The 57,671-nt window shown below is 62.1% G+C and carries 45 protein-coding genes and 2 pseudogenes (1 of these 47 running past the window's edge); 23 read left to right on the top strand and 24 right to left on the bottom strand.

What is annotated here, in order from left to right:
- From G9C83_RS14855 to G9C83_RS14815, 9 genes and pseudogenes are all read left to right on the top strand, one after another.
- Window positions 1-1,064 carry the 3' portion of a divalent metal cation transporter gene (locus tag G9C83_RS14855; protein ID WP_167247354.1) on the top strand. The gene continues 172 nt to the left of window position 1, outside the view, so only the last 1,064 of its 1,236 coding nucleotides appear in the window; its start codon lies off the left edge, out of view; its stop codon occupies window positions 1,062-1,064.
- Between the two features lie 89 nt (window positions 1,065-1,153).
- The gene (locus G9C83_RS14850; protein WP_167247352.1) at window positions 1,154-2,347 is read left to right on the top strand and encodes an inorganic phosphate transporter; all 1,194 of its coding nucleotides are present in this window, start codon (window positions 1,154-1,156) and stop codon (window positions 2,345-2,347) included.
- A gap of 138 nt (window positions 2,348-2,485) precedes the next feature.
- Window positions 2,486-3,787 (top strand): hypothetical protein, encoded by a 1,302-nt coding sequence (locus G9C83_RS14845; RefSeq protein WP_167247350.1) that lies wholly within the window; start codon window positions 2,486-2,488, stop codon window positions 3,785-3,787.
- Window positions 3,788-3,993: 206 nt separating this feature from the next.
- Complete coding sequence (locus G9C83_RS14840) at window positions 3,994-4,350, top strand: four-helix bundle copper-binding protein (protein WP_167247348.1); 357 nt, start codon at window positions 3,994-3,996, stop codon at window positions 4,348-4,350.
- A 37-nt stretch (window positions 4,351-4,387) separates the two neighbouring features.
- Window positions 4,388-5,164 (top strand): formate/nitrite transporter family protein, encoded by a 777-nt coding sequence (locus G9C83_RS14835; RefSeq protein ID WP_167247346.1) that lies wholly within the window; start codon window positions 4,388-4,390, stop codon window positions 5,162-5,164.
- 294 nt (window positions 5,165-5,458) lie between these two features.
- Window positions 5,459-6,016 (top strand): annotated as a pseudogene (locus tag G9C83_RS14830) (transposase); the annotation flags it as partial.
- A 134-nt stretch (window positions 6,017-6,150) separates the two neighbouring features.
- Window positions 6,151-7,137: a thiamine pyrophosphate-dependent dehydrogenase E1 component subunit alpha gene (locus tag G9C83_RS14825; protein WP_167247344.1), complete on the top strand. Its 987-nt coding sequence runs from the start codon at window positions 6,151-6,153 to the stop codon at window positions 7,135-7,137.
- Window positions 7,134-8,141 (top strand): alpha-ketoacid dehydrogenase subunit beta, encoded by a 1,008-nt coding sequence (locus G9C83_RS14820; protein WP_167247342.1) that lies wholly within the window; start codon window positions 7,134-7,136, stop codon window positions 8,139-8,141. Before G9C83_RS14825 ends, G9C83_RS14820 begins: the two co-directional genes overlap by 4 nt.
- A gap of 3 nt (window positions 8,142-8,144) precedes the next feature.
- Window positions 8,145-9,113, top strand: a complete 969-nt coding sequence (locus tag G9C83_RS14815; protein WP_167247339.1) for an NAD(+)/NADH kinase — start codon at window positions 8,145-8,147, stop codon at window positions 9,111-9,113.
- Here the strand turns inward: G9C83_RS14815 and G9C83_RS14810 are convergent.
- Window positions 9,110-10,882 carry a 2-oxo acid dehydrogenase subunit E2 gene (locus G9C83_RS14810; RefSeq protein ID WP_167247337.1) on the bottom strand — a complete coding sequence of 591 codons (1,773 nt, stop codon included), beginning with the start codon at window positions 10,880-10,882 and terminating at the stop codon, window positions 9,110-9,112. The genes G9C83_RS14815 and G9C83_RS14810 overlap by 4 nt on opposite strands.
- Before the next feature lie 362 nt (window positions 10,883-11,244).
- On the opposite strand from G9C83_RS14810, the gene G9C83_RS14805 reads away from it, so the two are divergent.
- Complete coding sequence (locus G9C83_RS14805; protein WP_167247335.1) at window positions 11,245-14,067, top strand: M14 family zinc carboxypeptidase; 2,823 nt, start codon at window positions 11,245-11,247, stop codon at window positions 14,065-14,067.
- Between the two features lie 432 nt (window positions 14,068-14,499).
- Here G9C83_RS14805 and G9C83_RS16090 read toward each other — a convergent pair whose 3' ends face one another.
- Together G9C83_RS16090 and G9C83_RS14795 are read right to left on the bottom strand one after the other, a co-directional pair.
- Window positions 14,500-15,087 carry a hypothetical protein gene (locus tag G9C83_RS16090; RefSeq protein WP_243838087.1) on the bottom strand — a complete coding sequence of 196 codons (588 nt, stop codon included), beginning with the start codon at window positions 15,085-15,087 and terminating at the stop codon, window positions 14,500-14,502.
- A 350-nt stretch (window positions 15,088-15,437) separates the two neighbouring features.
- A complete protein-coding gene (locus tag G9C83_RS14795) occupies window positions 15,438-16,088 on the bottom strand; it encodes a helix-turn-helix domain-containing protein (protein ID WP_167247333.1) in 651 nt (216 codons plus the stop codon).
- Window positions 16,089-16,192: 104 nt separating this feature from the next.
- Here G9C83_RS14795 and G9C83_RS14790 point away from each other — a divergent pair, with 104 nt between their 5' ends.
- Window positions 16,193-16,522, top strand: coding sequence for a HalOD1 output domain-containing protein (locus G9C83_RS14790; protein ID WP_208288905.1), 330 nt, complete (start codon window positions 16,193-16,195; stop codon window positions 16,520-16,522).
- A 13-nt stretch (window positions 16,523-16,535) separates the two neighbouring features.
- Here the strand turns inward: G9C83_RS14790 and G9C83_RS14785 are convergent, their stop codons facing one another.
- On the bottom strand, window positions 16,536-16,964 hold the full coding sequence (locus G9C83_RS14785) for a transposase (RefSeq protein WP_347877812.1): 429 nt from the start codon (window positions 16,962-16,964) through the stop codon (window positions 16,536-16,538).
- Window positions 16,965-17,237: 273 nt separating this feature from the next.
- On the opposite strand from G9C83_RS14785, the pseudogene G9C83_RS14780 reads away from it, so the two are divergent.
- The 3 genes and pseudogenes from G9C83_RS14780 to G9C83_RS14770 all read left to right on the top strand — a co-directional run bounded on the left by G9C83_RS14780 (window position 17,238) and on the right by G9C83_RS14770 (window position 21,902).
- Window positions 17,238-18,495 (top strand): annotated as a pseudogene (locus tag G9C83_RS14780) (transposase).
- 217 nt (window positions 18,496-18,712) lie between these two features.
- Window positions 18,713-20,851: a formate dehydrogenase subunit alpha gene (gene fdhF / locus G9C83_RS14775; RefSeq protein ID WP_167247326.1), complete on the top strand. Its 2,139-nt coding sequence runs from the start codon at window positions 18,713-18,715 to the stop codon at window positions 20,849-20,851.
- A 229-nt stretch (window positions 20,852-21,080) separates the two neighbouring features.
- Complete coding sequence (locus tag G9C83_RS14770) at window positions 21,081-21,902, top strand: MOSC N-terminal beta barrel domain-containing protein (RefSeq protein ID WP_167247324.1); 822 nt, start codon at window positions 21,081-21,083, stop codon at window positions 21,900-21,902.
- Window positions 21,903-22,583: 681 nt separating this feature from the next.
- Here the strand turns inward: G9C83_RS14770 and fmdA (G9C83_RS14765) are convergent.
- The 3 genes from fmdA (G9C83_RS14765) to G9C83_RS14755 form a co-directional block, all read right to left on the bottom strand.
- Window positions 22,584-23,855 carry a formamidase gene (gene fmdA, locus G9C83_RS14765; protein ID WP_167247322.1) on the bottom strand — a complete coding sequence of 424 codons (1,272 nt, stop codon included), beginning with the start codon at window positions 23,853-23,855 and terminating at the stop codon, window positions 22,584-22,586.
- A 76-nt stretch (window positions 23,856-23,931) separates the two neighbouring features.
- Window positions 23,932-24,456 (bottom strand): AmiS/UreI family transporter, encoded by a 525-nt coding sequence (locus G9C83_RS14760; RefSeq protein ID WP_243838086.1) that lies wholly within the window; start codon window positions 24,454-24,456, stop codon window positions 23,932-23,934.
- A gap of 253 nt (window positions 24,457-24,709) precedes the next feature.
- Entirely contained in the window at window positions 24,710-25,330 is a 621-nt protein-coding gene (locus G9C83_RS14755; protein ID WP_167247320.1) for a hypothetical protein, read from the bottom strand.
- 111 nt (window positions 25,331-25,441) lie between these two features.
- Between G9C83_RS14755 and fmdA (G9C83_RS14750) the strand changes: the two genes are divergently transcribed.
- Window positions 25,442-26,698: a formamidase gene (gene fmdA, locus G9C83_RS14750; RefSeq protein ID WP_167247318.1), complete on the top strand. Its 1,257-nt coding sequence runs from the start codon at window positions 25,442-25,444 to the stop codon at window positions 26,696-26,698.
- 250 nt (window positions 26,699-26,948) lie between these two features.
- Here the strand turns inward: fmdA (G9C83_RS14750) and thsA are convergent, their stop codons facing one another.
- The 4 genes from thsA to crcB form a co-directional block, all read right to left on the bottom strand.
- Complete coding sequence (thsA, locus tag G9C83_RS14745) at window positions 26,949-28,616, bottom strand: thermosome subunit alpha (protein WP_167247316.1); 1,668 nt, start codon at window positions 28,614-28,616, stop codon at window positions 26,949-26,951.
- Between the two features lie 174 nt (window positions 28,617-28,790).
- Entirely contained in the window at window positions 28,791-29,378 is a 588-nt protein-coding gene (locus G9C83_RS14740) for a carboxymuconolactone decarboxylase family protein (protein ID WP_167247314.1), read from the bottom strand.
- Window positions 29,379-29,461: 83 nt separating this feature from the next.
- Window positions 29,462-29,809 (bottom strand): CrcB family protein, encoded by a 348-nt coding sequence (locus tag G9C83_RS14735; RefSeq protein ID WP_347877811.1) that lies wholly within the window; start codon window positions 29,807-29,809, stop codon window positions 29,462-29,464.
- A complete protein-coding gene (gene crcB, locus G9C83_RS14730; RefSeq protein ID WP_167247312.1) occupies window positions 29,806-30,207 on the bottom strand; it encodes a fluoride efflux transporter CrcB in 402 nt (133 codons plus the stop codon). The genes G9C83_RS14735 and crcB overlap by 4 nt, the downstream gene beginning before the upstream one ends.
- 552 nt (window positions 30,208-30,759) lie before the next feature.
- Here crcB and G9C83_RS14725 point away from each other — a divergent pair.
- From G9C83_RS14725 to G9C83_RS14715, 3 genes are all read left to right on the top strand, one after another.
- On the top strand, window positions 30,760-32,373 hold the full coding sequence (locus G9C83_RS14725) for an NADH-ubiquinone oxidoreductase-F iron-sulfur binding region domain-containing protein (protein WP_167247310.1): 1,614 nt from the start codon (window positions 30,760-30,762) through the stop codon (window positions 32,371-32,373).
- Complete coding sequence (locus G9C83_RS14720; RefSeq protein WP_167247308.1) at window positions 32,370-35,783, top strand: molybdopterin-dependent oxidoreductase; 3,414 nt, start codon at window positions 32,370-32,372, stop codon at window positions 35,781-35,783. The genes G9C83_RS14725 and G9C83_RS14720 overlap by 4 nt, the downstream gene beginning before the upstream one ends.
- 149 nt (window positions 35,784-35,932) lie before the next feature.
- Window positions 35,933-36,379, top strand: coding sequence for a universal stress protein (locus G9C83_RS14715; RefSeq protein ID WP_167247306.1), 447 nt, complete (start codon window positions 35,933-35,935; stop codon window positions 36,377-36,379).
- A gap of 49 nt (window positions 36,380-36,428) precedes the next feature.
- On the opposite strand, the gene G9C83_RS14710 is transcribed toward G9C83_RS14715, so the two are convergent.
- Window positions 36,429-37,685: an RNA-guided endonuclease TnpB family protein gene (locus tag G9C83_RS14710; RefSeq protein WP_167247304.1), complete on the bottom strand. Its 1,257-nt coding sequence runs from the start codon at window positions 37,683-37,685 to the stop codon at window positions 36,429-36,431.
- A 160-nt stretch (window positions 37,686-37,845) separates the two neighbouring features.
- On the opposite strand from G9C83_RS14710, the gene G9C83_RS14705 reads away from it, so the two are divergent.
- Window positions 37,846-38,652, top strand: coding sequence for a ZIP family metal transporter (locus G9C83_RS14705; RefSeq protein WP_167247302.1), 807 nt, complete (start codon window positions 37,846-37,848; stop codon window positions 38,650-38,652).
- A 159-nt stretch (window positions 38,653-38,811) separates the two neighbouring features.
- On the opposite strand, the gene G9C83_RS14700 is transcribed toward G9C83_RS14705, so the two are convergent.
- On the bottom strand, window positions 38,812-40,065 hold the full coding sequence (locus G9C83_RS14700; RefSeq protein ID WP_167247300.1) for a DUF4010 domain-containing protein: 1,254 nt from the start codon (window positions 40,063-40,065) through the stop codon (window positions 38,812-38,814).
- 879 nt (window positions 40,066-40,944) lie between these two features.
- Here G9C83_RS14700 and G9C83_RS14695 point away from each other — a divergent pair.
- Complete coding sequence (locus tag G9C83_RS14695) at window positions 40,945-41,802, top strand: sodium symporter (protein WP_167247298.1); 858 nt, start codon at window positions 40,945-40,947, stop codon at window positions 41,800-41,802.
- Between the two features lie 144 nt (window positions 41,803-41,946).
- On the opposite strand, the gene G9C83_RS14690 is transcribed toward G9C83_RS14695, so the two are convergent.
- The 5 genes from G9C83_RS14690 to glyA all read right to left on the bottom strand — a co-directional run bounded on the left by G9C83_RS14690 (window position 41,947) and on the right by glyA (window position 47,324).
- Window positions 41,947-43,230, bottom strand: a complete 1,284-nt coding sequence (locus G9C83_RS14690; RefSeq protein WP_167247296.1) for an amidohydrolase — start codon at window positions 43,228-43,230, stop codon at window positions 41,947-41,949.
- A gap of 44 nt (window positions 43,231-43,274) precedes the next feature.
- Window positions 43,275-43,976, bottom strand: coding sequence for a hypothetical protein (locus tag G9C83_RS14685; protein ID WP_208288902.1), 702 nt, complete (start codon window positions 43,974-43,976; stop codon window positions 43,275-43,277).
- A 58-nt stretch (window positions 43,977-44,034) separates the two neighbouring features.
- Window positions 44,035-44,745: a DUF5058 family protein gene (locus G9C83_RS14680; RefSeq protein WP_167247292.1), complete on the bottom strand. Its 711-nt coding sequence runs from the start codon at window positions 44,743-44,745 to the stop codon at window positions 44,035-44,037.
- 378 nt (window positions 44,746-45,123) lie between these two features.
- Window positions 45,124-46,050 carry a lipoyl synthase gene (gene lipA / locus G9C83_RS14675; RefSeq protein WP_167247290.1) on the bottom strand — a complete coding sequence of 309 codons (927 nt, stop codon included), beginning with the start codon at window positions 46,048-46,050 and terminating at the stop codon, window positions 45,124-45,126.
- 23 nt (window positions 46,051-46,073) lie between these two features.
- On the bottom strand, window positions 46,074-47,324 hold the full coding sequence (gene glyA / locus G9C83_RS14670) for a serine hydroxymethyltransferase (protein ID WP_167247288.1): 1,251 nt from the start codon (window positions 47,322-47,324) through the stop codon (window positions 46,074-46,076).
- A 110-nt stretch (window positions 47,325-47,434) separates the two neighbouring features.
- On the opposite strand from glyA, the gene G9C83_RS14665 reads away from it, so the two are divergent.
- Window positions 47,435-47,812 (top strand): Rid family detoxifying hydrolase, encoded by a 378-nt coding sequence (locus G9C83_RS14665; protein WP_167247286.1) that lies wholly within the window; start codon window positions 47,435-47,437, stop codon window positions 47,810-47,812.
- Between the two features lie 162 nt (window positions 47,813-47,974).
- Here G9C83_RS14665 and lpdA read toward each other — a convergent pair whose 3' ends face one another.
- From lpdA to ilvA, 6 genes are all read right to left on the bottom strand, one after another.
- Window positions 47,975-49,393 carry a dihydrolipoyl dehydrogenase gene (gene lpdA / locus G9C83_RS14660; RefSeq protein ID WP_167247284.1) on the bottom strand — a complete coding sequence of 473 codons (1,419 nt, stop codon included), beginning with the start codon at window positions 49,391-49,393 and terminating at the stop codon, window positions 47,975-47,977.
- A gap of 145 nt (window positions 49,394-49,538) precedes the next feature.
- Window positions 49,539-50,963 (bottom strand): aminomethyl-transferring glycine dehydrogenase subunit GcvPB, encoded by a 1,425-nt coding sequence (gcvPB, locus tag G9C83_RS14655; RefSeq protein ID WP_167247282.1) that lies wholly within the window; start codon window positions 50,961-50,963, stop codon window positions 49,539-49,541.
- Window positions 50,963-52,324, bottom strand: coding sequence for an aminomethyl-transferring glycine dehydrogenase subunit GcvPA (gene gcvPA, locus G9C83_RS14650; protein WP_167247280.1), 1,362 nt, complete (start codon window positions 52,322-52,324; stop codon window positions 50,963-50,965). Before gcvPA ends, gcvPB begins: the two co-directional genes overlap by 1 nt.
- An 18-nt stretch (window positions 52,325-52,342) precedes the next feature.
- Window positions 52,343-52,726: a glycine cleavage system protein GcvH gene (gene gcvH / locus G9C83_RS14645; RefSeq protein ID WP_167247278.1), complete on the bottom strand. Its 384-nt coding sequence runs from the start codon at window positions 52,724-52,726 to the stop codon at window positions 52,343-52,345.
- Window positions 52,727-52,753: 27 nt separating this feature from the next.
- Window positions 52,754-53,845 carry a glycine cleavage system aminomethyltransferase GcvT gene (gcvT, locus tag G9C83_RS14640; RefSeq protein ID WP_167247276.1) on the bottom strand — a complete coding sequence of 364 codons (1,092 nt, stop codon included), beginning with the start codon at window positions 53,843-53,845 and terminating at the stop codon, window positions 52,754-52,756.
- 115 nt (window positions 53,846-53,960) lie between these two features.
- Entirely contained in the window at window positions 53,961-55,181 is a 1,221-nt protein-coding gene (gene ilvA, locus G9C83_RS14635) for a threonine ammonia-lyase (protein WP_167247705.1), read from the bottom strand.
- Between the two features lie 378 nt (window positions 55,182-55,559).
- Here ilvA and G9C83_RS14630 point away from each other — a divergent pair, with 378 nt between their 5' ends.
- Both G9C83_RS14630 and G9C83_RS14625 read left to right on the top strand, forming a co-directional pair.
- Window positions 55,560-56,315, top strand: coding sequence for an IclR family transcriptional regulator (locus tag G9C83_RS14630; protein WP_167247274.1), 756 nt, complete (start codon window positions 55,560-55,562; stop codon window positions 56,313-56,315).
- A 676-nt stretch (window positions 56,316-56,991) separates the two neighbouring features.
- On the top strand, window positions 56,992-57,671 hold a 680-nt coding region (locus G9C83_RS14625; protein WP_167247272.1), incomplete at its 3' end, for a fumarylacetoacetate hydrolase family protein.

Here is a 57,671-nt window from a genome sequence, read left to right as displayed (position 1 = left end):
CCCTTGGAGTCGGTCTCGTAGTCCACGAGATGTCCGCACGGCTGGCCGTGCTCGATCAGCCACTCATGGGGTACATCCGTGACGTGATCGGGGCGCCTGCCGCGAAGGCGTTCGCAGTGTTCATCGCGGTTATCATGCACCTCTGGAGCGTGGCGAACTACGCGCTGACAGGGGCCGCTCTTGCGTATCTCACCCCGCTCGACAACGTTCTAATCGCCACCATCCTCAGTGGTGCCGCCGGAATCGCACTCATCGAACTCCGCGTCTATCAGCGGATCGAGACGGTCATCGCAGTTCTCGTCCTCGCGGTCTTCGGGTCGTATCTCGCGATCTTCCTCGGCATCGACGTCCCGGCCGCCGACGTCGCCCGGGGGTTGGTCCCGACGATTCGGACCGATATGGAATATCTCGCGATGATCATGGCGCTGGTCGGCACGACAATCTACTACCCGAACTTCTTCATCCAGACGAGCATGAACCAGGCAAAGGATTTCGACACCCTCAGCCAGTACCGACGGGACCACACCGTCGGCCTGATTGCGGCCGTCCTGATGAGTATCGCCGTGCTGCTCGTCGCCGCGATCACGGTTCCGTCCGGCGTGGTCTCGCTCGTCGATCCGGCTCGGCCACTCGTGGAGGAGCTCGGCCCCTGGGCACTAACCGTGTTCATCGTCGGGGCCGGGGCAGCCTCCTTTTCCAGCGCGACCGGCACTCTGTTCGGGGCCGGGTTCATGGTCCCCCAGGCGTTCGGCCACGACACCGTATTCGGCGACCGTCTGTTCCGCATCGTCGTCAATGGTCTGATTGTCCTGTCGTTGCTCCTCACCGTACCGATACTCGCGTTCACCGACTTCTCGGCGGTGCAACTGGCACTCGTGGTACCCGCTGTGAACGGCGTTATCGGACTGCCGGTGACGGTGCTGGCACTCTACGGCGCAATGCACCGGTACTACAATCCCACACTTACAGAAAATGTTATATTCGGCGGCATCGTGATTCTCACGTTCCTCTTAGCACTCCTGACGGGCAAGTCGTTGACCGAGTTGATCACAACGCTTGTCTGACGTTTCCCGCCGTCTCCAGAGATGAACCCGCACGTCGGACATCGTGAACTACAGGGGTCGAGCGGTGACCAGGGAGCTCCACCGAGCGCATGAGCGAAACAGTGTTCGTGATCACCATCGTGATGGCGTTCGCCGCAGGGCTGTTCATGGCGTGGGCGATCGGCGCCGTCGCCATCGGTGGCGGCGCGTTCGCCCCGGCCGTCGGAGCGAACGTCATCCCGGTCCAGCGCGCCGCGTACCTGCTCGGCATCGTCGGGTTCGCGGGGGCACTCGTCCAAGGGGCGAGCGTGACCGAGACGGTCGGTCGCGGACTCGTCCTCGGCACGTCGACGACGCCGCTGGCCGCGAGCATCGCCATCCTCCTCTCGGCGCTCCTGATGGCGCTCGGCGCGTTCGGCCGGTACCCGATTCCGGCGGCGTTCACCGTCACCGGCGCGATGGTCGGTGCTGGACTCGCGCTCGGGGGGTCGCCCGCTTGGAGACTGTACGGACAGTTCGCGGCTCTCTGGGTCGTCGCACCCGTGCTCGTCGGTGCACTCTCGTACGCCATCGCGCGGCTCCTCGCCTGGAATCGCCTGTTGCCACGGTACAGCGTCACGATAATCGTCGCAGCTGTGTTCCTAGTTTTCCCCCTACTGGAGTTTCCATTCCTCGGCCCGGTAGATGAGAGCCACTCGTTGGCTACAGCCGTTGCCGTGTGGACACCATCCCTGTCTGGGGTGCTCTGGGTTGGGGTGCCGGTCGCGTTCACCGTCGGCGGAGCCGCGCTGGCCTACCGAACGGTCCTGCGCCACGGCGAGCGCGAGACCAACCGACGATTGCTGATCTGGCTCGGGATGCTCGTCGCGTTCTCGGGGGCCGGTAACCAGATCGGGCTGGCGATCGGGCCGCTGTTGCCGCTGCTCGACTCGATGTCAGTCTCGGCGTCGCCCGTACTGGTGGTCGCGTCGTTCGTCCTCGTCGTCGGCGCGTGGTCGGGAGCGCCGCGGCTCATCGAGGCGGTCGGACGGGAGTACGCGACGTTGTCGCTCTCGCGGTCAGTTGCCGCGCTGGTGCCGTCGTTCCTCGTGGCACAGGTCGGCATCCTGTACGGCGTCCCGGTCTCGTTCAACGAGATCATCATCAGCGCCATCGTCGGCAGCGGTCTGGCCGAGGGCGGAAGGGACGAGGTGAGGGCACGCAAGCTCGCTCTCACGGTCGTCGCGTGGGTCACCTCGCTGGTCGGTGCCTTCATCGGTACATACGGACTCGTCTCCCTTCTCGCCAGCCGAGGGTTGACCTGACGCCACTCTACGTGGTTTCCGGGTCCGGAGTGCTGATGGCGCCACCCGGCCGTCACTGACGACAGCCGTTTCCGGACCCAGTTCCACTCTGTTGTCGCAATAAGCTATATTCCCGCAGGTCGCGTAATGACAAAGGAGATGACTCAGCCCGCAGGCTCCGACCGGCGCTCTCTTCTGAAAGCTGCCGCCCTGGGCGCGGGGCTCGCCGGCGGACTGGAGGCCACCTCATACCTCTCCCTCGACCGATACGGCCGAGGGCTGAACAGCATGCCGACCGTAGTGATGGAAGAGTTCCCCGAGATCGACCGGTCACTGCTCGAAAAGTACACGAGCTTCGACCCGGAGCTGGGCTGGGTGCCCCAGCCCAACCAGACAAAGCAGAAAGACACCGGTGACCACCTCCCCGGCGAGGAGGTCCGGAGCGTGGTGACGTACTCGACCGACGAATACGGGAGCAGGGTCTGCGTCAACGACCGCGACCCTGACGCCGACGTCACGGTGTCGACCTACGGCGACTCCTACTGCTTTTGCCGGGAGGTTGACGACGACGAGACCTTCCAGAGCTACCTCGCGGAGGAGCTCGGCACGCACGTTGGCAACTACGGCGGCGGCAACTACGGCCTCGACCAGGCGCTCATGCGACTGAAGCGCAACTACCCCGACGATCCGACGGACTACGTCGTCATGGTCGTCACCGCGGCGTCGATCGCCCGTATCCTGAGCGTGTGGAAACACTACCAGGAGTTCGGGAACGTACTCGCCGTGAAACCGCGATACGAACTCTCGAACGGGGACTTGGAGCTCATCGAGACCCCCGTCGACGAGAAGGACGACCTCCTCGACTTAGCGGCACATGCCGACTTCCTGCGATCGAACGACTACCACTACGAACACTGGTTCAGGCCACACCTCGCGACGTTCCCCTACGCACCCGACCTGCTGGGCAATCCCGATCAGGTCAAGTACGTGCTCTACGAGGCGCTCGGCGAGCTCGAAAGCGAGTACGGCGTCGAGGTCCCGGGCGTCGATCTCGGAAAACGACAGGCACGGACGAACCTCCGTCTGGAACAGCCCCGCGTGAAGTACCACGAGCGGCTGTTCGACGAGAAGGAGGACCTGTTCTCCGCTATCATCGGCGAGTTCGTCTCCTACGCCGACGAGCAGGGGTTCACGCCCGTGTTCGCGATGGTTCAGCAGCTCCGGTACGCCCGCTATGAAGTCGAGCACGGCCCCATCTACGGCGACCTCCTCGACCGGATCGAGGAGCGTCACCCCGACTTGGTGACGATCGACATGTCCGAGCAGTTCGACGAGACCGACGACATTGAGGCCGTGGAGTCGCTGTACGTCCAGCGGGGGGAGGGCGGCCACTACAGCGCGGAAACCAACGAGCGAATCGCGGACGTCCTGATGGAGGAGCTGTTCGAGGAGCGCCCCTAGCTCGGCTGGTAGCTCTTGACCCCTAGCGGGTGTCTGGGTTTCGAATTCTCCCCTCTGGGGTTAGCAAGTTCCTCTATTGCTGCTATTGAGAAATACGAGGGTCCGAGTCTCTAGGATGGAGGCGTAAGCAACTCGATGACGGGTTTAGTCCCTTTCAGTGGCAGGCACGCTGTTTACTCGCCTGCTAGGTGTTAGTCTAGAATGTGATGTCCCTTTCAGAAACTGTTTCGAAGATCGACAGCCTGAGCGACGAGCAACGCGAGTGCATCGAGAACTGCAACGAGGCCGCGGAAGTCTGCGAGTGGTGCGCCGACGAGTGCCTCGGCGAATCGGACATGGAAGAGTGCGCGCGGCTCTGCCGGGACGTCGCCGACCTCACGTCCCTGCACGCCCGCTTCATGGCTCGTAGCTCCCAGTACAGCGGCGACCTCGCGAGCGTCTGTGCGGATGCCTGTGAGGCGTGCGCCGAGGAGTGCGACCGCCACGACGCCGATCACTGCCAAGTCTGCGCCGATGTCCTCCGGGAATGCGCTGAGTCCTGTCGGAATATGGCCAACAGCTGAGGACCGACCTCGTACCCTCACCACTTCTGTCTCTATTATGCCCGTAGCTCCATCTCCCAGTGAAATATTCGACAGGGCAGTTGAGGAGGGCGAACGGCGCCTCGACCAGTCGATGCTCGAACTCGTCGCGACGAGTTTCATCGCTGGATTCACCATCGTCTTCGGGATCGCGGCACTCGGCATCGTTCACGCACTGGTCAAACCGGAGTTCGGGGATGTTGCCACGGTTGCTGGCGCGCTCGCCTTCGGCGTAGGCGTTGTCTTCCTGGTTATCGGCCGCGCGGAATTGTTCAACGAGAACTTCTTCGACCCGGTGGCAAAGGCAGTCGACGCCGACTCGTGGATGGTATTCCCGCTCTTCCGTCTGTGGGTCGTCACCTTCGTCGTTAACCTCGTTGGTGGCGTTCTCTTCGTGTTGGTGTTCGCCGTTGATGGAGTACTTCCGACCGGTACTGGGGCCGCGTTGAGTACGGTCGCCGAAGGCCTTGCGCGCCGAGGAGTGGTGGCCGGGTTCGCAAGCGCGATTGTTGGCGGTGCCCTCGTGACCTTGCTCTCGTTTCTTCTCGAGGGCGTCAACAGTGTCGGGAGCCGCATTACGATGGCCTACATCGTCGGGGTCCTGCTGGCTCTCGGACCCTTCGACCACGTGATTGTTACCACACTCCACGTCGTGTTCGGGATTCTCTCTGGGGCCGATGTCGGCTACGGGCTCGTGGCTGAGGTTCTCGTCGTCACTACCGCGGGGAATCTCGTGGGCGGACTGGGGTTAGTCACGCTCACCCACGTCGCCCAAGCGGTAGGCGCAGAGGAATAAATGGAGTGTTGATAGCGTTGGATTGGCTCCGGTCACCAGACTCGAGCAAGGTCTCCGCGATATCCGCACCGGACCGCGAGAGTGGTTCGTGTTCGGCGGCAACCGCCTCCTCGTCGCAGGTCTCGTAACACTCGCCTTCGCGATGGGCGTCGCAGTCATGTCCTCGGCTGGCATCATCACGGCGATCGGTTCCACACGCATCACATACATGTTCCAGGCCGTGGTAACCTGGAACGTCACGCTCATCACTATCGTTGTCTCGGTAAACCAGCTCGTCCTCCCTCAAGAGCTTATGAGTACGAACGGCGGCGCGGCAACCTCCAACAGACAGGCACTCGTTTCGCCCACCTCACCATCAAAAGCATCGGCTCACGGTTCGCACGGTGGAGCGCGGACTATCTCCACCGCGTGTCGAAGGCCGTCGTCCGTGAAGCTGTGGAGAACGACTGCACGGCAATTGCGTTCGAGAACCTGACGCACATCCGCGAGCGTATCTCGAACCTCTCAAAGTTCCAACAGTGGGTGTTCCGCGAACTCCAACGTCATGTCGAATACAGAGCCGAAGAATACGGTATTGACGTGGAAACGGTTGCACCTGCTTATACGGGCCAGCGGTGCAGTCACGGCGACTGCGGGTTCACGCACGAGGACAGCCGTGATGGTGACGAGTTCGAGTGTCTGAAGTGCGGGAAGGAACTGCACCCCGACTACAATGCAGCCCGGAACAACGGGTGGCGACTTCTCCAGCACTGGCTCACGTCTGGTTCTTGACGGGCCACCAGTCAACTGCCCCTCGAGTCAGGGCCGCTGAACGCGAACGGCGATTACACGCCTTCCGCCTTGCGTGGGTAGAGCGGGAGTCCACGACAAGCGACGGGGTCTGGTGAGTGCAGGGAAAATTTATTGGGTATTGGTGACAAGAACCGAATGGAATGACATCAATATCAATGAATGATCCGGCGGGGAGAGAGGAGGCGCTCCGTCGAATGCTAACGATCCGCGAGTTCGACAGTACAGCCGGCGACCTGTTCGCCGACGGCGACATTCCCGGGTTCGTACACCTCTACATCGGCGAGGAAGCCGTCGCCGTAGGCGCGTGTGCAGCCCTCGAAGACGAGGACTTCATCACGAGCACGCACCGTGGACACGGCCACTGCATCGCCAAAGGCCTCGATCCGCGAAAGATGATGGCCGAACTCCTCGGGAAACGCGAGGGATACTGCAACGGGAAGGGTGGCTCGATGCATATCGCGGACGTCGACGCGAACATGCTCGGCGCGAACGGGATCGTGGGCGCCGGCCCGCCACTCGCAACGGGCGCTGCGTTGACCTGCCAGTACCACGACGACGAGCGCGTCGCGCTCGCGTTCCTCGGCGACGGAGCGGTCGCACAGGGCCAAGTTCACGAAGCCATCAACCTCGCAGCAACCTGGGATCTCCCGGCCGTGTTCCTCGTGGAGAACAACCACTTCGGCGAGGGAACACCGGTCGAACAGCAACACAACGTCGAAAACCTCAGCGAGACGGCGGAGTCGTACGACATCCCCGGCTTCACCGTCGACGGCATGGATGTCACCGCGGTCAACGAAGCCGTCGAAGAGGCGCGCGAGCGCGCAGCGAACGGCAACGGGCCGACGTTCATCGAGGCGGAGACGTACCGCTACCGCGGCCACTTCGAAGGCGACCCTGAGCCGTACCGCGACGAAGACGACGTCGAGCGCTGGCGGCAACGGGACTCGATTGAGACGTTCGCCGATCGGCTGATCGAGCGCGGTGAACTCTCCGAAGATGAGCTGGAGGAGCTTCGCGCGGAAGTTGAAGCCGAAATCGAGGAAGCCGTTGAGTTCGCCCGCGACGCCGATCTGCCGACAGCCGAGGAGGCGTACGACGATATGTTCTCCCAGCCGGTCCCAGAGATCGAGCGATTCGCGAGTGCACTTCGTACCGACGGCCGCGGAGGTGACCAGCAATGAGCACACAGCCCGATTCCGCATCAAGCGAGAGTACGGAGTCGATGACCGTTCGCGAGGCGATCCGCGCCGCGCTCCGTGAGGAGATGGACCACGACGAGGACGTCTTCATCATGGGCGAGGATGTCGGTAACTACGGCGGCGTCTTCGAGGTTACCGATGGGCTCCACGAGCAGTTCGGCGACGAGCGCGTCCGTGATACGCCGATTAGCGAGGCCGGATTCGTTGGCGCTGGCGTCGGCGCCGCAGCCAGCGGAACCCGCCCCGTTGTCGAAGTGATGTTCTCCGATTTCCTCGGCGTCTCAGGCGAACAAGTGATGAATCAGATGGCGAAGATGCGGTATATGTTCGGCGGGAAGATCGAGATGCCGATCACCGTTCGGACGACAGAAGGCGGCGGCATGGGCGCGGCAAGCCAGCACTCCGGCACGCCACACACTTGGTTCGCGCATTTCCCCGGCCTGAAGGCTGTCACGCCCGGGACGCCGGAAGCGGCCAAGGGGCTGTTGAAGTCCGCCATCCGTTCTGACGACCCTGTGTTCTTCTTCGAGAATAAGATGATGTACGAGCAGGACGGCGATGTCCCAACAGACCCGAACTATACGGCCCCGATCGGTGAGGCGTCGGTCGAACGCGAGGGCAGTGACGTGACTGTTGTTGCGACACAGCGTCTCGTCGGCGAGTCACTCACCGTCGCTGACGAGCTTGCGGGCGATACAAGCGTCGAGGTGATCGACCTGCGGTCGCTGTATCCGCTGGACACGGAGACGCTGGCGGACAGCATTCAGAAGACCGGGCGGATGGTCGTCGCCGACGAGAGCCCGCTCTCGTACGGCGTCCACGCGGAGGTCGTCACCCGCATGGTCGAAGACGAGTTCTTTAGCCTCGATGCTCCCCTCCAGCGCGTCGGGGTGCCCGACACACACGTGCCGTTCAGCACGCCGCTCGAAGACGAAATTGTGCCGGACGGGGCGGACGTCCGCGACGCCATCAATCAGGTGGTCTGATCGGTGGCGACGCCGACCGTCGGCGTCGTTGTTAACCCGGCGGCCGGCAGGGACGTCCGCCGGCTAATCGGGAGCGCGAGCGTCAGCGACAACTACGGGAAACGCCGTGCGGCCGAGAGCGTGCTCGCCGGACTCGATATCGTCGACGATCCCGTAGACGTCGTTCTCGCACCGGACTCGGGGCGCATCGGCCAGCAGACGGCCGACGAAACCGACCGGTCGAACGTCACCGTGCTCGACGTTGACGTCGAGGGGTCTGGCGCGGACACGCGCCGCGCTGGTAGCGCCTTCCGTGAGCTGGCTGACGCCGTGGTCGTCTTTGGCGGCGATGGCACCACCCGGGACCTGGCGATCGAGATCGGTGATGTACCGGTGCTGGCCGTCTCGACGGGCACAAACAACGTCGTTCCGACGATGATCGACGGCACAGTCGCGGGCGCCGCGGCCGCATTCGTCGCGACAGGCGTGGTTGACGCCGACGCAGTCACCGACCGTCACGCGATGGTCGCGGCGGACGTCTCCGACGGCCGCTCTGTCCGCGGGCTGGCCACTGTCAGCATCGTCGATCGCTCGTTCATCGGGACGCGCGCAATCCTCGATCCCGATGAGTTCCTCGGTGGCGTCGTTTCCCGGGCTAGCCGCGGCGAAATCGGGCTGTCTGGGATCGCAGGCGCATGCACGCAGCTTGCGCCGACGGACCCTGGCGGGGTGGGACTAGAACTCGACCCGGATACGGATCGGACGGTCCCGGCGATTACGACCCCCGGCGACGTCAAGCATGTGGGCGTCGCGTCGTGGTCGCGGCTCGATTTTGACGAACCACGGACGTTTGACATCGACGATGCCGTCGTCAGTGTGGATGGCGAGCGGGAACTTGAGGTGAGCAACGAGGACGTGTCGATTCGACCGGTCGCCAGTGGTCCGCAACTCGTGGATTTCGAGGCGGTCTTCGAGCAGGCGCCGACGCACTAGGCGCGCTCCCAGGACAGCGACATCGGGAGATCCGCGTCGAGGAGTTCCGCCACGTGGCAACTCCGTTCGCCGTTCTCGACGATGCGGTCGAGCGTCTCCTCGTCCACGTCGGGCGCGTCAATATTGACGGCGACCTCGATGGCCTCTACCGATCCCGAGTCCGGCTCCGCATCCGCGGTCACGTCGATGCGAGCAACGTCGAGGTCGCGGACGTCGGCCTGATAGCGGATCGACAGCGACAGACACGCCGACAGCGACGACAGGAACAGGTCAACCGGCGACGGCGTGCCCTCGTCGGCGCTGTACTGCTGTTCGACGCCGGTAGTTCGTACCGTACCCGACATTCCGTCTTGTGAGGTGGCGGTCGCGTGACGCTCGGGGTAATCTTCAGCGGCCACTGGACTGACTTCATCTGGGAGCAGCGGCCACGGATCTTCCAGGTGGGCGACCAGTGACTGCAGGAAGCGCGCAGCGTCGGCGCCGTCGACTACACGGTGGTCGAACGAAAGATCGAGCGGTAGCACGCGACGCGTTTCAGGCGTGCCATCATCCTGGGGTACGACGCGTTCGTCGACCGCGTTCACACCGAGAATGGCGATCTGGGGCGGATTGATGATCGGGTTGAACGATTCCACGCCGAGCACACCGAGATTCGTGACCGTGAACGTCCCGCCGCGGAGGTCACTCATCGTGTACTCGCCGTCGAGCGTGCGTTGCGTAATCTCGCGGCGAGCCTCCGCGACCTCCCCCAGCGACTTCGAGTCGACGGCCGGAACGACCGGTGTGACGAGTCCTTCGTCGACGTCGACGGCCACGCAGATGTTGTGTTCCTCGTAGAGGCGATGCGTGCCGTCCTCGAACGTCGCGTTGAACTCGGGGTGATCCTCGAGGGCCGCTGAGAGTGCGACCAGCAACACGTCCGACATGGAGACATCCACATCGAGTGCGTCCTCGGCGGCGTCCACGGCCGCAAGCAGTTCCTCTACATCGATTTCGCGGTGTTCAGTAACGTGGACGGCCTCCCGGTAACTCTGTCCGAGACGATCGGCGATCGACTGGCGCATTCCACCGAATGTGCGCTCCTCCGAGAGTGTCCGTGCCGCACCACCTCCCGGGCTCCCGGTCGAGTCTGCGGCAGCCTCGACATCCTCGGCAGTGATGGCACCGCCGGGTCCGCTCCCGGAGACCGCAGTAAGGTCGACATCCAACTCGTCGGCTCGTTTCTTCGCACGGGGACTGGCTTTCACGTCATCCGTACTGCTTTCGGCAGCCGCCTCGACATCCTCTGCCGTAATCGCGCCATTAGGGCCGCTTCCGGAGACGGCACCGAGATCTACGTCAAGTTCCTCCGCACGCTTTCGTGCACGCGGACTTGCATCTCTGGTTCCGGAACTACCGTTTTTTGTCGTCTCGCTCTCCGCCGACGTTTGAGCCGCAGGCTCAGCGGAAGTCTCGTCCTCCTCGCTTGCTGTTGCTGCCCCGTCCTCGAGCTCGGTTTCGGCTTCGTCGATCAACGCCGAGATATCTTCGTCGGCGCCAGCGATAATCCCTATTGGCGTTCCGGGGTCGACCGTCTCGCCCTCGTCGAGAAACACTCGCCGAAGCACGCCGCCTTCCCTGGCATCCACTTCTGCGGTCGTTTTCTCGGATTCGATCTCCGCGACAGTCTCCTCGGCTTCGATGGTGCCGTCCTCGCTGACGTACCAGTCCAGCAGCGTCCCTTCGTCCATCTCCAGGCCGAGCTTTGGCATCCGGACGATATATCCCATGGTGAGAGCAATCACACCAAACCACATAATTATTTGTCCGATGCAATACACGTGAACTGCCACGGGCCACCGCGCCCGTGGCTTCCTGGGGTTAGTCGGGCCCACTCACTCCACAATCTGCCGTGAGACCTTGTGGAGTTGGTCGTGGGCTACCGTTTCTCCTGCTTAGACACTCCGTCAGATGATGGCTTCCCGGCGTTCTTCGTTCGCTTTCGCACGTGAATTTCGGCGTCGTTGCGCCTCGATTTCAGCGGGCACCGTGCTATCGTCTCTTTACTCATTCATATAAAATAAACACAATCAATCTTAATATCAATTAGAGGATTGTATCCTGTGTGTGTTTGACAACCACACGGTAACAAATGGTGGGAAAACAGCCACGAACGCGCAGCGATCCGAACCGGTACAACCACGAAGAAGCAACTGAACTCGACGAGGAACCGTTCGAGAACGCCGACATCGGCCGCCGGACGTTCCTCGGACTCGCAGCAGCGACAGGGGCCGCACTCGCGCTCCCAGGGACGGTTTCCGCGGAGGTAACCGACGACGCGATGACGGACCTCGCGGAGTTCGTCGTCAACGCAACACCCGACGATTACGAAGCCGCGCTCGTCCTGGAATTCGAGGATACGGACGCACTCTCCGCGTTCTACGACGAGTACGGCGAACCGGACTGGGACGTCGACGAGGAGCTACGCGCACCGAAGGCGGTCACACGCGAGTCCCCGACGCCGGCCGCACACGGCCACCTTACTGCTTCCGAGGTCGAGCACGTGCTCAACGACATCGGCGGCGTCGAGTACGCTGATTTCTCGCCGGGAGCGAACCCGTTCTGGAAGCTAGACGGCGGCTACGACGACAGCGTCTTCCCGCCGGCCGAAGACGCCCGCGACTTCATCTCCCACACGGAGACCGGGGCAGCCCTCAACCACCTCGAAGCCGAACACCCCGACACGGTGCGCGTCCGCCGCATCGGGCAGGGACCGGGCTGGAAGAACTCCTTCACCGGTGAAGACCCCGACCCGAACGACATCTACGTCGCCGAGGTGACCAACAATGTCCGGGACGAAGCGTCGTTCCAGGAGAAGGACAAGGCCGTGTTCACGCTCGCCATCCACGGCAACGAGCGCGCCGGCTGTGAGGCCGGCAGCCGCATCATCGAGGACGTCACTACTGGCGACGCGGACAGCTTCAGCGAACTCCTCGACGACATCGTCATCGTCTTCGTCTACATCAACCCGGACGGCTGGACCGTCCGGAAGCCGCAGTACGCTTCCCAGAATCCGTACGCCGGCTTCTTCGGGTCGCCGTTCTACGGGCACTACCGCGGGAACAGCTCCGGGGTAGACACGAACCGCCAGTACCCGACGATTGGGTGGGCGAATCCCGCGTTCTGGCCCGCCGACCCCGAGCGTGCGCCCGACGTCCGGCCGGGCTACGACGTCGGATACGAGGACGTCGTTCCGGACGCGCTGGCTACGATTGAACATCTCCGCGGGTACGACAACGTCGAGTACCTCTGTGACTACCACATGATGGGGTTCGCGGACACGATGGTGCTGAACCTCGAATCCAACGCCGCCTACGAGCACGACGGCACCCACAATCTCGACGAGGTCAACCGCCGCATCGACGCCGCGATGACCGACCAGTGGGAGAGCCCGCAGGAAATCGCCAGCGACACGATTCGAGCAGGGAAGGACAGCACGTTCGGCGATCCGAACGACTACGTGCCTGACGAGCTGCTGGACTACGGGTCGATCTACGACTCGCTAGGGTACAATATCACGGGCGGTCTGCTCGGCTGGGCGGGCCAGCCCGAGGAATTCGGCGGTCTCGGTGCTGTCACGGTTGCACCCGAGCTGGCGATGCGGGACTTCTCGGACTGGCGGCCGTACATCGAGCGGCACTTGGAGACGGCGTACCGGCTCTCGATGCAGGAGTTCGCGGAGATGACGGCGGCGTCCACGGACGCGACGGTTGCAACCGGCGGCCAGGACACGGCGTACGTGACGACCGACGAGCTGACGCGCCGGTCGGCGGACCTCTCGCACACCGACGAAAGCCCGGGGAAAGGCGAGGGCCCCGGCCAGGACCGCGCGACCGAGGTCCAGCGGCGGCACGAGACGGTCCAGCCCGGTCCGAGTGGTCGCGCCGAAGCGTCCGCCGAGGAACGCACGCACTCGCTGGCCGCACGCGTCGCTGACGGCGGCGCGAACGAGGGCGTCGTAAAGCTCGTCAACCCCGGCGGACAGGTCGTCCGTACGATCGACCTCAACGAAACCGACGAACGTAGCTTCTACGTCCCGAACCCGGCGTCGGGTGACTGGTCGATCGAACTCGAGGGCGTGGACGACGTCGACGTCGAGTTCGTCACCGTCGAGGCCGACGAGGAACACCCTGACCCCGAGGAGGCGTTCGGCTACTCACAGGCAGAGTACGTCGTCAACCCGATGCAGTTCTTCGCGGACCTCGAGCCGAACCTCGAAGCCGGTGCGATGGAGGGCGTCCGCGTCCACGACGTCCGCGTCGGAAAGCTGCTGCGAGGAAACTCCGGGAAGCGGCGCTACGACAAAGTTGTCGTCTCTCACGACGTCGGCCGCGACGACTCGCGGTACGTCGACGAGCTCGAAGCGTTCGTGGAAGCGGGCGGTGACTTGGTGTTGACCGATACCGGCCTGAACCTGCTTGCGGAGCTCGACGTCGGCGAGGCCGCGGCCATCGAGGACGGCGACCTTCAGTCGATCCGCGTCGGTATCGCGAACCTGATCGACCGGGACTTCGAGCACTACCTCCTGTCGGACATTCGGCCGCTACAGTTCGAGATGTGGAAAAGCCCGCAGGTCGGCTACGTGCCAAACGAACCGGACCAGCCGGCGACGGTCGTCGACGACGACGCGTTCACGGACGCTGGCGGTGACGTGGCCGGCCGAATGGAAGGACAGACAGCGGACGGCTCCGGGGCAGATGGCGTCGCCGTTGGCGCACTATCTGCCGGGGACAGCGAGATCAACGTCCTCGGGTCGGTGCTTCCACCGGCCAGCCAGCGCGAACTTCACCCGTTCGGGATGGCCGACTACGCCGTCTCTTTCATGGGGCACACGCTGTTGTGTAATGCGCTCGGCTTCCAACAGCGCCGGTTTGTCGAGGACGAACTTGTCGGAACCTGGGGCGACGTCAGGTAAGCAATAGACTCCCCAATTTTCCGCCTGACCGAATTCACGCAGTTAGCGGCCTCTCTGATTGCAGCAGCGATTTTGAGATGAACCCGGAGTGTTCGACCCTGACGGCCGAGCTCGCTGACGACGCCGAACGTGTACGACTCGGAGCGGCGAGTTACGTACACTAGATCGCCGAAAGCCGTCGTTAGCAATGGTCTATGACACCCTCAACGTAGAGTATCCGACCTCATTCGTTCCCCAAGGATGTCCACACTGGTGTTTCGTTAACGGCGCACGTCCTCAGCGGTGTATGGTTCGGACCGTGGCTGAGGTATCGAGCTACGAACTTGCATCGGTTGATTCTCAGGCTTTCGAGGCCCCGTGACACAGTATCCCTCTGAAGTTGTTTGGCTGATGAATACTAGTGGATGCTTCATCAGCGTTGGGCGCGTTGTCCTACTGGTCGGTGAGTCCCGGATACGCTAACTGGAGTTCGCCATCGAGCGTGTAATCAGTGCTGAGGATGCCACCACCCGAGAGTTCGATGGTCGCGTGGATATTGAGGTCTGTCGCTGTTCTCGATCCCGGGATGACAATCAGGTTCAGGGTACTAATCGTTTCATCAGCGAGGTCATCTAAATCGGTGATCTCGATGGCCGTGCCGAGATCCCGCTTCGGCGTAGAGAGCGACAGTGATGGAGGCGGAGAACTATCGCCCTCGACTGGAGCGGCGACAGCGACCTCCGCAGGGGATTCCGTTGCTATCTCCGGCATCCAGACCCGCAATTCGATCGAATCCACACGGGTGCCATCCTGATGCCAGATCTCGGTTGTGAGCTCGATCCTGTCGGATTTCACGTGCCCATCGACTCCAACGTGGCCCACTTCACCGTCATTCGAATTGAAGACGAGCGCCTTCCTCCCCGGTGAATCCTCGTGCACCGTCGGATCAGAGAGCGTTTGAGTCCCTGTGACGGCACTGCAGCCTGCTGATGCCGCGATGCCGGCAGTCCCGACTGCCGCAAGGTACGTCCGCCGGTTCATGTTGAAACGGAGGACACTGAGTTATAAAGTAGACAGGGACGCTCAAACTCGCATTTCGGTCTTGACCGTTCCTCGTTCCCGAGACCAACTTCGAACACATTCCCGCGGATAGATATACACTGTCCGGAACAATCTCAAATCAGATTCGCCGCTTTGTCCGTGAACACGGCACGTCGGCGATTTTCGTCGGGAGCAAGAACGCAGGCCACAGTATCATCGGACACGAAAGTATCGGTGGACGAGTGGCATACGAGACGGACCACGATACTGCGATTATCCGAAACCCACACCCGGACGTAGAAAATCAAATGAAAACTGATAGTTTGCGTTCGACGCCCACAGTCTGTCGGTTACGACTGATTGGGGATGTCAGTGGTTTCGATCAGCCGCTTGTGTCCGCGGCGCAGTCGCGCCGCGACGGCCTGGCGGGAGACGCCGATCTCGTCGGCAATTGCATCGAGCGTCGTCTGTCGCGGCGAGTCGAAGTAGCCCTGTTCGTAGGCGACTCGCATCGCCTCCGCCTGGGCGTCGGTGAGCGGATTGCCGACGGCGCCTATTGCGGTCTCCTGATAAATTCGATCGAGGGTGAAGGGAAAGTCATTGGCCCGACAGTACTCTCGCAGGGCCGTCAGCGCGTCCCGGTCGGGGACACGGGCCCGGACCGTGTACTCGCCGTCCTGTAACTCGATGTCGAGATACGCGATGTCGTGTTCGATCGCAATGGGGTAGGTGCCCCGCGTGTCCGCCGTCGCGGCGTAGGTAACGACGTAGTGGGCGCTGTCCTCCGTGGTCGTGAGGACGGTGTAATCGGCGACTGTGGGATCGGCGTCGAGTGCCGCCTCAAACTTGTCGAACTGACTGCCGTGAGCCGCGAACCTGAATTTGCGCGCTTGGTCGTCCTCCAAGACGACGTCCTTGCCGGAGAACCGCATCTCCGGTACGGCCTTCGAGGCTTCGGCCAGTGGCGGGATTTCGATGCGGAACTCGGCAATGAAGCTCACACTATCGATTGGGTCGGCTACCTCAAAAGGAACCCGGGAACTGGACTTAAACCCTTACGTAGTCAACCGTCGCGGATTTGCGGGGACAGGCCCAAATGCAGGTAATGACTTCCACCAACGCAGCCGTCGAGAGCCACCAGTCAGTCGACACCAGCGAATATCGCTACGAGGTAGCGCCGGACGAGTCTCCCAGCGAGGCGGTGATAACCGCCGTGGCCGAGGCCACAGGCCGACCCGCCACCCCGCTCGAAACCGACGACTCCGGGCCCGGCTCGGACCCGCTGCCGCCGCTGTTCGAGACGATCAACCCCGACGCGCTCGATGCACTGGCTGCCCCCCAAGACGGTCAAGGGAACTGCCTGGTGACGTTCACCTACGCCGGCTGCACGGTGAGCGTGGAAGAGCAAGCCGTGACAGTAGCAACGCAGACCTGATATCCTCTCACGGCTAAAGCCGTGGGGTTCCCCTACTGGGGATTGAACCCACGGACACGGAGAGGTTCGCAGGTTCGTCGTCGCGGCCGACGATGACCTGCGTTTCGGGCTGTGCCAGTACGGCCCCAGCCTCGGACAGCGGCCTCTCGAACTTGCCCAAGGCTCGTTTGCCGATGTGCAACGCACCGTTCTTGCCTGCATTGTCGTCCAGCCCACACTCGGGACACTCAAAGCGTCCCCGCGTGTCACGGACGCCCTCGCAGGCACGGCGGTTGCACGTTTTCGACGTATCGTATTCGTCGACCAACCGCACGTCGATACCTGCGTCGTGGGCCTTGTACTCGATGTAGTTGAGCAGGCGGGCGAACGGCATCTTGTGGGTCTCGTCGTTGATGTACCGCCCCTTGTCGTTGTCCTTGCGAATTACACCGAGATCACCCACGATGATAACCCGGGGATGTACAGTTACCCACCGGAGATTATTTATTCCTGTTCTGATTATATTCGTAACAAGCCCGTGTTATGGCTGAGGCACCTGACTCAGGCGGGGCGGACCTCGTCGAATGCGCTGCTTGCGGGGAGATTTATAGAAAGTTCGAGGCGAAAACCCACGGCTTTAGCCGTGGGATGAAGCCGACAACTGGGAATCAACCCACGCTCCAGTAGCAGGCCGACTCCCCCAGACTTTAAGAAACACCTCATCTACATATAAGATATGGAGGTGCGGCGTACTGTCCTCGTTGCGCTCGACGTTGACAGTGATGACGCCGCACTCCTCGAAGACACCGTAGACACGTTCCTCTGGTCGGCACAGTACGTTGTTGACCACGCGTTCCAAGGCGAGTATGTCACTACCAGCAAGACGACGCTGGACGACGAAACCTACGACGACGTGCGAGAGCAAACAGACGGCTTCAACGGTGGACTAGTACAAGCCGCTCGAAACAAGGCTGCCGAAGCCTGCAAAAGCGTCGTCGCACGCTGGCAGAACGGCAAGAAGGCATCAGAACCCACGTTCACCAGTCCGCACGTCGTCTACGACAAACGCACTGCGACGTTCCACGACGACTACGTCAGCCTCGCCACCACAGACGGACGCATCGAAGTCGACTACGTGCTTCCCGACGAGGATAGCGATACGCCGCACTCGGAATACCTGTTTTCAGACAAATACGAAATCACAGGTGCGGAACTCCACTACCAAGACGACGGCGACTGGGTGCTTCACGTCCACTGCAAGACGGACGTGGAGTCCGACACGTCGGCCCAGGCAGCCACCGAGAACGGAACGGTTCTCGGGGTTGACCTCGGCGTGAACAACCTCGCCGTCTCTTCAACGGGCACGTTCTGGACGGGTGACGAGTTCGACCACTGGCGGCGTGAGTACGAGCAGCGGCGTGGCGACCTCCAAGCGTGCGGGACGCGCTGGGCACACCAGAATATCCAATCTGTTGGACGGAAAGAGGAAGGCCGATTCAAGCTGATGCTTCACCGCATCAGCAACGAACTCATTACAGAGGCCCGTGAGAACGAGTGTTCGGTGATTGTGTTCGAGGATTTGACCGATATTCGTGAGCGTACCGGAGCGTCGTGGGGGCACAAGTGGGCGTTCGACCGCTTCTACGAGTACGTCGCGTACAAGGCCGAAGAATACGACATTGTGGTCACGCAGGTTGACCCTGAGAACACGAGTCGGCGTTGCTCGCACTGCGGGTTCACACACCCCGACAACCGCGACAACGAGGACTTCGAGTGCCTGAAGTGTGGATACGAGAACCACGCCGACTACAATGCCGCGAAGAACATCGGGTTACGGTATCTCCGTCGCAACCAAACTGGGGGCGACGGAGGCGCACCCTTGGGCGTGCGCTTGAACAGCGGGACGTTGAACGTGAACGGAGGCTATTCTCCTGCCACTGCTAGTGGCCAGAACGGGAGTCCACGCTGAATCCCACGGCTTCAGCCGTGGGTAGCTCAACCCGCGCAAGTAGAGGAAGGCGGTGAGTTCCGCCCAGTCGGAATCGAGAACGAATGCAAGTGTGGTAACGAAGAATTCACGCTCATCGGAACGTGATACGTCCCGCCACGCTTGTGTAGGGCCGTGCCGGACGCAGAAAGATTCATGCTCGTGGCTGCGCCATTACTATGGTGGTGAGTAACAAATGACAATCGCGATTCAGGCACCTGACCATGTCCAGTGAAGATCAGGACCCGGTAAAGACGATCTGTCCGTACTGTGGTGTCGGCTGCGGTATCAACGTCCAGCCCGGTGACGACCCCGGCGACATGCAGTTTATGCCGTGGGGGGACGCTCCGGTCAACGAGGGGCGGGTCTGCATCAAGGGTGGCGCAGCGACCGAAGTCGTCGACCACGAAGACCGACTGACCGACCCGCTCGTAAAGGAGGGTGGCGAGTTCCGCGAAGCCACTTGGGAAGAAGTCTACAGTACCATCGTCGACGAGATGCAGCGCATCCGGGAGCAGTACAACCCCGACGCGATGGGGTTCTACGGCTCCTCGAAGGTGATGAACGAGGAGAACTACCTCCTCCAGAAGCTCGCGCGCCGGTTCGGCACGAACAACGTCGACAACTGCACGCGGATGTGCCACGCCTCCACAGTCTGGGCGCTCCGCACCAGCCTGGGGATGGGTGCGATGACGAACAGCATGGCGGACCTTGAGGAAGCCGCCGATCTCTTCTGGATCCACGGCGCCAATCCCGGCGAACAGCATCCGATCGCGAACAGCCAGTACTTCCGGCAGGCGGTGCTGGACGGCGCGACCGTCATCCAGGTCGACCCGCACGCGAACAAGACCACGGAGTCGTTCAAGATCGACGAGACCGACCGCCACATGCACCTCCAGGTGGACCCGGGCGCGGACATCCCGCTGTTGAACGTCGTCCTGAAGACGATTCTAGAGCGTCACGAGGCCGACCCGGACGCGGGCTGGATAGACGAGGCGTTCATCGAGGAGCGCACGGAGGGCTTCGAGGACCTCCGCGAGACCCTGGAAGGATTCGACAAGGAGGCCGCCGCCGAGGAGTGTGGCGTCCCCCTCGAAGACATCGAGTTGGCGGCCGAGAAGTACGCCACCGCGGAGAATGCCGCTATCTTCACGGGGATGGGGATGAGCCAGCACACCTGCGGCGTCGACAACGTCCAGAACGAGATCAATCTCGCGCTGATTACCGGAAACCTCGGGAAGCCGGGGACCGGCGTGAATCCGCTCCGCGGCCAGAACAACGTCCAGGGGACGTGTGACGTGGGCGCGATGCCGAACGTCCTCCCCGGGTACCAGCTCGTCGACGACGACGAGGCCCGGGCGTCCGTCGAGGACGTCTGGGGGTTCGAGGTGCCAGACGAACCCGGGCTGACGAACGTCGAGATCTCCCACGAGGCCGGTACGTCCGTCCACGGCCTCTACGTTATGGGCGAGAACCCCGTGATGAGCGAACCCGACGGCAACCGGGTCGCCGAACGCCTCGACTCGCTGGAGTTCATGGTGGTCCAGGATATCTTCATGACCGAGACCGCGGAGTACGCGGACGTCGTGCTGCCGGCGACGACGTGGGCCGAGCGCGGCGGTACCGTCACGAACACCGATCGGCGCGTCCAGCGGATGCGCGGCGTCGAGAAAGTCCACGAGAACACCCGACACGACCTCGACATCATCACCGAGGTCGGTACCAGGTTGTTCGGCGAGGACGAGGGCTTCGACTTCGATACGCCCGAAGAGGTGTTTGAGGAGCTCCGCGAGGTCTGCCCCATCTACCACGGCATGACTTACGATGCCCTCGGGGAAGAGGGCATTCAGTGGCCGTGCTACGAGCCCGGCGACGAGGGCGACCGGTTCCTCTACGCGGACTCCTTCGAAACCGAGAGCGGTCTCGGGCACATCGAGGGCGTCAACCACCAGCAGCCGAAGGAAACCCCAGACGAAGAATACCCCCTCATCCTCACGACTGCTCGGATCGAGGAGCACTACAACACGGGAACGATGAGCCGTCGATCACCGACGCTGAACCGCCAGCAGCCGGAGAACTTCATCGACATCCACCCAAACGACGCGAAGCGCTACGGCGTCACGGACGGCGACGATGTGACGGTGACGTCCCGACGCGGTGAGATCACAGTCACAGCTCACGTTACCGAGGACATCACGGAGGGTTCGGTCTGGACGACGCCGCACTTCGCCGCGGCGTCCGCGAACCGGTTGACGAACGACGTGCTCGACGAGCGCGCGAAGATTCCCGAGTACAAGGCTGCCGCGGCCGAAATCGAGGTCGGTATCGAGCCGTCCGACGGGAACGCGCCTGCCGACGACTGAGTCGGCCCGCTCCCCTATTTTGCCTGGCTGTCCGGGCTACGTCTGCGCCGCCTGCTATCGTTCTTCGAGGAAAGAACATCGCCGTTTTAACCGGTAAATACCCCAACTGAGCGGCGCGGTGCCGTGGAAAGTCCCCTGTTTACGCCAGGGAGGCGGTCACCGTGAACCACTGCGTCTCGAACTAGTTCAAACAAATCTTTATTCATATTGCTAACCACAATACGTACTGATGGCTCACGTCGAGAACCTCTGGGTCTACCCGATCAAGGGATTGGACCGGATGACAGTCGAAACGATCAGCATCAACGACGCTGGCACTTTCCAAGGGGACAGAGAGTACGCGCTGTTAGACCCCGAAGAAAACAACGTGATCGAGGACCGCTTCGATTCGGTCGGCAAGACGTTCAACGGGAAAGAGATCGACCACACTCACGAGGTGCGATCGGCCTTCGAACCGGACTCCCACGAACTCACTTTGACGATGCGCGAGAGCGGAGAGGAGGTCACGTTCGACCTGCGAACCGAACGCGACACCGCGAGTGAATGGTTCAGTGAGTTCGTTGGAGAGCCGGTCGAACTACGCCATCGAGAACCGCCGTCGTTTATCGACCGGCCGAAGCTGGGTCCATCGGTCATCAGCACCGGGACCCTCGAAGAAGTGGCATCGTGGTTCGACGACATGACTGTGGAGGGGGCGCGGATTCGCCTCCGGCCGAATATCGAAATCGGCGGTGTCCCACCCTTCTGGGAGGACCGTTTCCTCGGCGACGACCCCTCCGGATTCGAAATTAACGGGGCCTGGTTCGACGGTGCTGAAGCCTGTGCACGCTGCGTCGTTCCCTCGAGAGATCCCGACACTGGAGAGCCGATCGAGGACTTCGAGCAGCGATTCGCGGAGTATCGCGAGGAGACACTTCCGGACTGGGCACCGAGGGAGGAGTTCGAACACTTCTTTACCGTCATGCTCATCACGAAGGTGCCAGAGGACGACTACGGGAGTACGATAAGCGTCGGCAACGAGGTTACGGTCGGTGACACGCTCGAGGTGTAGCACACTGGAGACGGGGAGGTATGATCGAGGCGTGGGCGGCCTCCCCGTTGAAACGGACGTTTCTGTCGTCGTCTGACCGACGAGCAGCGGAGTAGGCAGTGTCGGTTGCTCCTCAGAGCGACTCGCTGTCCTCGATACGATGGCGTGTTTCGACCGCAATGGCGTCCCGGGGCGTTGGGAACTCTGAAGACCGCTTTGGGATGAACCGAGGTGAGATTGTGTGCCGTCACTCGACTCTCGTCGACCTACCGGAGTGCTGGTTCGTTACCACGTCTGGCTGGGACGTGGCGGCCGACACAGTTTCTCGACGCGTTGAATTCCCCCTCGACGACCCACCGAGAATAGGGCGGTTCGTCGATGAGGCCCAATGGGTTCGAAGACGCGTCTCGGCGAGGAACTCGGCTGTCCGTTCGCAACAGGGAGGCCACCGTTTCTCGAACCCGGCGTGAATACACGAATCCATGCCGTTAGCTGCTTGGCAACCCCCACTAGAAGAGATATCTGCGGACTCGAAATCCCCCAAATCCACATACATTTTGGGCACTCCCGATATCCGTACTACGGGTGGCAAAACTACTGGGTGGGGAGCGAGCGTCAGTACCCACAGAACGCCTTTCCGAAGTGCCGGTCGCGCCGGTCCGTGATTCTCGAGCCAAAAAAGGTGGGGCCCTTCTATGGGGGCTATTCAAGCGGCTCGTCGGTGACGACGAGGTCCCCGCGATCCTCGGCGTTGCCGAGACTCCCGGGCGAGATGTCGAACTCGAAGGCCCCGGTCGGGAGCGCGAGCGTCGAACACGCGTTCGGCACGTCGACGACGCCGCTCTGCCGGCCTTCGACGGGGACCGTTCCCAGGATGTGCAGGGCCTGCTGGCCCGTGTACCCGAATTTCTTCAGGTAGTCGATAGCCTGTAGACACGCCCGGCGGTAGGCCGTGTGCGAGTCGATGTACTTCTGCTCGCCGTCCTCGGTAACCGAGTAGCCACAGAAGGTGACGTAGTTCTCGAAGTTGGGGCCGCGATGCCCCGGTTCGAAGATGGGGTGGGTGACGCCGTGGTCTTCCATCCCGTTTTTGACGACTTCGAACTTGCAGTCGACGTAGCCGGCCATCTCGATGGCGCCACAGAACGTGACTTCGCCGTCGCCTTGGGAAGCGTGGAAGTCGCCGACGCCGAACTTGCCGCCCTCGACGTAGACCGGGAAGTACACGGTCGACCCGATGGAGAGGTCCTTGATGTCGTGGTTGCCGCCGTGTTCGCGCGGTGGGACCGTTCGGGCGGCCTCCTCGGCCGCCGCCTCGGCTTCCTCGGGGTCCATCTCGCCCATCTGGGCCCCTTCCGGTGTCGGCGGGTTTGCGACGCCCGGTTCCGACTTTTTGGTCGGGTGGTTGGGAATGGACTCGGGGTCCTCTTCGAACTTGTCGATGAGTTCCTGTTCCCGTTCGTTCCACTCCTCTAGGAGCTCCTGGCTGGGCGCACACCCTGCCAGTCCGGGGTGGATCTTCCCCTCGTAGCGAACGTCGGGGACGTGTCTGGAGGAAACCGTGTAGCCGTCGATTTCCCAGATGGACTTGGCGGCGTTCGGGAAGTGGTCGGTGAGGAAACCGCCACCGTTCTGCTGTGAGAAGGTGCCGGTGAAGCCGAACTCGGAGCGACCGTTGAGCGGCCCCATGTCGAGGAACTCGACTTTCAGGAGGTCGCCGGGTTCGGCGCCGTTGACGTGAACCGGGCCGGCCAGGTAGTGAACCTGGCTGAGGTCGACGTCCCGTACTTCGTTCGGGTCGTCGTTGTCGGTAATCTGGCCGCCGGTCCAGTCGAGGGCTTCGAGGCGAGCGGTCTCACCGTCGTCGACTTCGACGACAGCGGGGATGTCAGGGTGCCAGCGGTTGAAGGGATTGGCTCCGGGTTGTTCGTCGGGCGGGCTGTCAACGTCGACCTCGAATTTTACTTCGGGCATTGGTATCGCGGGTGGTAGACACCCATGATTAATTTAATATTATATCTACTTAACAATTTTGGACGTGTTACTTATCTTATGCCCACGGCCAGAGCCCGGCTGCCATCAGATAGCCGCCAACAGCAGTGGCGACACCGGTTGCTGCGGTGAACCAGCCGACCGGAACGGTGAGGCCGTCACGCTGGAGTCCGAGGAGGACGAAGAAGGAAGCCCAGAGGACGGCCCACAACCACCACAGTCCAGTGAGTCCGATATCGCCCCCGAGCAAGACCAGATACCCGGTTGGGACAGCGGTCAACGCGACGAAAAAGCAATACCAGCCGAAGGAACGCTGATCCTCGACGCCGCGAATCGCGTTCGCCCCGATCCACAGGTAGGTGAACGAGAACAACATCGTTCCCGCCGCGTTGAACGGTGTCCCGTCGGATGCATCGCCTCCGAAGGCCCACCAGATGACAATCAAGAATGTTATTATTCCTGTGAGGAAATTAAATATCGCGACGTCACGGTCAGCCCCATACCCGAGCAGCCACAGTCCATTGACGAAGAGCACTCCTCCGACAAACAGGAGCCCCATCCCCAGAACCTCATACAGTGGCATTTGCCTCCCTCCAGCCGGTTCGGTAACTGGCCGCTGCCGTGGTTTGTCGTGTCATCACATGCATAACTATGTCTATCTAATACTTATAATTTTCTGGCATGAAGTGTTCTGAGAGGCGTACCCGACAGGGAGCGTGAGCGGCCGTGACCGGTAGTCCGACTGTCCCAATCGTCCGAGTCGATGACAGAGCGGCCGCATTCAAGACTGCTTGTTCACCGGTAGTACAGTCCTGCAATCGGCCGTGTGCCGATTTTTACCTATTACTGGGCCTATCAAGAAACAGGCGGAAAGTGAGGTCTAATCCCGACGAGTCCTCTCCGACTACGTCGGTCCCTACCTTCTCCCACGTTCGTTCGGTGAGCCTGTCGGCGATCTGTTGTGCCCTATCCGCGTTCGTACCGGCTGTCGTGATGGCTACGCCTCGCTCCTCGTTGTCGGCCGCGGTCTCGGTAACGTGTTCGACCCCATCGGAAACCGTCGTTTCGGGAGGGAGTTCGACCACTGTGTACGGCTCTCCCTCGAACGAGAGCCGCTCGTCCGAGTTCGATCCTTCGTCGGTTCGGACGAGTGCAGATTGAATCAGCCGATCGACTGCCGCAGTTCGCAAAGATTCGGTGCTCCGCAGCTCGTCGGCGGCAGCATTCGGTTCGACGGCAACCTGGTATTCGGCACCGGTCGTTTCCAACAACCCGTAATCGACGAGTTTGTCGAGCGAGGCTTCCGGCTCCCCCTCCTCAGCCACCAGTTCGTACTCGTCTCGTTCGATCAACCGTTTCGCGAGCGCACTGGCGCCGAATGGTTGGTCGCGGAACGACTTCCAGATGTTCGCGTAGATCTCGACGCTGTCTTCGATATGGGAACGTTTGTCAGGCATAGTACGAACGGACGGAAGCATCTGTTGTAAAATTGCGGGACATCCAGTTAGTAGACCATAAATATCCGTCGCCAAATATATAATGGATTACCATGATTATCTAATCGGAGTATGCCAGAAACCGTATTCGAGGTCGACACAGACGCACCGCCAGAAGAGCAACCGGACCCGATCGTCAACCGATGGCATCCCGACACGCCACCCGCATCGACCGTCCAGCCGGGGGAGAAGTTTCGTGTCGAGTGCCTAGATTGGACCGGGGGCCAGGTCAACAACGACGATAGCGCCAACGACATCCGTGATATGGACCTGACCCCGAATCACCACCTGAGCGGCCCGATCGAGGTCGAAGGCGCCGAACCCGGTGACATGCTCGTCGTCGACATCCTCGACATCGGTGCCTTCCCGGATCACGAGTGGGGTTTCACCGGGATCTTCGACCTGGAGAACGGTGGTGGCTTCCTCACGGACCACTTCCCGGAGGCCCGTAAGTCCATCTGGGACCTCGACGGCGTGTACACCAAGTCCCGACACATTCCGGGCGTCGAGTTCGCCGGCCTCACACACCCGGGGATCCTCGGAACCGCCCCGTCACACGAACTCCTCGAGGAGTGGAACCGGCGCGAGCAGAAACTCATCGACGACGGTCCAGACGCGGAAACCGCAGTCAACCACGAGACCCGTGAAGAGGAACCGCCCCTCGCGCTCCCGCCAGAACCCGAGAACGTCATGCTCGGTTCGATGGAGGACGAGGAACTGGAGGAAGCGAAAGACAAAGCCGCTCGCACTATTCCACCCCGCGAAAACGCGGGCAACTGCGACATCAAGAACCTCAGCCGCGGCTCGCGCGTGTACCTCCCAGTGTTCGTCGACGGGGCGAACTTCATCACCGGCGACATCCACTTCTCACAGGGCGACGGCGAGATCACGTTCTGTGGCGCCATCGAGATGGCCGGCTGGATCGACTTCCGCGTCGACGTGATCAAAGGCGGCATGGAGAAATTCGGCCTCGACCATCCGATCTTCAAACCCGGTAACGTCGAACCGGATTTCTCCGAGTACATCACCTTCGAAGGCTACTCCGTCGACGAGGACGGAACCCAGCACTACAAGAACGCCAACGTCGGCATGCGCCGGGCCTGTCTCGACGCCATCGACTACCTGAAGAACTTCGGCTACACCGGTGAGCAGGCGTACCTCTCCCTGAGCACCATCCCGGTCGAGAGCCGCCTAGCCGGCATCGTCGACCTGCCCAACACCTGCGTTACGGTGTCCGTGCCACAAGCAGCGTTCAACTTCGACATCGATCCGGATCGGCTGGACGACATGGACAGCAAATCCCGTGGAACGGCGGCGTCACCGTCGTAACGATTGGACCCTCATTTTTTCCATCTTCGAAGCGCTGGACTGCTCGGGGTCGCTCCCGAGACACCGTACACCCGCACCGCTCACTGCCGGTTTCCCGTGAATCGTTCCCGCTCTCCGAACGACGCTGCGGGACGTAACGCCTGATTCTCAACAGTCCGTACTGCAACTAACGGTCGTATGACGTACGACTGGCCAGTTTCGGCGCGAACGGGGAGAGACGCGAGCGGGACCGTCGTAGTCGACGTGGCGCTCAGTGTCCGATCGCCCAAGGATAGCCGTGGGAGTCGCTCTGGAGGCCGGCGCCGGCGCCGTGCTGATGGTCGTGGTTGTGTCCGTCTCCTTCCTCGTGAACCGGCTCGTCGACGTGAATGATGCCGTCGATACGGAGGATGGACGTCACAGCCTCGGTCGCGTTCGTGAGCAACCGCTCGTTGAGGCGGATTGGTGCAACGATTCCCCGGGAGTTCATGTCCGTCACCTCCCCCGTCTCGACATCGATACCCGCGGCCGTGTCCCCGTGGTGGTGGCGATGTCGAAGCTCCAGCAGCGTATCGATTTGATCGTGTCCGGCGTTCCGGGCGAGTGTGCGTGGAATAGTCTCCAGAGCGTCGGCGACGGCGCCGACGACGACCTGCGTCCGGTCATCGATTCCGCGGCTCCACGTTCGCAGATCTGCCGCGAGCTCCACTTCGGTCGCCCCGCCGCCCGGCACTACGCCAGGGCGGGCATCGAACGACGCGAGCAGGTCGATAGCATCGACGATGATCCGTTCGGTTTCGTCAACGACGTGGTCGGTCCCGCCACGAAGGAGCAACGACACCTGTGTCGACGCCGCGTCGCGGACGAGGGCGAACTCCGACGGCCCGAGCGTCCGTCGTTCGACGACGTGCGCGTGACCGACTGCGCTCACGTCGAGTTCTCCGAGTCGCATGACCGGAGACGCACCCGTCGCACGCTGGAGTTTGTGGATCTCGTCCTGTCGCGTCCGTTCGAATGTGAGTATCCCGGCTCGGGCCAGAAGGGCCTTGAGCCGATCGTCGATCGATTTCTGACAGAACAGCACATCGACGTCGTGCGTCGTGAGCGTCTCGACGTATCGCTCGTACTCGCTGGTCTCGAACTCCTGGAGTTGCTGAAGGTCGTCGACGTCCTCGACCGACAACTGCGACGCCGATTTCGGTGTTTGGAGGGTGAGCTCGTCGTCGACGACGGCGACGCGGGCGTCTTCGATACGTTGCGGGAGTGGTACCGGAACGTCGGTGAGTGATGTCGAAGATCGATCCGTGTCGATGACGAGCCCGTCCAGTAGCTTCGAATCGGCTGTTTCGCCCCCCGCGATTCCGTGAATGGTCACGTTCTCCAGTCGAGGGCCGTCGTTGCTTCTCGCCGCCTGATAGCCTCGGACAGCGAGGTCGGCCAAGAACGTGGTGAGCTCGGCGTTCCAACGTCCAGTTATCGACGTCTCGACGAGCCGCCGACGCGTCTCGTTGTCGTGGTTTTCCCACGTCGCGAGGTCGGGCAACCGGGCCTGGGCTCGCGTGGCCGCCTTTGCGTAGCCGTTTACGATGGTCCTCGGATGGAACCCGTCTTCCAGCAGTTCGCTGGCTTCGCGAAGAAGCGCCCCCGACAACACGATCGCGGAGGTCGCTCCGTCGCCGACGTCGCCGCCTTGCGAGTGTGCAACCTCGGAAACGAGTTTCGCGGCTGGTGACTCGATATCGATCCGGTCGACGATGCTCGCACCGTCGTTCGTCAGAACGACTTGTCCGTCGCCGACCAACATCTTATCACGACCGTTCGGCCCGAGCGTCGTCTGTAACACGTCGGCGAGAGCGATGCCAGCGGAGATGTTTTGCTGCACCGCCTCGTCACCGTCGACCTCGTCTGTGATGTTTGCGATTGTATCTACTTGACTCATAGCTGTAATGTCACCTATGAAAACAGATTGGCAGGTCATAAATTTACTGCCGGTGAAAAATCGGAACTCTGTGGGGTCGACGGCAGCAACTACCAGTGTGAACTCACGCTCCGGCTCGGAACCGGTCGTGGGACCTTCGTCTGTACGCGAACAGCGTTTTCCGGAAGGTAGCAGTCACTCACGCTCCGGGCGGGCTTCCTCCAGTGGGTAGTCGATATCGTCCGGATACGGGCCGTCGCCGGTGGTTTGGAGTTCGAGTGCGATACAGAAGCGGTCGAGCCCCACCTCGAGGCTCCCGAACAACAGTAACTCGATGATTTCGGAGTCAGTGTACACGTCCCGGAGTTCCTCGAAGTCTTCCTCCGTGATTCTGTGGGGGTTTTCCGAAAGCTGTTCCGCGAGACGGACCGCAAGGTACTCTCTTCTCGTCAGTCCGTCTTCGTCGATCGTACCGAAAACGTGGGTTTCCTTGTCAGCGACCTCGTCGCGGACTTCGAGCGTCCGGACTGTCGCACAGTACGCACACTGGTGGCACTCCGCAACCTTCAGTCGCATCAATTCGAAGAGCGCCGGATCGACGTGCTCTCCCTGACCGAACGCTTCAAACGTGTCGACGATACGCTTGAACACCGGCGGGACGTGCGCCATCGCGCCGAAAAACGCCGCGTCGCCATACCAGTCGCTCTGCGCTTCTTCGAGCAGGTCGTTGACCGCTTCGTCGTCGGCTTCTCCGGGACGAACGATGTCTGGACGGCCACTCATACGTCGTAATTCTTGTGTACTGTTCACATAGTTCTTTTCCTGCTGTTGAGGTGTTGCGTCTCTAACTACTCACGCGTGGTTCACTAACTGAGGAGGAAGCCGACGAGCACGACGACTGTGACGGCACCGACGAGGTTGGCTGCGGCGTACCCGGCGGCGACGATCCGGCGGTCGCGTTCCCAGAGCGAGACCACGTCGTACGAAAACGACGAGAACGTCGTGAAGGCGCCACAAGCTCCCGTGCCGACTGCGAGCATCGTCGTATTTCCGGCACCACCGAAGGTGACGACGGCTAACACGAGGCTCCCCAGAACGTTCACCGTGAGCGTACCGGCCGGGAAGTCGTCCATCGTGACCGTCTCACTCACCAAGTGGCGGAGGACGGCACCGATCATGCCGCCGATAGCGACTAGATACGGTGGGCCGATCACGACCTCGACACCTCCCTGGTCTCCCCAGAGAGTCGTAGCGTAACCGACCTCGCGAGGAGGACCGCGGCCAACCCGATGGCGTAGTTAGCGACGACGTTAACGATGGCCCAGACGGGCGCGGTCTGAACTGTCTCAACTGCGAAGGCACTGTAGGTCGTATACGACGAGAGGAGCCCCGTTCCGAATACGACTCGGGACCGGTCGGCGAGAATGCTGATATACCTGTCCTCGTAGAGCAGCAGACCGAGCAGGAAACAACCAGTGACGTTCGCGGTGAACGTTCCCCAGAGTCCCGGCAGAGTGATTCCGACGACGTATCTGAGATTCGCGCCAATTGCACCCCCGACGGCGACGAGCAACAGGGTTTCGATCGTCTGAAGTGGATGATCATCGCTCATTCCTGTTCGAACTCGTCTCTGACTGAGAGACGACTTATGCAAAAAGCTACCCTTGACCCGATAGCTACGAGATGCTCTGTACATCATCGCCGCGTCGCCGGTCGTCGGGCTGATTGCTGTCGTCGCTCTGTACTACTGAATCAAACCCTCAGAACGGACCGAGCCGGTACAGAGTCTCCGGCTGTCTAATTCGGAGCCGCTAACACCCATCTTTGTCGCGTTCCCACACCGGTCGGGTCTTAATTGACTTTCAGCCGCAGGTACCACTAGCATTTGAATGGATACGAAAGGTCGTGTGTGGATACTCAGACCCGTCGGTCCGTCCGCGGTCGGGATCTCCTCGTCACCACAGGACTACTTGCGGTACTCGGCGTTCTCGGGTTCTGGATGTGGCGCAGGAACGCGCCGCTCGCCCGGTACCTCCGACGACACGACCGCCGCCGGCAAAAGTCGACCTCGGAGCATACCCCGGGTACGGACCCGGTTTGACAAACTGAGAGGAACGACAGATGGACACCACCGTTTCGCACGATCTCGGTAAACGACTGTACAATGAGCCAAGATACCAATACGCAAGGTGAGCAGACGGTTCTCCGTGTCACAGTCGGCAACGGCACCCCAGACGAGATTCGCGGGGAGCTCGATGACGGTAGTGACGGCGCGACAGCCCGCGGACGCGATATTTTACAGACGGCTCGCGGAGCTTCCGACGCGGTCGACGTGCTCGAAGTCGGCTCGACGGGCCTCCCCGCGATCGAACCGCTCGTTCTCGTCACCAACGGTGGAGAGACAGCCTACCATCCGTCGCCGTCGTCCAACAGCGTACACACACTTGTCGAGCACGCCGAACTCGGCGATATTAGTGCGCCGGACGCCGCCTGGGTCGTCACCCACGACCCGGATGCAGAGACGTTGCCGATACCAGCCGACGGACCGCTCGCTGTCGGATCACGGCGAATCTTAGGACGCTGTGGGTGGATCGACCCACGCGATGGGTTTCCTCCCGAGGCCAGCGCTACTGCATTCGCACGAGATGACCCTGGCGGAGCGCTAAGGCGACTTGACGACATCGGACTCCTCGGGCGTGGTCGAGGGGACGCAAGCCAAGATGAGGATCTAGCCACCGAACTGGACAAAGTTCGAGAGGCGTCGGGCGATCCGGTCGTCGTCGTGAACGCTAACGAGAGTGACCGCCGGAACCTGACTGACCGTTTGCTGTTGGAAGGGGATTCGGCGGCCGTCGTCGATGGATTACTGGCTGTCGCCGCCATCGTCGGGGCCGCACCCGACGATACGGTCGTCTACACGAACGAGACAGACGACCTCGCCAGACGGCGGATCCGTCGGTCGCTGCACGCCGCCGTCGCCAACCTCGACGACGACGGCAACGCTGCGCCCCAGATCGTCTCCGGCCCGAACGAGTACATCGCCGGGGAGTTCACGATGGCCCTCGAAGCGTTAGAGGGGAACGACCGACTCGAAGCGCGACTGCGTCCGCCCGGTCCGGCCCGACACGGACTGTACGGACGACCAACAGTCGTGGCAACGCCGCGGACCCTTGCGCAGATAAGGACCGGTCTGCTCGACCCCGACGCCTTCGATGCCGACGACTCCGACCCGGGCACGCGACTCTTCACCGTCACCGGTGACGTGGCGTCGGGTGCGACCGTCGAGCTACCGACAGGGGGATCACTAGCGGCCGTCCGCGACGCCGTCGATATCCAGGGACAGTTCAAGATGGCGTCAATCGGCGGCCGGTTCGGTGGCTTCACCCGATCGTTGGACCGACCGGTTAGTTCGATCGGCCTGCAGAACGCGAACCTCGGCACCGAGGGCGTGATCGAGGTGTTCGATCAGGAGACCTGCCCAGTGGCGGTCACCGGAGAACGAGCGCGGTTCGCCAGCGAGAAGAACTGCGGGCGGTGTTTCCCGGGCCGCGAGGGCACGAAACAGCTCCTCCATCTCCTCCGAGACGTGTACGACGGACAGTACGAGGACGACAAGATGCGTGAACTGACGCGTACGATGGGGACGTCCAGTCTCTGTGATTTCGGACAGTCAGCGGCTCGGAGTGTCGGGACAGCAATCGACCGTTTCGAGACCGAGTTCAGGGCCCACGCGAACGGCCGCTGCCCGAGCGGGGCCTGCGAGGAAATCGACTCATGAGCATGGACGACCCACCCGGACCGACCGAGCACAGCCCGTCTGAGAACCTTCCCGGCGTTCCGGACGTCGACGACCCGCGGTCGAGCACGCCGCTCACTGACGACTTCGAGACTGGGACAGCCAACGACCCCGATGTTGGGGTCCGGAGCGATGACATGACGACCGTGATAGTCGACGACCGGCCCATCGCTGTCCCACCGGGCTCGACGCTCCTCGACGCCGTCGAAACAGCCGACACCGACGCCGACGTGCCGGCGCTGTGTTCCTACGACCGGGATACCGAGCAGGCCGACGCGATCGGGCCGCGGAGCACCTGTCGGACCTGCATGGTCGAAACCGACGACCACGGCATCGTCCCCGCCTGTAGTTTCCCGGCCGAAGACGGGATCGAGGTCTCGACCGATGCGACCGACGCCGAGGAAGCTCGGGACGTGAACCTCGATCTCGTCCTCGCGAACCACAACCTCCGCTGTACGACCTGCGGGCAGAACGGCCGCTGTGAACTCCAGGACGTCTCGATTGAGCACGGCGTGAATCAGCCCCGCTACGGCGTCTTCGACGAGCGTGACGAGTACGACCCGCTCGATGCGACCTCCGTCATTCAGATCGACCGCAACAAGTGCATCCTCTGTAACCGCTGTGTCGAGGCCTGTAACGACGTCCAGGCCGCCGGCGTGCTCCGGATGTCCGGGCAGGGCAACGACATCCACATCGACTTCCAGAAGGAGGAGGCCGAGACGATGGCCGAGTCGACCTGCATCTCCTGTGGCCACTGTGTCACCGTGTGTCCGACCGGCTCGCTCGTCGAAGACGGGCTCACGGACGCGACGACGATCCCGCTACCCGGGTTCACGCAGAAGAACTCCATCGGGGAAGTCCACGAGGCGGAATACTTCGAGACTGCCGATACGGCCGTCTCACCGAACCGGGACGTCCCGGGAACGGACGACCCTGACCGGCCGACCGACCCGGAGGATCTGTCAGGCGTCGCGAAGTTCATGGCGAAGGCGAAGGACCGAGTATCGGGTCTCTCGAAGCGAGCCACAGACACCGCGCTCAAATCGGCCGAGCAGTCGGCGGAGAGCGTCGCGGAGAAGTCGATGACCGTCGGCCAGCTGTTCGACGTCGCCGAGGGCGTCAGCGGCGCTCGGAAGCGGAATCTCACCGTGACCGACACGACCTGTACCTACTGTGGCGTCGGGTGTCGGTTCAAGCTGTACGGAAAAGGCGAGGAGATTCTCGGTGTCCGACCCGCTGAACCCGAGGAGACACCCGCAAACGACTTCTCGACGTGCGTGAAAGGAAAGTTCGGGTACGACTTCGTCGACTCCGACCAGCGACTGGAGACGCCGCTGATCAGGGAGGACGGGGAGTTCCGCGAGGCGTCGTGGGACGAGGCACTGAACCACGTCGCGCAGCGACTGTCCGATATCCGCGACGAGTACGGCTCGGACTCGCTGGCGGTGACCGCCTCTTCGAAGGCGACCAACGAGGAGAACTTCCTCGCCCAGAAGTTCGCCCGACAGGTGCTTCACACGCCGCACGTCGACAACTGCACCCGGCTCTGTCACTCTTCGACCGTCGCCGCTCTCAAACAGACCGTCGGCTTCGGCGCGATGACTAACCGCATCAACGAGGACGTCGGCGAGACCGACTGCTATCTCATCACTGGATCGAACACGACCGAGAGCCACCCGGTGTTGGCGACGCGAATCGTCCAGAACGTCCGCGACGGCGCCGACTTGTTCGTCTTTGACCCGCGGAAGATGACGATCGCAGACCACGCAGACCAGTACTCCCGCACGGTGCCGGGAACCGACGTCGTTTGGCTCAACGGGATGATACGGTACATCATCCAGGAAGACCTCTACGACGAGACCTTCGTCGAGGAGCGGACCAAACACTTCGAGGATCTGAAGGCGGGCGTCGAGTCGTACACGTTAGATCTCGTCGAAGAGGTGGCCGACATACCGCGGGAGCAACTCCGCAACGCCGCCGAGACGATCGCGAACGCTGACACCTGTATCTACGGGTGGGCGATGGGGCTGACCCAGCACGCCCACGGCACGCACAACGCGCTCGCTATCGCCAATCTGGCCCTGCTCTGTGGCCACCTCGGCAAGCCGCGGTCCGGGCTCTCGCCGTTCCGCGGCCAGAACAACGTCCAGGGCGGTGGGGGCGACATGGGTCCGATTCCGAACAACCTCCCCGGCTACCAGCCGGTCGACGATCCAGAGGTACTGGACAAGTTCGAAGCGGAGTGGGGCGTCAGGCCACCGAATCAGGTCGGGCTCCGCATCACCGAGATGTTCAGTGCAGTTCCGGGCGTCGAGCGAACCGTCTCCAGCGAGGGGGGCAGTGACGCGTACGGTGGTGACGACACGGTCGGGGGCGAGGAGGAACGAGGAACCAGAGATCTGAGCGCAGACGAGGGTTATACGCCGAGTAACACCGACCTGCATGGGATGTACATCATCGGCGAGAACCCGTCTATCTCGGAGCCAGACATCCAGCACGCCGACAGGGCGCTAGAGGCCCTCGACTTCCTCGTCGTCCAAGAGCTGTTCATGACCGAGACCGCGAAGTTCGCCGACGTGGTGTTGCCCGCCGCCTCGCTGGCCGAAAAGTACGGCACGACCACGAACACGGAACGACGGGTTCAGCTCGTCAGACCTGCCGCTGACTCGCCCGGTGTAGCCCGGACAGACGCCGACATCCTCCAGGACCTCGCCGGCCGGCTGGGATTCGACTGGGACTACGACAGCCCGAGAGACGTGATGGACGAAATCAACGAGCTCACACCGATCTACGGCGGCGTGACCCACGATCGCCTCGAAGAACGGGAACACGGCCTCCAGTGGCCAGTTTGGAGCGAAGACCACCCGGGAACGCCGTATCTCTACGAGGAGGAGTTCAATTTCGAGGACGGTAAAGCGCGGTTCGTCCCGGCCGAACTGGCCGAGGAGCACTATCCGGTCCCGACCGAGGAGTTCCCGTTCACTCTCACCACGGGCCGGGTGCTCTATCACTGGCACACGGGCTCGATGACCCGCCGGGTCCGGGCCTCTATGCAGCAAGCCCCCGAGAGCTTCGTGACGATTCACCCGGAGGCAGCCACCCGGCTCGGAATCGCCGACGGCGAGTACGTCCGCGTCGAGTCCCGCCAGGGCGAGATCATCGTGAAGGCGAACGTCGAGGAGACTTCGGGGTCGGACGTCCTATTCATCCCGATGCACTTCGTCCACGGAGCCGTCAACATACTGACTAAGGAAGAGTTCGACCCGACAGCGAAGATTCCCCAGTACAAGGTGACGAACGTCCAGGTCGAACCGCTCGGGAAAGAGCCGGCCGAGGAGCCGACCCCACCCGGTGACCTCGCCGCGGAGTCCGACCCCTCCGAGGACGACTAAACTACCGTGTCGGCGGCCGGTGGACGGCCGGCCACCAAACTTCCCGGAGCCACGGGGTCGATGCTCAGCTCCCTCCGCAGGAGCTCACTCCTTTCCCAGCGTTTCGTAATCGACGGCTATCTTTGTACCTCCGCCGACAAACATTCGGTATGTACGATCAGGTATTGGTCCCGACGGACGGAAGTGAAGAGACACGTGGCGCCGTAGAACACGCAATTAATCTCGCAACGACCTACGACGCCGCCCTCCATACGATCTATGTGGTCGACACGAACGTCGGTGTTGACGCCTCGGTTCCCGGGACGCTTGACACCCTCAAAGAAGCTGGTGAGAACGCAATCAAGGAGGTGATCCAGCAAGCAGAGGCGGCTGGTGTGGGCACGACCGAAGGTTCGGTGGCACAGGGAGTACCCCACCAAGCTATTCTCGATTACGCCGACGAACACGACATCGATCTCGTCGTGATGGGGACACACGGCCGTACAGGCCTGAACCGATATCTCCTCGGCAGCGTCACCGAAAAAGTCGTCCGGCTCTCCGATGCTCCGGTGATGACGGTTCGTATGCCAGACGACTCCGCTGACGAGTCGTCGTGAGCAGACGGAGCATCGGTCTCACGGAGTAGGAATCAGAGGTGCTATTGAGCTACCCACCCGTAAACGGGTGGGATTCAGCGTGGACTCCCGTTCTGGCCGAAACGTCGGCAGGTGATTCATACTCACCGTTCACGTTCAGCGCCCCGCTGTTCAAGCGCACGCCCAAGGGTGCGCCTTCGTCGCCCCCGGTTTGGTTGCGACGAAGATACCGCAATCCGATGTTCTTGGCGGCGTTGTAGTCAGCGTGGTTCTCGTAGTCGCACTTCTGGCAGTTGAACGACTCACTGTCACGGTTATCAGGGTGCGTGAATCCACAGTGGGAACACCGCCGCGACGTGTTCTCCGGGTCAACCTGTGCTACGTCGATACCGTACTCTGCGGCTTTGTATTCGACGTACTCGTACAGGCGATTGAACGCCCATTTGTGCCCCCACGACGCGCCGGTACGCTCACGAATATCGGTCAAGTCCTCGAACGCAATCACAGAACAGCCGTGGTCACGAGCTTCCGCAACAAGCTCGTTCGATGTTCGGTGAAGCATCATTTTGAAGCGGCCTTCCTCTTTGCGACCAACTGCCTGAACGTTCTCGTGTGCCCAGCGCGTCCCGCACTCTTGTAGGTCGCCACGCCGCTTCTCGTACTCTCGCCGCCAGTGGTCGAACTCGTCACCAGTCCAGAACGTACCGGTGCTGGTGACGGCAAGGTTGTTCACACCGAAGTCAACCCCGAGAACCGTTCCGTTCTCGGTGGCAGCCTGTGTCGACGTGTCAGACTCCACGTCCGTCTTGCAGTGGATGTGAAGTTGCCACTCGCCGTGCTTCCGGTGTAGCTCCGCCCCGGTTATCTCGTACTCGTCAGAGTACAGGTATTCAGCGTGGGGCGTGTCGCTGTCTTCGTCTGGTAGCACGTAGTCGGCTTCAATTCGACCGTCTGTGGTGGCGAGAGACACGTACTCGTCGTGGAACGTAGCGGTGCGGTGGTCGTAGACGACGTGCGGGGAAGTCATACGCGGCTTCGACGCCTTCTTACCGTTCTTCCAGCGTGCGACGACGCTCTTGCAGGCTTCAGCGGCTTTGTTGCGGGCGGCTTGGACAAGGCCGCCGTTGAAGCCATTTGTCGCTTCTCGTACGTCGTCGTAGGTTTCGTCGTCCAACTGTGTCTTGCTGGTCGTGACGTACTCACCTTGGAACGCGTGGTCTACGACGTATTGAGCAGACCAGAGAAACGTGTCTACGGTGTCTTTGAGAAGCGCGGCATCGTCACTATCCACGTCAAGCGTGACGGGGACAGTACGCCGCACTTCCATATCTTATATGTAGAGTCTGTACTTCTTAAACGCTGGGGAGTCGGCCTGCTACCGTGGCGTGGTTTGATCCCAGTCGTCGGCTTCATCCCACCCCTAAAGGGGTGGGTTTTCGCCTTGCACTTTCTATAAATACCTTCCCCGAAGCTAGTAGCATCACTGTATGAGCTGGCAGATTTACGGGTTGATCTTCACCGCCGGTCTCGTGAGCGCACTCACCACAGGTGTCGGAACGATCCCTCTCTTCTGGGCTCGCGACGTGAGCGACGAATGGAACGTCGGACTCTGGGGACTTGCTGCTGGGTTGATGACGTCGGCATCTATCTTCGGGCTGGGGTACAAGATGTACAGCCATCCTGGGGACACGTGGATCGGAATCGCGGGGCTCGTCGGTGGAGCGCTTCTCGTCGTCCTCACGCACACCGTAATCGACCGGCTTGAATTCGACGCCGGCGCGACTGATATCGCGAAGAGCGATCTCCAGACCATTCTTTCCGTGTTGCTCGTCCTCACTGTCCACTCGTTCCCCGAAGGGATTGCCGTCGGTGTCTCGTTCGCGGAGCTCGAATCGTCGACGACGATCAGTGTGGTCGGACTCTCAGTCCCGCTGCTCGCAGTCGTGATGACGGTCACGATCGGCATCCATAACATCCCCGAAGGGGTGGCTATCGGCGTGCCACTCGCTGACGAGGGGAGCGTCAGTAACGCGAAAATGTTCGGGGCGGCAGCCCTCTCGTCGTTACCGCAACCCATCGGCGCAGTGATCGCGTATTACTTCTTACAGCTCGCTCAACGATTTTTGGAGTTCGGATACGGCTTCGCAGCGGGGGCGATGTTGTACCTCGTCGTCCGAGACATCATCCCCGAGGGTCTCCAAGCCGGTGAAGACCTCGAAAACACAAGGATGTACCTCGCCACAGGTGCGATCGTGGGAATCGTCGGCTTTCTCCCACTGGTCTTCTTCCTCTAGCGGCGCTTTCCAGAGGATCTCGAACGGGCGAGCGAGCGGGCCCTCGAATCGGTCGAGCCCGAGTCCGACGCCGATTCGAACGTCATCCACCCTCAGGTGCGAAGTAGCTGATGGAAATTATGTGATATCGGATGGCAGTTCTCCGCTAGAAGCAAGGGGTCACAGCCAGAGAAAAACGAGGCCACTCAGGACGACGACGCCAAGCACGATGGATACGAGTTTCCCCAACTCGGTGGTGCCGAGAACCCACGCTAACGCGGCTTTCACAAAGGTGTTCGCGATGGCCGCGATGACGATTCCCGTCGTGGCGACCTGCGTCGAGACTGTCCCTTCGGCTGCGAGTCGACTCAACGTGATCGTCATCGCGTCGACATCAGCGAGCCCGGAGAAGAACGCGGTCGCGTACACCCCCGACGCACCGAACCATTCGTTGGCGTACTCGGAGACAAGCAACACGGCCGCGAATATGGCCCCGAAGAGGAGGGCGGGCTGCAGGCGTAACGGGTTCTCGAGTTCCTCCGGTTTCACTGTCTCGTCGGACGCGGTTCGCCAGTACAACACCCCGGCAGCAGCCACCCCGACAACAGTCATCGCTCCTAACGGGAACGCGACGTTCGGGAGCAAGTCGGGGTTGACGACTGCGATCTCGATGAGCGCTCGGGGGAACATGACGATGGAGGCGGTGACGACTGCGAAGGCACAGACGTGATAGAGCGTCGCGTTCTGGGTCGTCTTCTCGGCCATCGAGACCGTCGTCGCCGTGGACGAGACGAACCCGCCGACGATCCCCGTGAGGGCGATTCCGCGTTCGGGACCGAGCGCTTGTCCGAGGACGTATGCCACGAATCCAAGGCCAGTGACGAAGACAACCATCAACCAGACGAATCTCGGATTGAGGCCGTAGAGGGCGTCAAGCGACCGGTCGGGGAGTGTCGGCAACACGACGAGGACGACGAGAATAAACTTCACCGACGCACGCCGTTCACTCTCCTCGATCCGATCGGCGAATTCGTGTACGGGTCCTTTCATGGAGAGCAGGACTGTGACGGCACCCCCAACGATGATCGCGATGGTCGCGCCGCGGTCGGAATGCATCGTCATCGCACCGAGGACAACGGTAACGAGAGCCGCCACGAGCGTCGTCAGGCCGATATCGCCTTCGTACCAGATTTTTCCCACGTACGCGACGGTGAGTGGTACGACGAGCATCCCGAATGCGACGGGGAGCACAGCTGGGAAGAACGCCTGAACGAGCGCCCCATAGAGTGCGATCAGCGGAAACGTCCGACTCCCGGCGAAGGTCCCCCCTGATTCGCTCTGTTCTCGTTCCAGGCCGATGAGCACGCCGAGGCCACCCGCGAGGAGAAGATGTAAGACGACTTCACCGAGGGACGACGTTAGAGGGTCGACCATCGCTCAGGAGGTCTCGGCCATGGGTTTTCTGGGAGTGCGAGTCATTTTCGAGACAGTAGTGGTCGTCCCTCGTCAAGACATAATATCGGGTTCTTAAAAAGAGTGTAGGTCGGGCTTCGAGTTCGCCTTCACTGCCCCCTTGATGAGCGCAATCACTAGTGAAGTACAGCATTCACCCCCATCTCACCATCGTTTCAATTTTGAGCACTATGTGTATTTTTTATATTTCGGGGTTGGTCGTGCTCGGCCAACCATTCACAGCCAGGTTTGAAAGGTGGATCCACAGCCGGATCTGGTCGAATCACATCGCGGTTGACGGAACCGCTATCTGACTTGGTAACAGATAATACCGGCTGTATGCCAGTGACTATCCAAAGATAAGCTGTTTCCCGGTACAAATTCTGAATTGACAACAGGAAGGAACGCATTCATTCAATTCTCGTTGAAGTCTCCGAGAAACACGGCGTTCCTATCGTCGTGTTTCTCGTCACCGAACCGCATTCGTTGCGAGAAACACACCAGTACCACGGCTTCGGTTGCACCTGCGAGGAACACGGAATTCGGAATACTGGCGCACACATATTCCAATATACAAATGAGATTACCTATAATTCAGCAAACCATTTCAGGGACGGCGACGTAGAAACCACCAGCGGTTGTTTCAGCTCGTTCAGTTTGGCACGGAATCAGTTACTGAACGCTAGCACCGTGGCCAACCGGGTACTGAAGGGCGGTAATTCCAGTTTGGCGGCCGTAAATCGTATCTTCCGCCTGTGTGTCGACGAAATGCCGACCACGGATGGTGATCTCGGATTCGGCCGGCCGAGACGAAAGCAGTCAAATGGTCTCCGTCCAAACTTTCGAATGGATAAATCCAACATGGAGGCGATATCTGGAGACGCGTTCGTCGAGGTTGTCACGACTGTCTTCGTTCTCTCGACGATGTTCTCGATGGGGCTGAAACTCTCCGTCACGCAACTATTCGGCGCGCTTCGAGACCGGCGACTGCTGACCAAATCCCTGGTAGTGAACCTCGTAGCAGTGCCGGTCGTCGCCTACCTCCTCCTCCGAACGGTTCCGATCAGTCCGGTGTACGCGACCGGGTTCCTGTTGCTCGCCGTCTCGCCCGGGGCGCCGTTCGGCCCGAAGTTCGCTGAGATCTCAGACAGCGACATCGCGTTCGCGAGCGGCTTGATGGCGATCCTCTGTCTCCTGTCGGCCGTGACAATCCCGGTCACACTGGTGGTACTCGCTCCGGGCGACGTCGTCGTCGATCCCGTCGCAATCGGGCGGATGGTGCTACGTATTCAACTCGTTCCACTACTGGCGGGACTGGCGGTATCTCACCTGCGTGCGCCACTCGGTAACCGGCTGTACCCGCCGATTCAGCGACTGTCGGACGTCTCGTTCGTCGGCCTGATCCTGCTGCTGGTGGTGGTCTACGGCGACAGCATGGTGTCACTCGTCGGAAGCGGAATCCTCGGCCTCTCGGCGGTCGCTGTCGGGGTATTCCTAGTGCTAGGATACGCGTTCGGCGGGCCGATCCGGGAACGACGGGAGGTGTTGGCGACGACGACGACCGCTCGAAACGCCGCAATCGCGCTGTTCATCGCGACGGCCGGATTCTCGAGTCCAGACGTTCTCACGGTCGTTCTCGCGTTCTCATTCGTCAGCGTCGTCGGCGCTGGAGCGCTCGCTGGCGTGTGGCGGAACCGACCACACGACTGGAATCAGTGACGATGCCTCGCCCGACGCGACTGCGCTTTGGTCGATGTGGCTCCTAATAATGGCGACCCACTGACGCGCCGCTGAACGACTTCGAACGGTGCTGTGACGCGACTTCGACGAAATCGGGGAGTTCCGAAATTCCCGCCAATGACGTTACGACAGGAGGTCGAGGACGGTGTCCGAAAGCACGGTGACACCGATCAACAGGCAATCTTCGTCGACATCGAATGTCGGTGTGTGGTGCCCGCTGGGATTACCGCCACCGATGCCGACGTACGCTGCTTTCCCACCGTTCTCCTTGACGGCACGCATCAGGAAGGTCGCGTCCTCGCTGGCCCCTAGCTGGTCACGCCGGCGCACTGACGACACCGCGTCGACGGCACTCGCCGTTTCGTCGACGAGATCGACCAGTTCTTCGTCGCTGTCCTCGCGGATCGCTTCCCCGATGAGTGAGATGTCGGCCTCGCAGTCGTGGGCGGCTGCCGCTGCGTCGACGTGTCGGTGAACGGAATCCCGCATGTACTCCATCAGCTCGTTGGACTCTCCGCGCACCTCGATTGTCGCAGTCGCTTCACTGGCAACGACGTTGGCGGCGTTGTCGGATCTGAGTTCGCCGACGTTCACCCGCGTGGCGCCCTCCCGGTGACGGGGGATGCCGTAGATGTTGCTCGTCGCGTCCACGAGTGCGTGGACTGCATTGCGGCCCTGGTTGGGTGCCAAGCCGGCGTGCGCGGATTCGCCAGTGAACGCGACGTCGAAGCGAGCGAACGCGAGCGCTTCGTCGACACCTCCGACGACGGTTCCGGTCGGATGGTCGAGCCCGACGTGTGCACCAATCAGGTAGTCCACGTCGTCGATGTGCGAGCCGCCGGCCATCGCTTTGCCGCCCCCGAGAAGCTCCTCGGACGGCTGGAAGAAGACCTTGAACGTTCCATTGAAGTCGCTCTCGATGACTGCCTGGAGCGCTCCCAGACCGAGCGTAATATGGGCGTCGTGGCCACACGCGTGCATGTACCCCTCGTTCTCGGAGCGGAACCCCTCCGCGGCCGGCTTGTGGTCCCCGTCGGACGACTCGGTGATCGGGAGTGCGTCGATGTCGACGCGAAGCCCGACAGTCGGGCCGTCACCGCGTTCGACGACAGCGACAGCCCCAGTATGTCCGCCTGCGAGCTGTTCGAGGATGTCGGTTCGGTCCGTCCGAGCTGCCGCTCGCTCGTACCACGCGGATAGTTCCTGTTCGTCCGGAACGCCCAATCGCTTGTCGGGGTCGAGCGCCTCGGCGCCGACGTGAATCTGGTCGACGCCCAGACGTTCGAGTTCTTCGACGATTCTGATCGTGGTCCAGTACTCGCGCCATCCGGGTTCCGGGAACGCGTGGAATTCGCGTCGGATGTCGACCAGTTCTTGTTTTGTCGGGAGGTGGGTTTGTGTTGGCATCTGTTAGATGTCGTGTGTTCTCGTTCGTGGTTCTAATAGGTGCGTTATTCGCTGGCCTCGTCTGGCGGTGAGATCATATCGTGGTGCCACATCCAGCGAGCGATGAGCGTCGTGCCGAACACGGAGACGATGATCACCGCGTACAGGGGGTAGCTCGGGAGGAAGGCTAGATAGCCGAACTCCAGTAGCACGGTCATGACTAGGGCGATCGTGAACCCGATCGCCGCAATCGACGGGTAGTCCCGCCCGAACTGAGCGAAGATGGCACCGAAGACTGCCGGGACGAGGTACGATTCGAGCGCGTTCCGCCACAGTTCGGGGAGTGCCTGGAACGCGGACACAAGTGCGACCGCTCCGATGCCCAGCATCACCGTGTTGACGAAGATGGAGGCAGCGATCGCCACCGTCGAGATGATACTCGCTTGCGGTGTCCCGGTCTCGACGTCCGACGCCTCCTGTGCCGCTGCGGCACAGGGTAAGCGCAGGTTCGAGATGTTCCCCGACAGGAACGCCATGTACGTCCCGGGGATACCTAGTACGGGGTAGTACGACAGCGGCTCGATGAACCAGGCCCACCCGAACGTGACCGCGACCGAAGCGAATGCGCCGACGATGGCCGCAGTCGGCGGTAAGATACCGAAGACGCCCAGCAACGCCACTGCTGGCCCCAGTGAGAGTGCAACTGCGAGCAGGTTCGTTCTCCGGCCCCACTTGTTGACGTAGGGTACGAAGCTGTCTTGGTACACGTCACGACTATCTGCTGCCTGAGACTCGCTGACTTGTTTGCCCTGTGGTTTAGCCATTTTACCACCAGCTCCCCACAGTTACTTGGATCGCCACACCGGCTAGCAGGCCGACGAACATCGCCGCACCGAGCGACCACTCTCTGATCCACTGGATGTCTCGGCTGTCGGCGACGTGCAACAGTGCGAGCATCGCGAGACCACCGACGGCGACGGCGCCGGTCTCCGGCGTTCCGGCCGTGACTTCCCCGCTCAGGAAGTACGCGAACGCTCCGAGCATCGCTGCAGCGCTGATAATCGGGATGAGTTTCTCGTTGCCGTTGCTGATTTTCGACCTGACAGTCTCCATGTGTCGGGTGCCGAACGCCGAGACGAGCAACCAACCCGTCCCACCGAGTGTCATCGCCCAGACTGCCGTCGCGTACGCTGTCTCTGAGATGCTCTCGTCCCCCAGGCTGTATCCGAACTGACTGAGGCCTAATTCGGCGGCCGGGAGTTCGAACGCGATCGATCCAATCACCGTGAGACGCATCCAGGCAACCGGACCGCCGACGGTCGCAATCAGCGCCAGCATTCCAGCTAACACCGCGATTGACGGGCCGATCGCCGAGATCACGCCCGTTTTGAACCCCGTTTTCAGTTTCTCCTCCGACAACCCCATCTCTTTCCCGTCCTTCCACGCGCGACGGAGGAAGATGGCGGCCTGCAACAGGACGACCATCACGACCGGCACCGTCGAGAGCCACAGCCATCGACTGTTGGCAACGTCCATGTACGCTGGTGCTACCGACACCAGGCTGTGCCATACCATAGCATTCGACTAATATATAAAATCAACATATATAATTATCGGTGACGGTTGACGACCGCAGTGGCGATCCGACCCGTCGTTATGCCGTGGACGCTGTCCACCACCTGGTAAAGGCTCGCCTCGCCAGTAACAGAGGAGATACGAGGCTACTTTTGGCTTCAGCACCGACAGACCGGTCCAAGCCGGGGTCTACCTGGCACATCGCGCCACCAACTCCGGAAACAGGCCGATGCACCGGTATCGAAACGTGGACGCCACGAAAACAGAGTTTCCAGACTTTCAGGCGTGGTACCGGGCAACTACTCTTCCGTTCGACTCGCCGACGTGGTCAGGGCGTGGTCACGACTCGGCCCGTGCAAGCTCGCGTGCCTGTTCGACAGTTTCCCCGTCGAGTACGGCGTCGACGAACAGTTCGCCGGCCTTGTACGACGACCGGACCATCGGGCCGGACGCGCAGTAGAGGAAGTCGAACTCCTCCTCGGCGACGCGGCGCCACGTCTCGAACTTCTGTGGATGGACGTAGTCCGCGACGTCCAGATGTGAGCGCGACGGCTGGAGGTACTGCCCCAGTGTCACGATATCTACGCCGACTTCACGAAGATCCGATAACGTCTGGTAGACTTCGTGGTCGTACTCGCCGACGCCCAGCATGACGCTCGTCTTCGTGTAGATGTCGGACTCACGGTCGACCTGGTCGAGTACGCTCAGGGACTGTTCGTAGCTCGCGCGGCGGTCCCGCACCGGGAACTGCCGGCGCTCGACGGTTTCGATGTTGTGTGCGATGACGTCCGGCCCCGCGTCGATGATCTCCCTGACAAGGTTGGGGTCCCCTTGGAAGTCCGGAATCAAGCACTCGACGCGAATCGACGGGTCGCGGTCCTTGATCTCCCGAATCGTCTGCGCGAAGTGGCTCGCGCCCTGGTCGCCGAGGTCGTCGCGGTCGACCGAGGTCAGGACGACGTAATCGAGTCCAATGTCGGCGACGGCGTCTGCGACGTTCGCGGGCTCGTCGGGATCTAAGGGCTCCATCCCACCGGTCTGGACGTCGCAGAAGTTACAGCCCCGCGAGCACCGGTCGCCCATCAGCATGAACGTCGCGGTACCCGGGCCGTCGCGACCGCTCCAGCACTCGCCCATGTTCGGACAGTTTGCCTCCTCACAGACCGTATGCAGATCCCGCTCCCGGAGTGACTGCTCGATGTCCGTGAAGCGCTCGCCGGACGGCGGCCGCATCTTCAGCCAGTCCGGCTTACGTGCCTGACTCATGGCGTTCGTCGGTCCGCTGACGGTCACTCATAGATCGGGTACTCGGCACAGAGTTTGTCCACGTCTGCCGCGACGTCCGCCGCCAGCTCGTCGTCGTCCGGGTTATCGAGGAGGTCGGCGATGTGCTGACCGACCGTCTCCATCTCCGACTCGGTGAACCCGCGCGTGGTCAGCGCAGGCGTCCCGACGCGGATGCCGCTAGTAACGAACGGCGACCGCGACTCGCCCGGAACAGTGTTCTTGTTGACCGTAATTCCGACGCTCTCGAGTCGCTCCTCGGCGTCCTTCCCGGTGATGTCCGGGTGCGACTCGCGCAGGTCGACGAGAAGGAGGTGCTTGTCGGTGCCATCGCTGACGAGCGACATCCCTCGGTCGGTGAACACCTCGCCGAGGGCCTTCGCGTTCGCGACGACCTGTTCGGCGTACTCGTCGAACTCGTCGGTGAGTGCTTCCCCGAACCCAGCGGCCTTCCCGGCGATGTTGTGCATCAACGGGCCACCCTGCGCACCGGGGAAGATCGCCTTGTCGATCGCCTCGGCGTGCTCCTCCGTTGTGAGAATCATCCCCCCGCGTCCAGCACGAATCGTCTTGTGCGTGCTCCCCGTCACGAAGTCGGCGTCCCCAACCGGATTCGTGTGGACACCACCAGCGATGAGTCCCGTGACGTGAGCGATATCCGCCATGTGGTACGCGTCGACAGCGTCTGCGACCTCGCCGATGCGCTCGTAGTCGAACTCTCGGGGGTACGCCGACGACCCGCTGACGACGAGATCAGGGTTGAACTCCTCGGCGTGGGAGGTGAGCTCGTCGTAGTCGATGTACCCGGTTTCCGGGTCGACGCCGTACTGTTCGACTTCGTAGTACTGTCCGGAGAAGTTGACGTGGTGTCCGTGCGAGAGGTGTCCGCCGTGCGTGAGGTCGAGTGAGAGGATCTTGTCGCCGGGGTCCAGCATCGCGAAGTAGACCGCCATGTTGGCCTGCGTTCCGCTGTGCGGCTGGACGTTCGCGTGTTCGGCGTCGAAGAGCTCTTTCGCCCGATCGATTGCCAGTTGTTCGACGGTATCGACGTGTTCGCAGCCACCGTAGTACCGCGCTCCCGGGTACCCCTCGGCGTACTTGTTGGTCAGTACCGAGCCCTGCGCCTCGAGGACGGCCTCCGAGACGTGGTTCTCCGACGCGATCATCTCCAGATTCTGTTCCTGCCGTTGTTCTTCTCCGTCGATCGCAGCGTGAACCTCTGGGTCCGTTGCCGATAGATTACCCTCCGGTAACATACGTCACCGCTTCCTTCTGTTAGCGTAAAAATCCTTGGGAAAGCAAGCCACACCGGGAGAACGGTCGGACTGCACCACGTTTTAAGTCAGTGTGGCAGCGTGATTGGGATATGGTGCGAACCATAGAGACAGCCGAAGCGCCAGCAGCCGTCGGTGCGTACAGCCAGGCGACTGCAACCGACGACCTCGTCTTCACCGCCGGACAGCTCCCTGCGACACCCGACGGTGAACTACTCGACGATGCGCCGATTTCCGAACAGACCGAACAAGCGCTCGACAACGTGGAGGCGGTGCTCGCCGAAGCCGGGCTGACGACGAGCGACGTCCTCAAAGTCAACGTCTTCCTCGACGATATCGACGACTTCGAGGAGATGAATACAGTGTACAGTGGCTACTTCGACGAGGCCCCGCCGGCCCGTAGCGCCGTCGGCGTCGACGAACTCCCGAAAGGCGTCGGCGTCGAGATCGAGGCCGTCGCCAGCCGGTAACGGAACCACTCCCGGCGGACTCCCGACCTCAATTCTACCGTTCTGGACGAGAGCGTGTAACTTCGACGGGTGGTAGTCCCGTAGCCCGCCAGACAGACGTGTTGTCGCATTGCAGCCCCGGCACACGATGTCGTCGTCGCTAGCGTGGCTAGGTGGCGGCAGTCATCGGTCGAAGGTGTGGATTGGGTGGCCGAGCGCGGATTCGGCCGCTTCCATAATCGCTTCAGAGAGGGTGGGATGCGCGTGGACGGTCGTCGCGACGTCCGAGAGCGTCAGCGCTTGTTCGACCGCCAGGCCGATTTCGGCGGTCAACTCGGACGCCTCCGGACCGACGATTTGCCCGCCGAGAATGGTCCCGGAACCGGCATCCGCGACGAGCTTCACAGACCCGGCTCGTTCGTCGGCCGCCAGCGCGCGGCCGCTCGCGCGGAACGGGAACTCACCTGTCGTCGGTTCGTATCCCCGTTCGCGTGCCTCGGCTTCGGTCAGCCCGACAGCCCCGATCTCGGGGTCGGTGAACACGACGCTCGGAACGGTGCCGACCGGGTCGGGCTCCGCGCCTGCAATCGCCTCGGCCGCGACGACGCCCGCAGCGGTGCCTTCGTGGGCGAGCATTGGTTCGCCCGCCACGTCACCGACGGCGAAGACGTGGTCGACGTTCGTCCGCCCGAATTCGTCCGTCTCGACGAACCCGTTCTCGTCGCACTCGACGGCGAGAGCGTCGATTCCGGCTGTATCAGAGACCGGTTCACGGCCGACTGCGACCAGTACTTTGTCGGCCGTGAACGATTCGACCGCATCCTCGTCCGTTCCGTCTTCGGCTGGTTCGGTCGTGATCCGTATCTGTCCGTCGTCGACCCGCTCCCAGTTAGACGCCACGCGACCGAACCGGAACGACAGCCCGAGCTTCTCCGCGCGCTTCGCCACCGGCTGGGTCAAGTCGTCCGCGTACCGGGGCAGCGGCGCGTCCAGCATCTCGACGACGGTCACGTCCGTCCCGAGCTTGGCGAACATCGTCGACAGCTCCATCCCGATGTAGCCGGCGCCGACGACAACCAGTTCGTCGGGGAGTGTATCGAGGTCCAGTGCCGCCTTCGCGTCCAGAATCGGGTCGTCGTCGAAGGAGAACCCCGGGAGTTCGATCGGGCTGCTGCCGGTGGCAACGATCGCGTGATCGAACGCGACCGTTTCCGCGTCACCGTTCCCGCCTGTCCTGATTTCCGCGCGGTGGTCTCCGACTAACCGGGCTGTCCCCTCGCGAAGCGTCACGCCGTTTGCCTTGCAGAGCTTCTCGACTCCCTTCGTGAGTCGGCGCACGACGCGGTCCTTCCAGCCCACGAGGCCTTCGAAGTCTACCGCGACGTCCGCCTCGATGCCGCGGTCCTCTCCGTTCCGAACCGCGTGAACGTCGTCGGCCGCGTCGATGAGCGCCTTCGAGGGAATGCAGCCGTGATTCAGACACGTTCCGCCGACGCCGCTCCGGTCGACGAGCGTGACCGTTTTGTCGAGCTGTCCCGCGCGGATGGCCGCGACGTAGCCCGCTGGACCGCCACCGATGACGAGTACATCTGTCTCTAGCATGAGTGTGCTACCCTCCCGAAACACTCTCGGCCGCCGCGTGTTAATTCTTCCCCGTCACGCCTTCGCTACCCGGAATAGCCGCAGTGCTACCGGAGGGCTGCGTCGAGCACTGGCACGACCGTTACCGGTCGCCCAGCCTGCCGCGTCACTCGAGGTCGTGCCAGGACAGCCGCGGATTCCGGGCTGCACTCGTCTGGTCGATGCGACCGGCCGCCGTCGACGATGGCGCGTCCGATAGTGACTGCTCGTCCTCGTCGGCCACCGCGTTGAACGCGTCCGCGAGCTGGTCGAGGGTGTCCTTGCTCTCCAGCTCTGTCGGCTCGGTCATGAGTGCCTCGGAGACGATCTCCGGCCACTTCGTCGTGGGCGGATGGACGCCGTAATCCAGCATCCGCTTGGCAAAGTCGGCGGCGTCCTGCTCGCCTGCGCTGGCGACGAACTCGTGGTGAAACGGACCGAACGGGACGTCTAGGTCGAGCTGTTCGGCGAGGTAGTTCGCGTTCAGCACCGCCTTCGAGCTCGTGTCCGCTAGCCCGTCGTCGCCGAGCCGTTCGATGTAGGCGTAGGCTTTCAACAGGACGAGCCAGTTCCCCATCGCGCCGTGGACCTTCCCGATGGAGTGTTCCGGCTCGTACAGCTCGTACTCGTCGCCGTCGTCCCCCACCTGCGGTGCGGGGAGGAAGTCGGCTAACTCCTCGGTGACGCCGATCGGTCCCGCGCCCGGGCCGCCGCCGCCGTGGGGCGTCGCGAACGTCTTGTGGAGGTTGAAGTGCATGATGTCGAAGCCCATATCGCCAGGCCGGGCCTGCCCCAGGAGCGCGTTGAGGTTCGCGCCGTCGTAGTACAGCAGGCCGCCGGCGTCGTGGACGACGTCCGCGATCTCCTCGATGTCGCGCTCGAAGAGCCCGAGCGTGTTCGGGTTCGTGAGCATCAGCGCCGCCGTGTCCTCACTGACGGCTGCCTCCAGGCTGTCGAGATCAACTCGTCCGTCGTCGCCCGGCGGGAGTTCGACCACGTCGTAGCCCGCCATCACCGCGCTCGCGAAGTTCGTCCCGTGGGCGCTCGCGGGAACAATCACTTCGCTACGGTCCCCCTCGCCGTTGTGCTCGTGGTACGCCCTGGCGACGAGGATACCCGTGAACTCGCCGGCAGCACCCGCCGGTGGCTGCAGCGTGACCGCATCCATCCCGCCGATCCGGCCCAGATAATCCTGCAGTTTCGCGTACACCGCGAGCGTGCCCTGCGTGCTCTCGGCCGACCGGTCCGGATGCACGGCCGCGTCGGGAAGTGCAGCGACTTCCTCAGTGAACTTGGGGTTGTACTTCATCGTACACGAGCCGAGCGGGAACGGCCCGTTCTCGACGCCGTAGTTCATCTGAGAGAGCCGCGTGTAGTGGCGCGCGATCTCGGGCTCCGATAGTTCCGGGAGCGTCACGGAGTCTCGCGTCACGTCATCGGGCAGCGACGACCGCTCTTGGACGTCGACTGTCCGTTCGTTCTTCTCCGCGAGCAGGGGCTCGTACCGGGGGCCGTCCGTCTCGCTCCAGACGGCCTGTTCGTAGCGCTGCATCAGGCGACCACCTCCTCAACGGCGTCCACGAACTCGCTGCACTCGTGGCGGTTTGTGTCAGTGACACAGACCTGGACGTGGTGTTCGTCGACGGCGTGTACCGCGAATCCTTCAGCCTCGAGGCCGGCGGCGACCTGCTCGGCGTCCCGGTGCGTCTCCATCAGGAACTCGCGGAAGTGGTGGCGGTCGTGGACCGGTGCAGTGACACCCTCAATGTCGTCGACCTCGGCGGCCAGTTCGCGCGGGAGTTGGACGCACTCCTCGGCCAGGTCGACCAGCCCGGTCGTGCCGAGCCAGGCGACGTGAATCGCGGTCCGCAACGCGACCCACGCCTGGTTCGTGCAGATGTTCGACGTCGCGCGCTCCTTCCGGATGTGCTGTTCCCGGGTCTGCAGGGTCAACGTGTACGCGCGCCTGTCGTCTGTGTCCTCACTGGCGCCGACGAGTCGGCCCGGGACCTGTCGGAGATAGTCCTCTCGGGTCGCGAACAGTCCAAGTCCCAGTCCGTAGGCCGACGACAGTCCCAGGACGCTCGCGTCCCCGACGACGACGTCGGCGCCGACGGCGGCCGGCTCTTCGAGCAGCGCGAGCGCGACCGGGTCGGTGCCCAGACAGAACAGCGCGTCGTGCTCGTCGGCGACGTCGCCGACTGCCGCGAGGTCCTCCTGGATGGTGCCGACAGCGGTGGGATTCTCGGCGTACACCATCACCGTCTCGTCGGTGACGTGGTCGGCGAGGGCTTCCTGATCGGTGATTCCGTCCTCGGTTGGGTACGTCGCAACCGTCATGTCGTTCCCGGTGAGGTAGTTCTCGAGAACCGACAGCCGCTCCTCACGAACCAGGTCCGAGACCAGCACCTCCGAACCGCTCGTCCCCCGGACGCGGTCGGCGAGCAGCGCTGCCTCACCCAGCGCCGTCGCCGCGTCGTACATCGAACAGTTTGCCACCTCGAGGCCAGTCAGTTCGGCGAGCATCGACTGGTACTCGAACAAGGCCTGCAGGAACCCCTGCGCGACCTCGGGCTGGTACTGTGTGTACGACGTGAGGAACTCCGATCGTGACGAGAGGTCGTCGACGACAGAGGGAACGTAGTGATTGTACCGTCCCCGGCCGAGAAACTCGGTGAGCTGTTCGTTCTGCGCAAGCGTGTCCGAGACGTCACGGACCACCGCCTGCTCCGACGACGCCTCGATCCCGAACGAGCCGTCGAACCGAACTGATGGCGGAACGTCGAACAGGTCGTCGACGGATTCGGCGCCGATGACGTCGAGCATCGCTTCGACGTCAGCTGCCGTGTGCGGTGCGTACGGGCTGCCTCCGGACTGACGCTCGCTTCTCGTGTTCTGGGTTTGCTGTGACATTGTTGGTCGTCCGGGCAACTACTCGATTTGTTCGCGGTACTCGGCGGCCGACAGGAGCGAGTCCGTGTCGAAGTCCTCGTCGAGCTCCAGTTCGACGAGCCAGCCGTCGCCGTACGGGTCGTCGTTGACGAGTTCGGGCTCGTCCCCGACCGCCTCGTTACCGGCCACGACGGCCCCAGCAACTGGAGTGTAGACGTCGGACACGGCCTTGATACTCTCGATGACTGCGAGCTCGTCGCCTTCGTCGAGTTCGGCGTCGGTCGCTGGCAGTTCCACGAAGACGATGTCACCGAGTTCGTCCTGTGCGAAGTCGGTGATGCCGATTCTCGCTGTGTCGCCGTCCGGGTCGATCCACTCGTGCGATTCAGTGTAGTACAGTCCGTCAGGTACGTCAAATGCCATTGGTTGGTGTTGTGAGTCGCTGGTCGTTTATTCGCGGTGCTCCTGGAGGAACCGGTGGCTGACGACCGTCGCTGCCGCCGACCGGTCGCGTACCTCGACGGCCAGCGAGGTCCCTTCGTCGGCGTACGCGGCGTCCACGTAGCCGAGGGCGATCGGAACCTCGAGCGTCGGGCTCATCGTCCCGCTGGTCACGTGGCCGACCTGTTCGCCGTCGTGCAGAATCGGATACCCGTGACGGGGGACGGCGCGTTCGTCCAGTTCCAGGCCGACGAGTAGCTCGTCCGGGTCGGCGGCATCCTGAAGCGCCGCCTGGCCGACGAAGAACGACTTCGAATCGTCGACCACGAAGCTCAGCCGCGTCTCGTAGGGTGTCCGTGGTTCGTCCTCGACGTGGAAGTCCTGCCCGGAGAGTAACAGCCCGGCCTCCAGCCTGAGCGTGTCACGCGCACCGAGCCCACAGGCCTGCACGTCGTCGAACGCGTCCCAGACAGCTTTGGAGTCGTCGGTGTCGAAAATCAACTCGAAGCCGTCCTCGCCGGTGTAACCGGTTCGGGCGGCGAGACAGTCGGCGCCGTTGATCGTCGTGTCGCGCGCGCTAAACCGGGACACGTCCTCGAGGGGGTCGGTCGCGGCCGTCTGGACGGCTTCGACCGCGTCCGGGCCCTGGACAGCGAACATCCCGAGTTCGCCGGTGCGGTTCGTGACGGTCGCCTCGAGGTCGTGTGCCGCCGCGTGGTCGGTCCAGCGGTCGGCCATCGCCTCGTCGTTCCCGGCGTTGGGAACGAAGAGGTACTCCTCGCCGTCGGGTTGGAAGTAGACGACGGTGTCGTCGATGATCGTCCCGTCTTCGGAGAGGATACAGGCGTACTGGGCGTCGCCCGGGTCGAGCTCGGTCACGTCGTTGGTCGTGAGCCGGTTCGTCAGTTCGGTGGCGTCCGGTCCGCCGACCGTGACTTCGCCCATGTGGCTAACATCGAAGATGCCAGCCGAGTCGCGGACTGCCGCGTGCTCGGTTCGAATCGAGTCGAACGAGACCGGCATGTCCCAGCCGCCGAAGTCGGTGAAGTCGGCACCGGACTGCAAATGCGTCTCGTGGAGAGGTGGCTTTCTGGTCGACACGCTTCGAATGCTCGTCTGGAACAGTATATAGCTTGTCGTGGGGACAATCCCGACTGCGTCACACTAGGTAACGACGCGAACTCCGTGGTTCGTCCGTGAGACGCCACACCGTATGTCAGTTGAGGCGGGAGACTTCGTAGTCTGCGTCTTCGATCGCTTGGATGATGCGGCGAGTGTGTCGATTGCCGCTAGTCTCGATCCGGATGTCGAGGTACGCCTCGCCGACTTTCAGTTCGTCGACGGCGCGCTCGTGGTTGACTGATCGGATGTTTGCGTTCTCATTGGCGATGATGCTCGCGATGTCCCCCATCTTGCCGGGCTCGTCGATGATCCGGACCCGGAGCTGGACGAGTTGCTGCCGGTAGGTGAGTTCGTGTGTGAGCGTCCGCTGGAGCATCGTCGCGCTGAGGTTCCCCCCGCTGAGCACCGGTACTATCGTCTCGTCGGTGACGTCGACGTAGTCGTTCAGGAGTGCCGCGACGGTCGCGGCACCCGCTCCTTCGACCATCTGTTTGGTGCGTTCGAGGAGGTAGCGGATGCTATGTGCGATCTCCGTGTCTGAGACCGTCACTACCTCGTCGACGTGCTGGTCGATGAGGTCGTACGTGAGTTCCGAGATGCCGCCCGTAGCGATTCCGTCGGCGATCGTCTGGACCGAGTCGATTGTCTGAGGGGCACCCTTCTGGAGGCTCTGTGGGACAGTCGCCGCGTCTTCGGCCTGAACCCCGACGACGCGCACGGATGGCGCTCGTTCCGCAATGGCTTTCGAGACGCCGCCGATGAGTCCGCCGCCGCCGATCGGTACAACGACCGTGTCGGCGTCTGGGACCTGGTCGAGAATCTCGAGACCAAGTGTCCCTTGGCCAGCGACGATGTCGGGGTCGTCGTAGGCGTGTACGAAGACGGCGTTCTCGTCGACCAGTGATTGGGCGTGGTTCATCGCCGCCTGGAAGTTCTGGCCGTGGAGTTCGACGTCGGCACCGTAGCCCCGCGTCGCGTCGATCTTCGACTGTGGCGCGTTCGTCGGCATGACGATGGTGGCGTCAAGGCCCGTCTTCGCCGCGGCGAGCGCGACGCCTTGGGCGTGGTTGCCAGCGCTGGCGGCAATCGCCCGTTCGGCAGTCTGCTCGTCGTCTTCTTCGATTTGGGAGAGTTTGTTGTAGGCTCCCCGGGTCTTGAACGAGCCCGTTCGCTGAAGATGTTCCATTTTCAGGAACACTCGGCCGTCAGTGTCGTGGTCTAGCGTCCGACTCGTTTCGATCGGTGTTTCTCTAGCAACCGATTCGTCGTCGATGCGGTCTTGGGCTCGCTGAATGGCTTCGAATTCGATGGACATAGTTCTCCTGAGCGGACGGGTACCTTCCAACCGGGTTGGGCGGGATACCGATCCGGAAGTACCGATGTTCATTCTATTCGCTCGCTGTGATTTATAGATACTGGTGGCCGGGACAGCGCCCTCGAGAGCGCTGTACACAGCATAATTCGAAATGTGGGGAAGAACGCTCTGTTCGGCCACGCAGGGTGACCCGTTCGGGCCTTCCGGTCGAATGACAGACGAGCGTATCTGACTGAATGTTTGTATCCGAGGGGTGTTCTCGACGATATCAGCCAAGAAATAAACATTTATTCATGTTCTATCGGTGATTGTTTTCCCCATACTGGAAATTACGTCGGCCGGACGGAGATTTAAGGGTCTCGCTGGGTAGACGTACGTATGGACCGCGAAAACGACGGCGAGTGGCGGAAGACCACGGCGATGTCGCTGCGCATCGTCGACGCCATCGAAGAGCTCGGCGGTGCAACGCTCTCGGAGATCGCCGACCACATGAGCCTCTCATCGAGCACGCTGTACACCCACCTCAACACCCTGGAGGAGTTCGGGTACGTCACCAAGGCCGGTGACGAATATCATCTCGGACTGAATCTTTTCCATCTTGGGGAAATCGCTCGCTACCGCGACGACCGATACCGGTTAGCGAAAGAGAAGGCGTTCGAGCTCGCAGACGTGACGAACGAGGAGGTCAACTTCGCCGTCGAGGAGAACGGTCGCAGCATCATTCTCTTCGACGAGACCAACAACCCCGCGAGCGAAGGGTATCAGGTCGGCCGCTACTTCTACATGCACAACTCGGCCAGCGGCAAAGCCATGCTCGCCGAGTTCGACGAGGAGCGTCGCGAAGCGGTTCTGGACCGGTGGGGACTGCCACAGGAGACGGAGAACACCATCGTCGACCGAGACGAACTCCGCGCCGAACTCGCACGGACCCGAGAGCGTGGGTACGCTGTCAACGACCAGGAGGCGCTGGAGGGGCTCCGTTCAGTGGCCGTCCCGGTCGACGACCCGGACGGTGGCGTATTCGGATCACTGGACGTCTCCGGCCCACCGTATCGGCTTCCGCCGGACGAGGAACTCGCCGGCCTGCTCCAAGACGTCGTCGATGAACTCGAAGCTTCGATAGCCACGAAGTAGGGGCCAACACGACAGTCGCGTGGACGGCAACTGTCGCACCGCTCTCTGATCCTGAGTCCGGTTTCCGTACGGCGGGTCTGTTGGTGAGTCTGGTCGAGCGTCGCGAAGGCGCGCGTTCCGACTGTCAGCGGTCCGGAAGCGCGCGAAGTTGTTCCCGCTACGGCTGTCCGACTCTACCTCTCCCAGACACTGGCTTACAACTGTATGGATGTAATCCCCAGCGACACACTCTACTTCGATAATACCGAACTAGCTTCCCCTGGAGCGATATCGACCATCGGCGTACAGGCCCCGGAAGTTCCGGATTCGGAGGGGTAATCGGCGGGTTTTCACTCGAATATTCTGTAAAACGACGCCACGAACTAGCCAGTCCCGCCACTCAGACGCTGGTCGCCCCAATTTCCAAGGAGTCAGCTTCGAGTTCCTAATCCCATTCGCTTCGGTTATGTGAAATCCCACTCTTCTAACCCGACAGCGTACCGCCGGCACTCCTAACCAGCCACGCCAGAGTCAGGACAATCCGGTATCCACAGCGGCCCCTGTGACGTCGAACTAGTCGAAGTATCGTTCACATCGGTTCGCGACGATGGGACCGCCAACTGGTCCAAACCCCGTCAGTAGTAACGCTCGGCCGGGAGTCCGATGATTTATGGGGATGCTCGCCCCAGCATGACACATGCGATTTGTTCGCTTCAACGAGGACCGCCTGGGCGTGCTCACCGACGACGACGGCGTCGTCGACCTGACCGACCGACTCGGCATCGATGCCGCCGACCCGCTCGTCGAGTACATCAACGGCGACTACGACGCCAGCCAGTACGCCGACGAAGACCCTGATTACGACCGCAGTGAGGTCGACCTCGGCTCCCCCGTCGAACGCCCCGGCAAGGTTATCGCCGCACCCCTGAACTACGAAAACCACATCGAGGAGGCCCTCGCCGACCGCGACATCACCACCGAGGAGTGGTTCAGCATCGAGGACAAAGGCTACTTCCTCAAAGCGCCGTCGAGCGTCGTCGGCCCCGACCACGGCGTCGAGTTGCCGTTCTCGGACCGCCGCGTCGACCACGAAATCGAACTCGCATTCGTCATGGAAGACGACGTCAAAGACGTCGACGCCGAGGACGCCTGGGAGCACATCTTCGGGTACACGATTCTCCTTGACATCTCCGTGCGCGGCGACCAGGACCGCTCGAACCGCAAATCCTACGACACCTTCACCGTCATCGGCCCCGCTGTCGTCACCGCCGACGAGATTGACGACCCCCAGGACCTCCAGATGGAACTCGAACTGAACGGCGACCGCAAGCAGTACGAGAACACCGGCGACATGGTCTACACCTGCGCGGACGTCGT

Source organism: Halobacterium sp. R2-5 (assembly GCF_011734195.1).
Lineage (GTDB): Archaea > Halobacteriota > Halobacteria > Halobacteriales > Halobacteriaceae > Halobacterium.
This window is presented reverse-complemented; position numbering and strand designations above follow the sequence as displayed.

What these genes read in the sequence shown, in the direction of transcription:
- lpdA (WP_167247284.1), bottom strand. Translation starts at nt 49,393, where the DNA reads ATGCTAGAGACAGATGTACTCGTCATCGGTGGCGGTCCAGCGGGCTAC.
- crcB (WP_167247312.1), bottom strand. Translation starts at nt 30,207, where the DNA reads ATGAGCGATGATCATCCACTTCAGACGATCGAAACCCTGTTGCTCGTC.
- G9C83_RS14790 (WP_208288905.1), top strand. Translation starts at nt 16,193, where the DNA reads ATGACTTCCACCAACGCAGCCGTCGAGAGCCACCAGTCAGTCGACACC.
- G9C83_RS14810 (WP_167247337.1), bottom strand. Translation starts at nt 10,882, where the DNA reads ATGGGATATATCGTCCGGATGCCAAAGCTCGGCCTGGAGATGGACGAA.
- G9C83_RS14715 (WP_167247306.1), top strand. Translation starts at nt 35,933, where the DNA reads ATGTACGATCAGGTATTGGTCCCGACGGACGGAAGTGAAGAGACACGT.
- G9C83_RS14805 (WP_167247335.1), top strand. Translation starts at nt 11,245, where the DNA reads ATGGTGGGAAAACAGCCACGAACGCGCAGCGATCCGAACCGGTACAAC.
- G9C83_RS14845 (WP_167247350.1), top strand. Translation starts at nt 2,486, where the DNA reads ATGACTCAGCCCGCAGGCTCCGACCGGCGCTCTCTTCTGAAAGCTGCC.
- G9C83_RS16090 (WP_243838087.1), bottom strand. Translation starts at nt 15,087, where the DNA reads ATGAACCGGCGGACGTACCTTGCGGCAGTCGGGACTGCCGGCATCGCG.
- G9C83_RS14700 (WP_167247300.1), bottom strand. Translation starts at nt 40,065, where the DNA reads ATGGTCGACCCTCTAACGTCGTCCCTCGGTGAAGTCGTCTTACATCTT.
- G9C83_RS14725 (WP_167247310.1), top strand. Translation starts at nt 30,760, where the DNA reads ATGAGCCAAGATACCAATACGCAAGGTGAGCAGACGGTTCTCCGTGTC.
- G9C83_RS14760 (WP_243838086.1), bottom strand. Translation starts at nt 24,456, where the DNA reads ATGCCACTGTATGAGGTTCTGGGGATGGGGCTCCTGTTTGTCGGAGGA.
- fmdA (WP_167247318.1), top strand. Translation starts at nt 25,442, where the DNA reads ATGCCAGAAACCGTATTCGAGGTCGACACAGACGCACCGCCAGAAGAG.
- fdhF (WP_167247326.1), top strand. Translation starts at nt 18,713, where the DNA reads ATGTCCAGTGAAGATCAGGACCCGGTAAAGACGATCTGTCCGTACTGT.
- G9C83_RS14850 (WP_167247352.1), top strand. Translation starts at nt 1,154, where the DNA reads ATGAGCGAAACAGTGTTCGTGATCACCATCGTGATGGCGTTCGCCGCA.
- G9C83_RS14770 (WP_167247324.1), top strand. Translation starts at nt 21,081, where the DNA reads ATGGCTCACGTCGAGAACCTCTGGGTCTACCCGATCAAGGGATTGGAC.
- G9C83_RS14755 (WP_167247320.1), bottom strand. Translation starts at nt 25,330, where the DNA reads ATGCCTGACAAACGTTCCCATATCGAAGACAGCGTCGAGATCTACGCG.
- G9C83_RS14820 (WP_167247342.1), top strand. Translation starts at nt 7,134, where the DNA reads ATGAGCACACAGCCCGATTCCGCATCAAGCGAGAGTACGGAGTCGATG.
- G9C83_RS14720 (WP_167247308.1), top strand. Translation starts at nt 32,370, where the DNA reads ATGAGCATGGACGACCCACCCGGACCGACCGAGCACAGCCCGTCTGAG.
- gcvPA (WP_167247280.1), bottom strand. Translation starts at nt 52,324, where the DNA reads ATGTCACAGCAAACCCAGAACACGAGAAGCGAGCGTCAGTCCGGAGGC.
- G9C83_RS14710 (WP_167247304.1), bottom strand. Translation starts at nt 37,685, where the DNA reads ATGGAAGTGCGGCGTACTGTCCCCGTCACGCTTGACGTGGATAGTGAC.
- G9C83_RS14665 (WP_167247286.1), top strand. Translation starts at nt 47,435, where the DNA reads ATGGTGCGAACCATAGAGACAGCCGAAGCGCCAGCAGCCGTCGGTGCG.
- G9C83_RS14680 (WP_167247292.1), bottom strand. Translation starts at nt 44,745, where the DNA reads ATGGACGTTGCCAACAGTCGATGGCTGTGGCTCTCGACGGTGCCGGTC.
- G9C83_RS14840 (WP_167247348.1), top strand. Translation starts at nt 3,994, where the DNA reads ATGTCCCTTTCAGAAACTGTTTCGAAGATCGACAGCCTGAGCGACGAG.
- G9C83_RS14835 (WP_167247346.1), top strand. Translation starts at nt 4,388, where the DNA reads ATGCCCGTAGCTCCATCTCCCAGTGAAATATTCGACAGGGCAGTTGAG.
- lipA (WP_167247290.1), bottom strand. Translation starts at nt 46,050, where the DNA reads ATGAGTCAGGCACGTAAGCCGGACTGGCTGAAGATGCGGCCGCCGTCC.
- gcvH (WP_167247278.1), bottom strand. Translation starts at nt 52,726, where the DNA reads ATGGCATTTGACGTACCTGACGGACTGTACTACACTGAATCGCACGAG.
- G9C83_RS14740 (WP_167247314.1), bottom strand. Translation starts at nt 29,378, where the DNA reads ATGAGTGGCCGTCCAGACATCGTTCGTCCCGGAGAAGCCGACGACGAA.
- G9C83_RS14695 (WP_167247298.1), top strand. Translation starts at nt 40,945, where the DNA reads ATGGAGGCGATATCTGGAGACGCGTTCGTCGAGGTTGTCACGACTGTC.
- G9C83_RS14630 (WP_167247274.1), top strand. Translation starts at nt 55,560, where the DNA reads ATGGACCGCGAAAACGACGGCGAGTGGCGGAAGACCACGGCGATGTCG.
- gcvPB (WP_167247282.1), bottom strand. Translation starts at nt 50,963, where the DNA reads ATGCAGCGCTACGAACAGGCCGTCTGGAGCGAGACGGACGGCCCCCGG.
- glyA (WP_167247288.1), bottom strand. Translation starts at nt 47,324, where the DNA reads ATGTTACCGGAGGGTAATCTATCGGCAACGGACCCAGAGGTTCACGCT.
- thsA (WP_167247316.1), bottom strand. Translation starts at nt 28,616, where the DNA reads ATGAGTCAAGTAGATACAATCGCAAACATCACAGACGAGGTCGACGGT.
- G9C83_RS14690 (WP_167247296.1), bottom strand. Translation starts at nt 43,230, where the DNA reads ATGCCAACACAAACCCACCTCCCGACAAAACAAGAACTGGTCGACATC.
- ilvA (WP_167247705.1), bottom strand. Translation starts at nt 55,181, where the DNA reads ATGTCCATCGAATTCGAAGCCATTCAGCGAGCCCAAGACCGCATCGAC.
- fmdA (WP_167247322.1), bottom strand. Translation starts at nt 23,855, where the DNA reads ATGCCCGAAGTAAAATTCGAGGTCGACGTTGACAGCCCGCCCGACGAA.
- G9C83_RS14705 (WP_167247302.1), top strand. Translation starts at nt 37,846, where the DNA reads ATGAGCTGGCAGATTTACGGGTTGATCTTCACCGCCGGTCTCGTGAGC.
- G9C83_RS14825 (WP_167247344.1), top strand. Translation starts at nt 6,151, where the DNA reads ATGCTAACGATCCGCGAGTTCGACAGTACAGCCGGCGACCTGTTCGCC.